Source organism: Citrobacter sp. Marseille-Q5395, from assembly GCF_947057495.1.
Lineage (GTDB): Bacteria > Pseudomonadota > Gammaproteobacteria > Enterobacterales > Enterobacteriaceae > Citrobacter > Citrobacter murliniae.
Genome location: NZ_CAMSEL010000015.1, coordinates 115,343 through 158,740, shown reverse-complemented (window position 1 = coordinate 158,740; position 43,398 = coordinate 115,343). Strand labels below are relative to the sequence as shown.

Annotated in this window: 42 protein-coding genes and 1 riboswitch (1 of these 43 running past the window's edge); of the genes, 19 read left to right on the top strand and 23 right to left on the bottom strand. The window is 52.1% G+C overall.

Features of this window, described 5'->3' with window-relative positions; genetic code table 11:
• The 3 genes from OH663_RS17525 to bioD all read left to right on the top strand — a co-directional run.
• The coding region (locus OH663_RS17525) for an aminotransferase class I/II-fold pyridoxal phosphate-dependent enzyme (protein WP_263525786.1) at window positions 1-688 on the top strand (688 nt) is incomplete at its 5' end.
• Window positions 675-1,430 (top strand): malonyl-ACP O-methyltransferase BioC, encoded by a 756-nt coding sequence (gene bioC, locus OH663_RS17520; RefSeq protein WP_200010638.1) that lies wholly within the window; start codon window positions 675-677, stop codon window positions 1,428-1,430. The genes OH663_RS17525 and bioC, both read left to right, overlap by 14 nt.
• Entirely contained in the window at window positions 1,423-2,121 is a 699-nt protein-coding gene (gene bioD, locus OH663_RS17515; RefSeq protein WP_200010640.1) for a dethiobiotin synthase, read from the top strand. Before bioC ends, bioD begins: the two co-directional genes overlap by 8 nt.
• Here bioD and OH663_RS17510 read toward each other — a convergent pair.
• Window positions 2,087-2,809, bottom strand: coding sequence for an ABC transporter ATP-binding protein (locus OH663_RS17510; protein WP_045441156.1), 723 nt, complete (start codon window positions 2,807-2,809; stop codon window positions 2,087-2,089). The genes bioD and OH663_RS17510 overlap by 35 nt on opposite strands.
• A 771-nt stretch (window positions 2,810-3,580) precedes the next feature.
• On the opposite strand from OH663_RS17510, the gene uvrB reads away from it, so the two are divergent.
• On the top strand, window positions 3,581-5,602 hold the full coding sequence (uvrB, locus tag OH663_RS17505) for an excinuclease ABC subunit UvrB (RefSeq protein ID WP_263525785.1): 2,022 nt from the start codon (window positions 3,581-3,583) through the stop codon (window positions 5,600-5,602).
• Between the two features lie 90 nt (window positions 5,603-5,692).
• Here uvrB and yvcK read toward each other — a convergent pair whose 3' ends face one another.
• Entirely contained in the window at window positions 5,693-6,601 is a 909-nt protein-coding gene (gene yvcK / locus OH663_RS17500; RefSeq protein WP_045441158.1) for a uridine diphosphate-N-acetylglucosamine-binding protein YvcK, read from the bottom strand.
• Window positions 6,602-6,865: 264 nt separating this feature from the next.
• Window positions 6,866-7,011: riboswitch (molybdenum cofactor riboswitch) on the top strand.
• Here yvcK and moaA point away from each other — a divergent pair.
• The 6 genes from moaA (at window position 6,999) to OH663_RS17470 (ending at window position 10,448) form a co-directional block, all read left to right on the top strand.
• Window positions 6,999-7,988, top strand: a complete 990-nt coding sequence (moaA, locus tag OH663_RS17495) for a GTP 3',8-cyclase MoaA (protein WP_045441159.1) — start codon at window positions 6,999-7,001, stop codon at window positions 7,986-7,988. (Overlaps the previous riboswitch by 13 nt.)
• A 21-nt stretch (window positions 7,989-8,009) precedes the next feature.
• Entirely contained in the window at window positions 8,010-8,522 is a 513-nt protein-coding gene (gene moaB / locus OH663_RS17490) for a molybdenum cofactor biosynthesis protein B (protein WP_045441160.1), read from the top strand.
• A gap of 2 nt (window positions 8,523-8,524) precedes the next feature.
• Window positions 8,525-9,010: a cyclic pyranopterin monophosphate synthase MoaC gene (gene moaC / locus OH663_RS17485; RefSeq protein WP_045441161.1), complete on the top strand. Its 486-nt coding sequence runs from the start codon at window positions 8,525-8,527 to the stop codon at window positions 9,008-9,010.
• Window positions 9,003-9,248: a molybdopterin synthase sulfur carrier subunit gene (gene moaD / locus OH663_RS17480; protein WP_045441162.1), complete on the top strand. Its 246-nt coding sequence runs from the start codon at window positions 9,003-9,005 to the stop codon at window positions 9,246-9,248. Before moaC ends, moaD begins: the two co-directional genes overlap by 8 nt.
• Window position 9,249: 1 nt before the next feature.
• A complete protein-coding gene (moaE, locus tag OH663_RS17475) occupies window positions 9,250-9,702 on the top strand; it encodes a molybdopterin synthase catalytic subunit MoaE (RefSeq protein WP_048221808.1) in 453 nt (150 codons plus the stop codon).
• A 41-nt stretch (window positions 9,703-9,743) separates the two neighbouring features.
• Window positions 9,744-10,448 carry a Bax inhibitor-1/YccA family protein gene (locus OH663_RS17470; protein WP_040230421.1) on the top strand — a complete coding sequence of 235 codons (705 nt, stop codon included), beginning with the start codon at window positions 9,744-9,746 and terminating at the stop codon, window positions 10,446-10,448.
• A gap of 55 nt (window positions 10,449-10,503) precedes the next feature.
• Here OH663_RS17470 and OH663_RS17465 read toward each other — a convergent pair whose 3' ends face one another.
• Genes OH663_RS17465 through OH663_RS17455 form a run of 3 tightly spaced genes read right to left on the bottom strand, consistent with a single transcriptional unit; the run spans window position 10,504 to window position 13,465 of the window.
• Window positions 10,504-11,466 carry a lysylphosphatidylglycerol synthase domain-containing protein gene (locus OH663_RS17465; RefSeq protein ID WP_200010641.1) on the bottom strand — a complete coding sequence of 321 codons (963 nt, stop codon included), beginning with the start codon at window positions 11,464-11,466 and terminating at the stop codon, window positions 10,504-10,506.
• Window positions 11,466-12,707, bottom strand: coding sequence for a cardiolipin synthase ClsB (clsB, locus tag OH663_RS17460; protein WP_045441165.1), 1,242 nt, complete (start codon window positions 12,705-12,707; stop codon window positions 11,466-11,468). Before clsB ends, OH663_RS17465 begins: the two co-directional genes overlap by 1 nt.
• The gene (locus tag OH663_RS17455) at window positions 12,704-13,465 is read right to left on the bottom strand and encodes an endonuclease/exonuclease/phosphatase family protein (RefSeq protein ID WP_200010642.1); all 762 of its coding nucleotides are present in this window, start codon (window positions 13,463-13,465) and stop codon (window positions 12,704-12,706) included. Before OH663_RS17455 ends, clsB begins: the two co-directional genes overlap by 4 nt.
• A gap of 130 nt (window positions 13,466-13,595) precedes the next feature.
• Between OH663_RS17455 and OH663_RS17450 the strand changes: the two genes are divergently transcribed.
• Entirely contained in the window at window positions 13,596-14,006 is a 411-nt protein-coding gene (locus tag OH663_RS17450; RefSeq protein WP_200010643.1) for a YbhQ family protein, read from the top strand.
• On the opposite strand, the gene OH663_RS17445 is transcribed toward OH663_RS17450, so the two are convergent.
• Genes OH663_RS17445 through cecR form a run of 5 tightly spaced genes read right to left on the bottom strand, consistent with a single transcriptional unit; the run spans window position 13,968 to window position 19,609 of the window.
• On the bottom strand, window positions 13,968-15,074 hold the full coding sequence (locus tag OH663_RS17445; protein ID WP_200010645.1) for an ABC transporter permease: 1,107 nt from the start codon (window positions 15,072-15,074) through the stop codon (window positions 13,968-13,970). The genes OH663_RS17450 and OH663_RS17445 overlap by 39 nt on opposite strands.
• Window positions 15,075-15,084: 10 nt before the next feature.
• Window positions 15,085-16,218, bottom strand: a complete 1,134-nt coding sequence (locus OH663_RS17440) for an ABC transporter permease (protein ID WP_048221805.1) — start codon at window positions 16,216-16,218, stop codon at window positions 15,085-15,087.
• On the bottom strand, window positions 16,211-17,947 hold the full coding sequence (locus tag OH663_RS17435; RefSeq protein WP_200010647.1) for an ATP-binding cassette domain-containing protein: 1,737 nt from the start codon (window positions 17,945-17,947) through the stop codon (window positions 16,211-16,213). The genes OH663_RS17440 and OH663_RS17435 overlap by 8 nt, the downstream gene beginning before the upstream one ends.
• Window positions 17,940-18,935 (bottom strand): secretion protein HlyD, encoded by a 996-nt coding sequence (gene hlyD, locus OH663_RS17430; RefSeq protein WP_048221803.1) that lies wholly within the window; start codon window positions 18,933-18,935, stop codon window positions 17,940-17,942. Before hlyD ends, OH663_RS17435 begins: the two co-directional genes overlap by 8 nt.
• Complete coding sequence (gene cecR, locus OH663_RS17425) at window positions 18,932-19,609, bottom strand: transcriptional regulator CecR (protein WP_045441172.1); 678 nt, start codon at window positions 19,607-19,609, stop codon at window positions 18,932-18,934. Before cecR ends, hlyD begins: the two co-directional genes overlap by 4 nt.
• A gap of 228 nt (window positions 19,610-19,837) precedes the next feature.
• Here cecR and rhlE point away from each other — a divergent pair, with 228 nt between their 5' ends.
• Window positions 19,838-21,184 carry an ATP-dependent RNA helicase RhlE gene (gene rhlE / locus OH663_RS17420; RefSeq protein WP_045441173.1) on the top strand — a complete coding sequence of 449 codons (1,347 nt, stop codon included), beginning with the start codon at window positions 19,838-19,840 and terminating at the stop codon, window positions 21,182-21,184.
• A 34-nt stretch (window positions 21,185-21,218) separates the two neighbouring features.
• On the opposite strand, the gene OH663_RS17415 is transcribed toward rhlE, so the two are convergent.
• Window positions 21,219-21,953 (bottom strand): GntR family transcriptional regulator, encoded by a 735-nt coding sequence (locus OH663_RS17415; RefSeq protein WP_048221800.1) that lies wholly within the window; start codon window positions 21,951-21,953, stop codon window positions 21,219-21,221.
• 202 nt (window positions 21,954-22,155) lie between these two features.
• Between OH663_RS17415 and pcaB the strand changes: the two genes are divergently transcribed.
• The 5 genes from pcaB (at window position 22,156) to OH663_RS17390 (ending at window position 29,538) form a co-directional block, all read left to right on the top strand.
• The gene (gene pcaB / locus OH663_RS17410) at window positions 22,156-23,508 is read left to right on the top strand and encodes a 3-carboxy-cis,cis-muconate cycloisomerase (protein ID WP_200010650.1); all 1,353 of its coding nucleotides are present in this window, start codon (window positions 22,156-22,158) and stop codon (window positions 23,506-23,508) included.
• Window positions 23,509-23,541: 33 nt separating this feature from the next.
• Window positions 23,542-24,963, top strand: a complete 1,422-nt coding sequence (locus OH663_RS17405; protein ID WP_048221798.1) for a DASS family sodium-coupled anion symporter — start codon at window positions 23,542-23,544, stop codon at window positions 24,961-24,963.
• A gap of 177 nt (window positions 24,964-25,140) precedes the next feature.
• Window positions 25,141-27,291 carry an ATP-dependent DNA helicase DinG gene (gene dinG, locus OH663_RS17400; RefSeq protein WP_200010651.1) on the top strand — a complete coding sequence of 717 codons (2,151 nt, stop codon included), beginning with the start codon at window positions 25,141-25,143 and terminating at the stop codon, window positions 27,289-27,291.
• Between the two features lie 29 nt (window positions 27,292-27,320).
• The gene (ybiB, locus tag OH663_RS17395) at window positions 27,321-28,289 is read left to right on the top strand and encodes a DNA-binding protein YbiB (RefSeq protein WP_045441178.1); all 969 of its coding nucleotides are present in this window, start codon (window positions 27,321-27,323) and stop codon (window positions 28,287-28,289) included.
• A 163-nt stretch (window positions 28,290-28,452) separates the two neighbouring features.
• Window positions 28,453-29,538, top strand: coding sequence for a malate/lactate/ureidoglycolate dehydrogenase (locus OH663_RS17390; protein WP_200010653.1), 1,086 nt, complete (start codon window positions 28,453-28,455; stop codon window positions 29,536-29,538).
• Between the two features lie 98 nt (window positions 29,539-29,636).
• On the opposite strand, the gene ybiJ is transcribed toward OH663_RS17390, so the two are convergent.
• From ybiJ to mcbA, 5 genes are all read right to left on the bottom strand, one after another.
• Window positions 29,637-29,897 (bottom strand): DUF1471 family protein YbiJ, encoded by a 261-nt coding sequence (ybiJ, locus tag OH663_RS17385; RefSeq protein ID WP_045441180.1) that lies wholly within the window; start codon window positions 29,895-29,897, stop codon window positions 29,637-29,639.
• A gap of 301 nt (window positions 29,898-30,198) precedes the next feature.
• Window positions 30,199-30,465, bottom strand: coding sequence for a DksA/TraR family C4-type zinc finger protein (locus OH663_RS17380; RefSeq protein ID WP_200010655.1), 267 nt, complete (start codon window positions 30,463-30,465; stop codon window positions 30,199-30,201).
• Window positions 30,466-30,541: 76 nt separating this feature from the next.
• On the bottom strand, window positions 30,542-31,219 hold the full coding sequence (gene ybiX / locus OH663_RS17375; protein WP_045441182.1) for a PKHD-type hydroxylase YbiX: 678 nt from the start codon (window positions 31,217-31,219) through the stop codon (window positions 30,542-30,544).
• A gap of 43 nt (window positions 31,220-31,262) precedes the next feature.
• A complete protein-coding gene (locus tag OH663_RS17370) occupies window positions 31,263-33,548 on the bottom strand; it encodes a catecholate siderophore receptor Fiu (protein WP_200010661.1) in 2,286 nt (761 codons plus the stop codon).
• 292 nt (window positions 33,549-33,840) lie between these two features.
• Window positions 33,841-34,101, bottom strand: a complete 261-nt coding sequence (gene mcbA, locus OH663_RS17365) for a DUF1471 family periplasmic protein McbA (protein ID WP_045441183.1) — start codon at window positions 34,099-34,101, stop codon at window positions 33,841-33,843.
• 219 nt (window positions 34,102-34,320) lie between these two features.
• Here mcbA and rlmF point away from each other — a divergent pair, with 219 nt between their 5' ends.
• A complete protein-coding gene (gene rlmF / locus OH663_RS17360; RefSeq protein WP_048221794.1) occupies window positions 34,321-35,247 on the top strand; it encodes a 23S rRNA (adenine(1618)-N(6))-methyltransferase RlmF in 927 nt (308 codons plus the stop codon).
• Here rlmF and ybiO read toward each other — a convergent pair.
• The 6 genes from ybiO to rhtA form a co-directional block, all read right to left on the bottom strand.
• Window positions 35,244-37,478 carry a mechanosensitive channel protein gene (gene ybiO, locus OH663_RS17355; protein ID WP_200010663.1) on the bottom strand — a complete coding sequence of 745 codons (2,235 nt, stop codon included), beginning with the start codon at window positions 37,476-37,478 and terminating at the stop codon, window positions 35,244-35,246. The two genes, rlmF and ybiO, sit on opposite strands and share 4 nt — an antisense overlap.
• Window positions 37,479-37,595: 117 nt before the next feature.
• On the bottom strand, window positions 37,596-38,318 hold the full coding sequence (gene glnQ, locus OH663_RS17350) for a glutamine ABC transporter ATP-binding protein GlnQ (protein WP_045441186.1): 723 nt from the start codon (window positions 38,316-38,318) through the stop codon (window positions 37,596-37,598).
• Window positions 38,315-38,974, bottom strand: a complete 660-nt coding sequence (gene glnP / locus OH663_RS17345) for a glutamine ABC transporter permease GlnP (RefSeq protein ID WP_003035248.1) — start codon at window positions 38,972-38,974, stop codon at window positions 38,315-38,317. Before glnP ends, glnQ begins: the two co-directional genes overlap by 4 nt.
• A gap of 130 nt (window positions 38,975-39,104) precedes the next feature.
• The gene (gene glnH / locus OH663_RS17340; RefSeq protein ID WP_045441187.1) at window positions 39,105-39,851 is read right to left on the bottom strand and encodes a glutamine ABC transporter substrate-binding protein GlnH; all 747 of its coding nucleotides are present in this window, start codon (window positions 39,849-39,851) and stop codon (window positions 39,105-39,107) included.
• 365 nt (window positions 39,852-40,216) lie between these two features.
• Window positions 40,217-40,720: a DNA starvation/stationary phase protection protein Dps gene (gene dps / locus OH663_RS17335; RefSeq protein WP_045441188.1), complete on the bottom strand. Its 504-nt coding sequence runs from the start codon at window positions 40,718-40,720 to the stop codon at window positions 40,217-40,219.
• A 304-nt stretch (window positions 40,721-41,024) separates the two neighbouring features.
• A complete protein-coding gene (gene rhtA / locus OH663_RS17330) occupies window positions 41,025-41,912 on the bottom strand; it encodes a threonine/homoserine exporter RhtA (protein WP_045441189.1) in 888 nt (295 codons plus the stop codon).
• 411 nt (window positions 41,913-42,323) lie between these two features.
• Here rhtA and ompX point away from each other — a divergent pair, with 411 nt between their 5' ends.
• On the top strand, window positions 42,324-42,839 hold the full coding sequence (gene ompX, locus OH663_RS17325) for an outer membrane protein OmpX (RefSeq protein ID WP_048221793.1): 516 nt from the start codon (window positions 42,324-42,326) through the stop codon (window positions 42,837-42,839).
• Between the two features lie 64 nt (window positions 42,840-42,903).
• On the opposite strand, the gene OH663_RS17320 is transcribed toward ompX, so the two are convergent.
• Window positions 42,904-43,398, bottom strand: partial view of a phosphoethanolamine transferase gene (locus tag OH663_RS17320; protein ID WP_200010665.1) — the final stretch only. 1,092 nt of this gene lie beyond the right edge of the window; 495 of the gene's 1,587 nt are visible here — the last part of the coding sequence; its start codon lies off the right edge, out of view; the stop codon is at window positions 42,904-42,906.

Sequence of the window (43,398 nt, the reverse complement as noted above, 5' to 3'; positions counted from 1 at the left end):
GCATCTGGCCCGCCTGCTGGCTACCCCCTGTCCGGGGCAGCAACTGGTGGTAACTGAAGGTGTGTTCAGCATGGATGGTGACAGTGCACCACTGGCGGAAATCCACGCGGCGGCGCAACAGCATAATGGCTGGCTGTTGGTGGATGATGCGCACGGCATTGGCGTGACCGGTGAAGAAGGGCGCGGTTCGTGCTGGCGGCATCAGGTTAAGCCTGAGCTGTTGGTGGTGACGTTCGGGAAAGGGTTTGGCGTCAGCGGTGCGGCAATTCTCTGCTCTGACAGTGTAGCCGATTATCTGCTGCAGTTTGCCCGTCACTTGATCTACAGCACCAGTATGCCTCCGGCTCAAGCTCAGGCGTTGCGTGCTGCGCTGGCAGTGATCCGCAGTCGTGAAGGTGATGAGCGGAGAGCAAAGCTGGCGATGCTAATTCAACGTTTTCGGGCAGGAGTGGATACCCCAGATTTAAAACTGGTGAATTCAGACAGCGCCATTCAGCCGCTAATCGTTGGTGATAACCATAAAGCCTTACGGCTGGCCGATGCCCTGCGCCAGCAGGGATGTTGGGTGACAGCAATCCGTCCTCCCACCGTACCCGCCGGTACAGCCAGACTGCGACTGACGCTGACGCAGGCACATGAAATCCAGGATATCGATCGTTTGCTGGAGGTATTGCATGACGCTGGTTAATAAGCAAGCCATTGCGGCTGCGTTCGGACGTGCTGCTACCTATTATGAACAACACGCCGGGTTACAGCGCCAGAGCGCTGATGCGTTACTGGCGCTACTGGCGGGTCGTGAATATGCACATGTACTGGACGCCGGTTGTGGACCCGGACGCATGAGTCTTTACTGGCGGGTGCGGGGGTGTGATGTCACCGCCCTGGATCTTTCGCCTCAGATGCTGGCGGAGGCGCAACGACAAAATGTTGCCCATCACTATCTGATGGCGGATATCGAAGCCATTCCGCAGGATACAGCGACCTTCGACCTGGCCTGGAGCAACCTGGCCGTGCAGTGGTGTGGTGATTTACGCAGCGCGTTAAGCGAGCTTTACCGGGTTGTACGCCCTGGCGGGACGGTGGCTTTTAGTACGCTGGTACACGGCTCCATGCCGGAGTTGCGTCAGGCATGGCAGGCTGTAGATAACCGGGCGCATGCCAATAATTTTTTGTCTGTGGAGCAACTTAAAAATGCCCTGCATGGTTGGGATGCTGGCTACCACACCCATGCCGTGACGTTATGGTTTGACGACGCACTGAGCGCGATGCGTTCGCTCAAAGGTATCGGAGCAACGCATTTGCATGAAGGTCGTGAACAGCGTGTGCTGACCCGCTCACAGCTACACCAGTTACAGTTAGCCTGGCCCTGTCAGCAGGGGAGATACCCGCTGACGTATCATCTTTTTTTGGGAGTGATTCAACGTGACTAAAACGTATTTTGTCACCGGGACGGACACCGAGGTAGGTAAAACCGTCGCCAGCTGCGCACTGTTACAGGCAGCCGCAGAGAGGAGGTACCGGGTGGTCGGGTATAAGCCAGTGGCTTCGGGGAGTGAAATGACCGCTGATGGCCTGCGTAACAGTGATGCTCTGGCGCTGCAGCGCAACAGTACGCTGGAGATAGAGTATGTGGATATTAATCCGTATACCTTCGCTGAACCCACTTCGCCACATATTATCAGCGCTGACGAAGGAAGACCGATTTTGGCCCCGGTGATGTCTGCCGGTTTACGTGCGCTTGAAGAGCAGGCTGACTGGGTGCTGGTGGAAGGGGCTGGTGGATGGTTTACACCGCTTTCGCCGACGCTGAGTTTTGCTGACTGGGTACAAACGGAGCAATTGCCGGTCATTCTGGTCGTTGGCGTGAAGCTTGGTTGTATCAACCACGCCATCCTGACCGCGCAGGCGGTGCTGCAGGCTGGCCTGACGCTTGCCGGATGGGTCGCTAATGACGTGATGCCGCCGGGTAAACGTCACGCTGAATATATGGCGACGCTGACGCGTTCTCTCCCGGCACCGTTGCTAGGAGAGATCCCATGGCTGGCGGAAGATCCGCTGCGGGTATCGACAGGGCAATATATCGATCTTAGCGTTTTATCTCTGGCGTTCCCCAGTCGTTGAGAAGCGGATCGTTGAGTTGTGTCATCGCTCCCTGTGCGACATTGCGCCCGCGATGCAACAGGCAATAGCAGTCGGCGACCCGGCGAATGAATGGCAAGCTTTGCTCCGCAAGCATAATCGCGATGCCCAGCTCCTGGCTCAGCCGCACGATCAAATTTCCCAGCTTGTGGATATACGCTTGGCCCGTCCCCCGCGTCGGTTCATCGAGGATCAGCAGACGTGGGCGCGTAACCAGAGCGCTGGCGAGTGCCAGCTGGTACTGATTGTCATCTGACAGTATCGCCCCTTTGCTGCGACGCAGAACGTACAACTGTGGGAAGAGGCGGTAAATATCGCTGCTGCTCATTGCCTCGCTTTCGCCAACCGCCTTACGCGCAATATGCAGATTCTCTTCTACCGTCAGTTGCGAAAAAATACGCCGCTCTTGTGAAACGTAGCCAATACCCAGCGCGATGCGACTGGCCGCGGGGATTGGACGCAGATCGCGCGGTGGCGCACCGGCCTGATGCCAGAACATGGTGCCACTTTCGATAGGTAAATTACCGGTGATGCAATTCACCAGTGTGGTTTTTCCCATACCTGGCAGTCCCAGCACGCCAGTACACTTACCGGGCATCAAGTCGAGATCCACATCCCATAGCGTGTGCTGATTACCGTAATAGTGATTCACTGCGCGAAGACTTAGCATAGATTTTCTCCATCATGATGTTATCCGCCCCACGAGCAGGGAGTGGGAAGAAAAGTGCAAATCTCTTGCCAGAAGAGGAGCCAGGGAGATAAACAGCGTGATAAGCGATTTGCGTACATTAAATGACAAAGCACAGAGATGATTTCCGGCACCAGGGTGCACATTGCCAGTGCTTGTGAGCGTCATGGTGGTGCAGATAGCAAAATGATGAAAATGCGAGCAAGATCTCGGCTGCTGCAGGTCGCTTCGTTAGCTGATAAATATCAAAAATTAGCGATAATTTTTTTTTATTACCCCAGAAAAGACCATAGATGTGTTTTCGCCAGGCGGCAGTCAGTACGGGCTGGAGGCAGTTATCCACTATTCCTGTGGATAACCTTGTGCATTAGAGTTAGAAAACACAATGTAAGCGAGAGAAGACGCGGCTTGCGACTAAATTGGTGCGAAAGACGTCTCGAGAGAATAGTCATTTAAATACAAATTGTTAGATAAAATCAATGGCTGTCGCAGAAGTGTCATGCGTTGCCACAAAACTTTCATCCGGTAGCTTGACAAATGTTAAAAAAGTCATTGGTCTGGGGATAACACATTTTTACTGGTGTTTTATCTCGTCAGCGCCAAAATTTTCGTCCACAGTGACGGGCTTTCTGATGGCGTAACAGATATATTCTGGCGCGTTACTGTTTTTTCATCCAGTATATTTTACTGGCAAAATGTACGACTGCGAGTAAAATTACACACCTGCCCGCCCATTGCTTCAGGTAGCTGCTCATGAGTAAACCGTTCAAACTGAATTCCGCTTTTAAACCCTCTGGCGATCAGCCTGAGGCGATTCGTCGCCTGGAAGAAGGGCTGGAGGATGGGCTTGCGCATCAAACGCTGCTGGGCGTAACGGGGTCGGGAAAAACATTCACCATTGCCAACGTGATAGCTGACTTACAGCGTCCCACAATGGTGCTGGCGCCTAACAAGACGCTGGCAGCCCAGCTATATGGTGAGATGAAAGAGTTCTTTCCGGATAATGCGGTTGAGTATTTTGTCTCCTACTACGACTATTATCAGCCGGAAGCGTATGTGCCGAGTTCTGATACGTTTATCGAGAAAGATGCGTCGGTAAACGAGCATATTGAGCAGATGCGACTGTCGGCGACCAAGGCGCTGCTGGAGCGTCGGGATGTGGTGGTCGTGGCCTCGGTTTCCGCGATCTATGGTTTGGGTGACCCGGACTTGTATCTGAAAATGATGCTGCACATGACGGTGGGGATGATTATCGATCAGCGGGCCATTCTGCGCCGTCTGGCGGAGTTGCAATATACCCGTAACGATCAGGCATTCCAGCGCGGTACTTTCCGTGTGCGCGGTGAAGTGATCGACATCTTCCCGGCTGAGTCTGACGATATTGCGCTGCGCGTGGAGCTGTTTGATGAAGAAGTTGAGCGTCTGTCATTGTTTGACCCGCTGACCGGGCAGGTTGAATCAACCATCCCGCGCTACACCATCTATCCTAAAACACACTACGTGACGCCTCGCGAACGCATTGTGCAGGCCATGGAAGACATTAAAGTCGAGCTGGCCGAAAGACGTAAAAACCTGCTGGCGAACAACAAACTACTGGAAGAACAGCGCTTAAGCCAGCGTACGCAGTTCGATCTGGAAATGATGAACGAACTGGGATACTGCTCTGGCATTGAAAACTATTCCCGTTATTTGTCCGGGCGAGGGCCAGGCGAGCCGCCGCCGACGTTGTTTGATTACCTGCCAGCCGACGGTCTGTTGGTAGTGGATGAATCCCACGTCACCATTCCGCAAATTGGCGGGATGTATCGCGGCGACCGGGCGCGAAAAGAGACGCTGGTCGAGTACGGTTTCCGTCTGCCGTCTGCGCTGGATAACCGCCCGCTGAAGTTTGAAGAGTTTGAAGCACTGGCGCCGCAAACCATCTATGTGTCTGCGACACCAGGTAATTATGAACTGGAGAAATCCGGTGATGAAGTGGTCGATCAGGTCGTACGACCAACCGGTCTGTTGGATCCGGTTATTGAGGTGCGTCCGGTAGCGACGCAGGTCGACGATCTGCTCTCTGAAATTCGTATCCGCGCGGCGATTAATGAGCGCGTACTGGTCACGACGCTGACCAAACGGATGGCGGAAGATCTCACGGAATACCTCGAAGAGCACGGCGAGCGAGTGCGCTATCTGCACTCGGACATCGACACCGTGGAGCGGATGGAAATCATCCGTGACCTGCGCCTGGGCGAGTTTGACGTGTTAGTCGGCATCAACCTGTTACGTGAGGGCCTGGACATGCCTGAGGTCTCTCTGGTGGCTATTCTGGACGCAGATAAAGAAGGGTTCCTGCGTTCTGAGCGATCGCTTATCCAGACCATTGGTCGTGCGGCACGTAACATCAACGGAAAAGCGATCCTCTACGGCGATAAAATTACCGCCTCGATGGCGAAGGCGATTAGTGAAACCGAACGTCGTCGCGAGAAGCAGCAGCAGTACAACGAAGAGCACGGTATTACTCCTCAGGGGCTGAACAAGAAAGTGGTCGATATTCTGGCGTTGGGTCAGAATATTGCCAAAACAAAAGCCAAAGGCAGAGGGAAGTCTCGCGCCGGGGCGAAGTCCGAGGTAGTTGAGCTGGATATGACGCCGAAGGCGCTGCAGCAGAAAATCCATGAGCTGGAAGGGCTGATGATGCAGCATGCGCAGAACCTGGAGTTCGAAGAGGCAGCACAGATCCGTGACCAGTTGCATCAGCTTCGCGAGCTGTTTATTGCGGCGTCTTAACGCGTTGCCGGATGGCGGGGTAAACCCTTTATCCGGCCTACAAACGTCAAGGTCGGTGTAGGCCTGATAAGCGTCATCAGGCAAATTCGCTCAGCCTAAAGCCTGTACTACTTTTTCCAGCGCGGTGTGCAATAGCTGGCGGTCGTGGCGATAAGGAATATCGCTGGCTTCCAGCACGTCCTGAATCACAATGCGGTCAGTAACGGCTGAAACGTCCACCTTCGGCCCCACAATTACCGCATCAATGACCTTCTTCCCGACGTACTGTTCGATGATTGCCAGCTTATCTCTGAGCGTCAGGCTGGCGGCTGGCAGGCTTAATTCACGCCCCAGATTGCCAATATAAACCATCGGTGCCGGAGTGCGACGCAATGCCTGCGCCAGTTCATCGAGCAGCAGGATCGGCATCAGGCTGGTGTAAAAGCTGCCCGGTCCTATCAGAATCAAATCCGCTTCCGCGATAGCTTCAATCGCTTCCCGCGTGGCCGGGACCTTTGGCGAAAGCATCAACTCCTGAGGGGGAATAGTGAGCTGATCAATATTCACTTCGCCATAGACCTCATGTCCCTGATCGTCGATAGCCATAAGATCCACCGGCAGCTCTGACATCGGAATTAAATGCGCATCCACTTTCAGTAGACTGCGAATTAAATTGATGGCTTCCAGAGGCCGCACGCTCAGGTGATCCAGCGCCTTTAACATCAGATTTCCGAGGTTATGCCCGGAAAGCTCGCCATTACCGCCAAAACGGTACTCAAACATGGCGGATGCGACGCTTGGCTGGGTAATTAACTGGTTCAGGCAGTTACGCATGTCTCCCCAGGCAATACCCCCTTCGGAGCGCCGAATACGGCCTGTGGAACCGCCATTATCGGTGGTGGTAACAATGCCCGTCAGGCGTGAGCCTAAAGGGGAAAGTGAAGAGAGAACGCGTCCTAATCCATGCCCTCCGCCGAGAGCGACAACGCGATCCAGATCCGCCAGCGTGCGAGTACGCATATATTTTCCTGATATCAATTGATCAGCGTACAGTAGCGTAAATTGCGTGTTTTCAGCAATTAGCCAGCGGGTTTCAGAGAAAAAATTTTCTGTGATCTACCTCTTTCTGACGAGGCTCACCTTACGACAAGATGATGTATATCAATGCAAAAGTGTGGTTTTTACTTATTCTGTAGCGAAAATGCACGATCATGTCGTTATATACATGTTTATACAGCGAGAGTGTACATGGCAAAACTACCATTTACACGCTAGTATCGGCATAACCACAATAAACACTCTAGCCACTGCACCTGGGTCAAATGATACGGTGCTTTGGCCGTGACAATGCTTATATGAGATTGTCACCAGGGCGCAGGAAGAAATGACTTCGCCTCCCGTATTTGGAAAGGTGTACATGGGCTCTCAACTTACTGATGCTTTCGCTCGTAAGTTTTACTACTTACGTTTGTCGATTACCGATGTGTGTAACTTTCGTTGCACCTACTGTCTGCCGGATGGCTATAAACCCGGCGGCGTTACCAATAACGGCTTTCTGACCGTTGATGAAATTCGTCGTGTCACACGTGCGTTCGCCAGCCTGGGAACGGAAAAAGTGCGTCTGACGGGAGGCGAACCGTCCTTGCGTCGCGACTTTACCGACATCATCGCCGCCGTGCGTGAAAATGACGCTATCCGTCAGATTGCGGTAACCACCAACGGGTACCGTCTGGCGCGGGATGCCGCTACCTGGCGCGAAGCGGGACTCACGGCGCTGAACGTCAGCGTCGACAGCCTTGATGCTCGCCAGTTTCACGCCATTACCGGACAGGACAAATTTCAGCAGGTAATGGCTGGTATTGATGCCGCATTTGATGCCGGTTTTGAAAAAGTGAAAGTGAACACCGTGCTGATGCGCGACGTGAACCATCATCAACTGGATACCTTCCTTGCCTGGATCCAGCCGCGTCCAATCCAGTTGCGCTTTATTGAACTGATGGAAACCGGCGAAGGCAGTTCTCTCTTTCGTAAACACCATATCTCCGGGCAGGTTCTGCGCGATGAACTGCTGCGTCGCGGCTGGATCCACCAGCTACGCCAGCGCAGCGACGGTCCGGCGCAGGTTTTCTGTCATCCTGATTATGCCGGCGAGATCGGCCTGATCATGCCTTATGAAAAAGACTTCTGCGCCACCTGTAACCGTCTGCGCGTTTCTTCTGTCGGCAAACTTCATTTGTGTTTATTTGGTGAAGGCGGCGTTAGCCTGCGTGATTTGCTGGAGGATGATGCGCAGCAGCAAGCGCTGGAAGAGCGCATCTCTGCCGCGCTGCTAGAGAAAAAGCAAACCCACTTCCTGCATCAGAACAATACCGGCATAACCCAGAACCTCTCATATATCGGTGGATAATCTACAAAAAGGAGATTAAAGATGAGTCAGGTAAGCGCTGAATTTATCCCGACACGCATTGCTATTCTTACTGTTTCCAGCCGTCGTGGTGAAGAAGACGACACTTCAGGTCATTATTTGCGTGACTCTGCACTGGAAGCAGGTCATCAGATTGTTGATAAGGCAATTGTCAAAGAGAACCGTTACGCTATTCGCGCCCAGGTGTCTGCCTGGATTGCCAGCGACGACGTGCAGGTAGTGCTCATTACTGGTGGCACGGGGTTGACTGAAGGAGACCAGGCGCCGGAAGCGCTGCAGCCGTTGTTTGACAGAGAAGTCGAAGGTTTTGGCGAAGTGTTCCGTATGCTCTCTTTTGAAGAGATTGGTACTGCGACGCTGCAATCCCGTGCGATTGCCGGGGTCGCCAATAAAACGCTGATTTTCGCTATGCCGGGTTCGACTAAAGCGTGTCGTACCGCCTGGGAAAACATTATTGCGCCGCAGCTTGATGCCCGTACACGTCCGTGTAATTTCCACCCACATTTGAAGAAATAAGTATGTCGCAACTGACTCATATTAACGCCGCTGGCGAAGCGCACATGGTGGATGTCTCCGCCAAAGCGGAAACCGTACGTGAAGCGCGTGCTGAAGCATTCGTCACCATGCGCAGCGAAACTCTGGCAATGATTATCGACGGTAGCCACCATAAAGGCGACGTTTTCGCTACGGCCCGAATTGCCGGTATCCAGGCGGCCAAACGCACCTGGGATCTTATCCCGTTGTGCCACCCACTGATGCTCAGCAAGGTTGAAGTTAATCTGCGCGCCGAGCCGGAGCACAACCGTGTGCGCATTGAGTCGCTGTGTCGTCTGACCGGTAAAACCGGTGTCGAAATGGAAGCTTTAACGGCGGCATCGGTGGCTGCGTTGACCATATACGACATGTGCAAAGCGGTACAAAAGGATATGGTGATTGGTCCGGTGCGGCTGTTGGCGAAAAGCGGCGGCAAGTCGGGAGATTTTAAGGTGGATGCGCATGATTAAAGTTCTTTTCTTTGCCCAGGTACGTGAACTGGTGGACACGGATGCGTTAGACGTCACAGCAGAATTTCCTACGGTAGAGGCGCTGCGCCAGCATCTGGCCGCCAAAAGCGATCGTTGGGCGCTGGCTCTCGAAGACGGCAAACTGCTGGCTGCGGTTAACCAGACGCTGGTCAGCTTTGATTATCCCGTTAAAGCGGGAGATGAAGTCGCCTTCTTCCCGCCGGTAACCGGAGGCTGAGATGGCTGAAACGCGAATTGTTGTTGGACATGCTCCGTTTAGCGTCGGGGAAGAATATCCCTGGCTGGCAGAGCGCGACGAAGATGGCGCGGTGGTCACTTTCACCGGTAAAGTCCGGAACCACAACCTCGGCGACAGCGTAAAGGCGTTAACGCTGGAACACTATCCAGGCATGACCGAGAAAGCGCTGGCAGAAATCGTCGAAGAGGCGCGTGAACGCTGGCCGTTAGGTCGCGTAACGGTTATACATCGCATCGGCGAACTGTGGCCTGGGGATGAAATCGTCTTCGTCGGCGTAACCAGCGCACATCGCAGCAGCGCGTTTGATGCCGGCCAGTTCATTATGGATTATCTGAAGACTCGCGCGCCGTTCTGGAAGCGTGAAGCAACGCCGGAAGGCGAACGTTGGGTGGACGCCCGTGACAGCGATAAACAAGCAGCAAAACGCTGGTAGAGTACAATTGTTGTAGGCTCATACTGATTCAGGAGATTGTCATGGACCGATTCCCACGATCCGATTCTATTGTACAGGCCCGTTCCGGTCTGCAAACGTATATGGCGCAGGTGTACGGCTGGATGACCTGTGGGTTGTTACTGACGGCCTTTATTGCGTGGTATGCGGCGAATACGCCAGCGGTAATGATGTTTGTCTTCTCAAGCAAAATTACCTTCTTTGGGCTGATTATTGCCCAGCTTGCGCTGGTGTTTGTTCTTTCGGGCATGGTGCAAAAGCTCAGTGCCGGAATGGCGACCACGCTGTTCATGCTCTACTCGGCATTAACCGGCCTAACGCTGTCGAGTATCTTTATCGTTTATACCTACTCGTCTATCGCCAGCACCTTTGTGGTTACCGGCGGAATGTTCGGCATCATGAGTCTGTATGGTTACACCACCAAACGCGATCTCAGTGGTTTCGGCAATATGTTGTTTATGGCGTTGATCGGCATAGTGCTGGCTTCGTTGGTTAACTTCTGGCTGAAGAGTGAAGCGCTGATGTGGGCGGTGACCTACATTGGAGTGATCGTGTTTGTCGGCCTGACTGCCTATGACACGCAAAAGCTGAAAAATATCGGCGAGCAGATCGACTTGCGTGACAGCTCTAACCTGCGTAAATACGCGATTCTCGGGGCGTTAACGCTGTATCTGGACTTCATCAACCTGTTCCTGATGCTGCTGCGTATTTTCGGCAATCGTCGTTAAATATCTGTTGCCGGATGGCGGTGTTAACAATGCTATCCGGCAATAAATCTCACGGCTATTTTGCCATCGCCTTCTCGTTCTTTACCCGCAGCTTTTTCGCCCGACCCTCCAGTACCAGATAACACACCAGCGCCAGCAGCAACGGAATAAAATAGTAGAGCACCCGGTACGCGAGCAGGGCGGCGATGATCAAGCCTTGCGAGGTCTCTTCTCCTGCCAGCAAGGCGATAAATACGGCTTCAAGTACACCGATCCCCGCAGGAATGTGCACGATCACCCCGGCAATACTGCTCACCAGTAGCACCCCGAGTACAAAGAAATAATCCACGCCCTGGCCTAACAGCAGCCAGATAATTGCCCCCATGACCATCCAGTTGGTACTGGATATTGCCATCTGAATAAGGGCGAATTTCCATGATGGAAGTACCAGTTTTTGACCTTTAATCGTGATGTGGCGATGTTTGGCAAATGCGCAAAACCACAGATACACGACAATAATCAGCAGCAGCGACACGCCCAGAATGCGTAGCGTAAGCTCATCGATATACCAATGCGCGGGTAACTGAACGACGCCGAAGGTAAAAATAAAACCGCCCAGCAGGATGTAGCCCAGCCAGTTGGTGGTAATACTGAGCGAGAAAATGCGCGTGATAGTACTTCCCGGCAATCCAAGGCGCGAGTAGAGCCGATAGCGCATCCCAATACCACCGACCCAGGTACTTAATGTCAGGTTGAAGGCGTAACAGATAAACGATACCAGCATTACCTGGCGTTTTGACAGTTTATGCCCGCAATAATACCGTCCAAGCAGGTCATAAAAGCCATAGAACAAATAGCTGACGATCACGAGTCCAATCGCGCTGAGCAGGGCGAGCCGATTGTAATCACGGATAACCGTCCACACCTCTTCCCAGTTCACCTTGCTGGCATAAATAACCAGTAACACGATGACTGCTATAAAAAATAGCCAGGTGAGGATTTTTTTCGCTAACCGCCAACGCGGATGAGATTTTGCCATCAGGGTTTCCCTCCGGCATCTTCTGCCTGAATGCGATCCTGTGTTTCCATAGTGGGCTGGGCAGGCGGCTCAACCTGGGCAAGGCGTGGAGTGTGTGCGGGTAACCAGCCGACCAGCGCCGGAAAATGGCGCAAAAAGTGGAATGCCATCACGCTCTTGGTCAGATTCCACCAGGTGCGTTTTGGAAGCATGGATTCATCAACGCGTTTGCAGTCTTGCGCAATAATAGGGTCCAGATTGTCACGCAGGGTCTGGTTAAAGGCGCGGTCATGAATAATGATATTTGCTTCCAGGTTGAGCGACAGGCTGAGTGGGTCGAGATTGCTGGAGCCAACCGTTGCCCAGTGATCGTCCATCAGTGCCACTTTGCCATGAAGGGGTTTGCGTCGGTATTCATAAACGTGGACGCCGCCCTTCACCAGATAGTTGTACAGCAGGCGAGCACCAACCTTTACAATCGGCATATCCGGCTCCCCCTGGACGATAAGCTTCACCCGTACCCCGCGTCGTGCAGCTTTGCGCAGCGCATGCAGCAGTCGATAACCTGGGAAGAAATAGGCATTGGCAATGATCACTTCCCGTCTGGCCTGAGTCAGCATTTTCAGATAATGACGTTCAATATCATCGCGATGTTCTTCGTTATCGCGCCAGACAAATAGCGCCTGCGCTTCGCCAGGTTGACGATTCTCAATCGCCCGATGATGGCGCCGCCACCAGCGGCGTACGGCGCTTTGTCCTGGCAGGTTTTCCAGTACAAATGTCAGGATATCGACCACGATAGGACCCTCAACCCGCACGGCATAATCCTGCTTGGCTTCAGGGCCATAATCAGACATATGTTCGGCGGAATAATTAATTCCGCCGACGAAGGCGACGCGATCGTCAATCACGACTATTTTGCGATGCATCCGCCGAAACAGGTTAGTGCGCATGCCCAGCAGGCGAGGGCGCGGATCGTAATAACGAAAAACAATTCCGGCGGCGGTCAATTCGTCGACAAAACGATCGCTGAGATCTGGTGAACCGTAGCCGTCCAGCAGCACTTCTGCTTTAATCCCGCGTTGAGCGGCTCTCAACAGCGCAGCATGCAGCCGTATTCCGACTTCATCTTCAAACCAGATAAAGGTCTCAAGGATTATCTTTTGTTGTGCCTGCTCAATAGCTTCAAAGACGGCGGGATAGTATTGGTCGCCATTTTCCAGTAGCTGAATTTGATTGCCTTCACGCCAGCCATTTTTCATAAATGAATCTCCGCGCTGAGGGGGGCATGGTCAGACAAATGTCGCCAGTTGTGGAGCGCCAGCGCAGTTGGCGTACTGGCGTTGGCATTTTTTACGTAGATCCTGTCGAGGCGCAGTAGCGGCAAATGCACCGGAAAGGTTCGCGCCGGGCGTCCGTGGGCCCGGGTAAAAATCTCTTCAAGACCGGCCTGGGCTTTCAACGGGTGATTAGCCTTTTGCCGCCAGTCGTTGAAATCCCCAGCGACGACGACAGGTTCGTCATCGGGCAGGGCATTCACCCAATCGGCCAGCATTGACAACTGTGCCTGGCGATGAGCTTCACGTAACCCAAGATGTACGCACATCACATGGATAGGGCGAGGTAACATTGGCGGCACGATGCGACAGTAAAGCACGCCGCGTTTTTCACTTCCCCCGACTGAAACATCGCGATTTTCATCATGTTCGATGGGATAACGTGACAATACCGCATTGCCGTGATGCCCTTGTGGATAAACGGCATTACGCCCGTAGGCAAAGTCGCTCCACATCGTATCAGCCAGAAATTCGTAGTGTGTGGTATCCGGCCAGTTCTCCACATGCAGCGGGTGAATGTCGTGCGCTCCCATCACTTCCTGCAGACACACAATATCCGCACCGACCGTCCTGACGGCATCACGTAGCTCAGGCAAAATAAAGCGTCTGTTAAAGGCGGTAAAACCTTTATGCGTATTAATAGTGAGCACATTGAATGAAAATCGATTGGTTGGTTCGGTCATGGGTCTCCTGTCGGCGTCATTTTTCTTTTAAATAGTGTAGTCGGCGTCACAAAAGGATGCGGTGTTACGGAATTTTCCGTAAAGTCCGGTACTCTGAATAATTAGTTAAAAATCCTTCAGGAGAAAAGCCATGAGGTGGCAACAACGTGTTCGTGTCGCAACGGGTCTTAGTTGCTGGCAGATTGTGTTGCATTTACTGGTAGTGGCGTTGCTGGTAATTGGCTGGATGAGTGGCACGCTGGTGCGCGTCGGTCTGGGATTATGCGTCATTTATGGCGTAACAGTTTTACTGATGCTGGCGTTACAGCGTCATCATGAGCAGCGCTGGCGCGATGTGGCCGATGTGCTGGAAGAACTCACGACCACGTGGTATTTCGGTGCGGCGATGATCGTACTGTGGCTGCTGTCCCGCGTGCTGCAAAATAACGTGTTACTGGCACTGGCGGGACTGGTTATCCTTGCCGGCCCCGCAGTGGTCTCACTGCTGGCGAAAGACAAGAAACTACATCACTTTGCGTCTAAACATCGCATACGCCGCTGAACCGGTTGTGGCCGCAATAACCAAAAGCGGCCACAAACTTCCCCAGACAATCTTCAGACTCGCATCCTTCAGGTAAATCTGTTTCGTGATGTCCGTGAAATGGCGGATAGGATTTATCCACGTCAGGTTCTGCAACCATACCGGCATATTTTCGACCGGAGAGACGTACCCTGAGAGTAAAATTGCGGGCATCATAAAGACAAAAACGCCGATAAATGCCTGTTGCTGTGTTGAGCACAGCGATGAAATCAGTAAACCAAAGCCCACCAACGACAACCCATAAATCACCATCGTAAAGTAGAACAACCCCAGCGAGCCGGCAAAGGGGATGTGATACGCCCAGATGCCAATTGCCAGCACGATGGTGGCCTGAAAAGTGGCAACGATCAGCGCAGGCACCGCTTTACCGATGAAAATCTGCCAGGTGGTGAGCGGGGAAACCAGCAGTTGGTCCAGCGTACCTTGTTCGCGCTCGCGGGCAACCGACAGCGAGGTGACGATCATTACGCCAATGGTAGTGATCATGGCGATCAGTGACGGCACCACGAACCATTTATAATCCAGATTCGGGTTATACCAGTTACGCACCACCAGTTCACTGTTGTTCGGTTTAGCTTTACCCTCCATCAGCTCCTGCTGGTATTCTTTGACGATCTGCTGCAGATAATTTGCGGCGATCTGCGCGCTGTTAGAGTTACGCCCGTCGAGGATTAGCTGCATGGGCGCCTGCTGGAAGGTATCCAGATTGCGCGAAAAATCGGCCGGAAAACGCACCAGCAGTAGTGCTTTTTGCGTGTCGATGGTGGGCTGGATCTCCTGCGGATTTTTCAGCAGCAGGATATGAGTAAAGGCGCTGGCGCGGGCAAAACGCTGGGTTAACTCCACCGAATGTTTGCCGTTGTCTTCGTTATAGATGGCGATAGTGGCGTTGGTCACTTCCAGTGTTGCAGCGAACGGAAACAGGATGACCTGAATCAGCACCGGTAAAATCAGGATTGCGCGTGTCTGCGGCTCGCGCAGTAGCGATTGCAGCTCTTTGCGAATTAATGTCCATAAGCGATGAAACATGCCTGTCCCCTTAATCCAGCCGACGTTTGGTTTTAAGCCACGTCAGACCAATAAACATCACCGCCGAAGCGATTAAAAACAGCACGTTGATAATCAACACTACCGGAATATTTCCCGCCAGAAACAGGCTTTGCAAGGTACTGACAAAATAACGGGCGGGGATAATGTAGGTCACCGCGCGGATAATTGCCGGCATGCTGTCTATCTGGAAGATAAATCCCGACAGCATAATCGACGGCAGGAAAGCGGCGTTCAGTGCCACCTGTGCGGCGTTAAACTGATTGCGGGTGATGGTGGAGATCAGCAATCCCATCCCTAACGTGCTGAGCAAGAACAGGCTGGTGATAAAAAACAGGATCAGCAGCGAACCGCGGTAGGGAACACCAAGAATAAACACCGACACCAGCATGCAGAGCAGCATCGCCAGCATGCCAAGAAAGTAATAGGGGATCAGTTTGCACAGCAGTAATTCGACGCGGGTCACTTCAGTAGAGAGCAGTGCTTCCATCGTCCCGCGTTCCCATTCTCGCGCAACCACTAATGAGGTGAGGATCGCGCCAATCACCGTCATAATGATGGTGACTGCGCCAGGAATAATAAAGTGCTGGCTGATGGCCGCCGGGTTAAACCAGTAGCGCGTTTGCACGTCAATCAGCGGCTCGAATGATTCTCCCCGATCTTCCGCCCGTTGTTTTTGCCAAATCTGCCAGATGCCTTCCACATAGCCCTGCACAAAGTTAGCTGTGTTGGGTTCGCTGCCATCGGTGATCACCTGGATCGGGGCGATGTCGTTTGGCCGCGCCATCTGCTGAGCAAAATCTACCGGGATAACCACCAGTCCGCGAATTCGCCCGGCCTGCATCTTCTCAATCAATTCCTTGCGGCTATCGCTAATGGTGGCATCAATATATGGCGAGCCGGTCATGGCGTGGGTAAAGTCCAGTGCCTCTTCGCTCTGTTGTTCGAGCAGAATCCCCACCCGAAGCTTGCTGGAGTCGAGGTTAATGCCGTAGCCGAAGATAAACAACAGCAGTAGCGGGATCACCACGGCAATCAGCCAGCTACTGGGGTCGCGAACGATCTGGCGCGTTTCTTTCACACACAGCGCACGCACGCGTCGCCAGGAAAGAGTATGGTTACTCATGCGCATGCTCCTTATCCCAGTCATTGATAAGCGTAATAAACGCCTGTTCCATGGTTGGGTCCGGCGTATCATTATCGGCGGCTTGTGCTTTCAGATCGTCCGGCGTGCCGCTGGCAATCAGCTTACCGCGATACACCAGTCCGATACGGTCACAATATTCCGCCTCGTCCATAAAATGGGTGGTAACCATCACCGTAACGCCTTTTTCCACCATGCTGTTGATATGCAGCCAGAACTCCCGGCGGGTGAGGGGATCGACCCCGGAGGTCGGTTCATCAAGGAACAGGATATCGGGTTCATGCATCAGTGAGCAGGCCAGCGCCAGACGCTGCTTAAACCCCAGAGGCAACTCGTCAGTGGCATGGGAGGCGATGCTTTTCAGGCCGAACGCCTCGCTCATACGATCAATTTTTTCTTTCTGCGCACGACCGCGCAGGCCGTAAACGCCAGAGAAAAAGCGCAGATTCTGTTCAACCGTCAGGTTGCCATACAGGGAGAATTTCTGCGCCATATAGCCCAAATGTTGGCGCGCTTTCCCTGAACTGACTTTCAGGTCCATATCCAGCACCAGTGCTTTACCGGAAGTGGGGACCAGCAGGCCACACATCATTTTAAAGGTGGTGGATTTGCCTGCCCCGTTTGGCCCTAGCAGGCCAAAAATTTCACCGCGCTGTACGGCGAAATCCACATGGTCGGTGGCGGCAAAGTCGCCAAATTTTTTGGTCAGCGCTTTGGCCTCAATGACCGTTTCACCCGCTTTTCCTTCCACGTTGTGCAGGATGGCGCCCAGCGGAGATTCAGAGGTTCCCGCTCCGCCGAGCAAATCGATAAAGGCGTCTTCGAAGCGTGGGGCAGTCCCGGTGATATTAATCTCCGGCATGCCATCGGCATGACGAATATCATCCGCTGTCGCCTCTTTTTTCAGGATCAGTCGAACAGATTTGCCCTGAATCATCCCGTCGCTGACCTGCGGCAGTTTTAACGCCCGTTGCAGCAGCTTCCGGTTGTTTTCCTGCGGACTGCTCATTAAAAAGCTACGTCCCGCCATGGTTTGCGTAAGTCGGGTCGGTTCGCCCTGATACAGCAGTTCACCTTCGTTCATCAGCAGCACATCACGACACTGCTCGGCTTCATCAAGATAGGAAGTGCTCCAGAGGATCAGCATGCCGTCCCCGGCCAGTTCGTGCACCATTTGCCACAGTTCGCGACGAGAAATGGGGTCCACACCAACGCCTGGTTCATCCAACAACAGAACTTTTGGCTCACCAACCAGGGTACAGGCAAGACCCAGCTTCTGTTTCATCCCGCCGGAGAGCTTTCCTGCCAGACGCCCGGTAAATGGCTCCAGTGAGGTAAACTCCAGCAGACGGGCAAAGGTCTCTTTGCGTTTTTCACCGGTCACGCTACGTAAATCGGCATAGAGATTGAGATTCTCCATGACGGTCAAGTCTTCATACAGGCCAAATTTTTGCGGCATGTAGCCCAGCACGGCATGCAACGCGCTATCGTCTTTTATCGGGTCAAAACCGATCACTGTCGCGCTACCGTCATCTGGCTTCAACAGGCCCGCCAGCATACGCATTAAGGTCGTTTTCCCTGCGCCGTCTGGCCCTACAAGACCGGTGACATAGCCAGCGTGAATGGTACAGTCGAGCGGTGCAACCGCCGGCTTTTCCAGGCCTTTGAAGCGTTTGACCAGTCCACTAAGCGTAATGACGGCGTCATTCATGCCGCGCCTCGTCACTGAGTTTCACCGTGACAGGCATCCCCTGGCGTAATGCATCATCCGCATCTGTCACAACAATACGCAGGCGATAAACCAGGTCGGTACGCAGGTCCGGGGTTTCAACCGTTTTGGGCGTAAACTCTGCGGTAGGAGATACAAAGCCTATTTTACCGTGATACGGTTTATCCGGACGGCCATCGGTATAGAGCAGAATTTCTCGTCCTGGCTGTGCCTGGCTCAGATTACGTTCGTCAACATAGGCGCGAACCCAGACCGGACGGGTAAGCGATAGTGTAAGCACGGTGCCGCCCGCGTTCAGCATGCTGCCGGGTTCGACCGCTCGGGTTAGCAACGTGCCGTCAGACGGTGAGGTGAGAGTTGTATCATGCAAATCAAGTTCAGCCTGTGCCAGCTGGGCCTGAGCTTGTTCGAGTGTTGCTTTCGCCTGGGCGATATCCTGTGGGCGGTTACCGCTGCGATATTGCGAAAGTTTATCCTGGGCAGATTTCAGTGTGGCCAGCGCCTGGTCGCGTGCAGAACGGGCGTTTTCCAGGTCATTGGCGGAAATCGTGCGACTTTTCCACAATCCTGACTGGCGGTTGTAAAAGTTTTGTGCGTAATCGTATGCCGCCTGAGCCTGTTTCACGGCTGCTGCGGTTTGTGCGATCTCTTCCTCACGATACCCTGCCAGCATCAGGTCGTATTGCGCCTGTGCAGCGGCGACATTGGCTTTTGCCTGCATCAGTGCGTTTTCGTATGGGGCATGGTCCAGCTCGCCCAGCACCTGACCGGCGGTAATGGCATCACCTTCGTCAACGGCCAGCGAGGCCAGTCTGCCACCAACACGAAAACTTAAGTTGACGCTACGGATGTCGACATTGCCGTACAGGGTCAGGCCGTTATCTTGTCGGCTTTGATACCACCACGTTCCACCGGCAATCACGGCCACGAGTGTCGCGATAACCAGCCCAAGAACGACAGGTTTTTTCATGAGTCCAGACTCCTTTGCGTTAAACCTTGCAGAATAAGATCGATGTGAAAGATGACCGTCTGGGAAATCAGCGCGGCTTTATCCTCATCAAATTGTGACCAGCCAGTGCGTAACAGTATGGTTTCTTTACCCAGCCGGAAGGCCAGTACCTCGCCGAGTATGGCGTGGGTGTGCAGGATCATTTGGGTATCGTTGGCATCGCAGCCAGTATAGGCAGCAATCAGGCGTGTCAGGTGTGTATGTAGAGGATTGAGTACCTGATCGTGCACCAGTTGATAAGCGGCGGTGGGCGAAAGCTGCTCACGCGAAATAAATTTACTCAGATTAACGGTGTCGTCCTGGGTTAACAGCATGATCATATTTTTGCAGGCGCGCAGAATAAGTTCGCGCATTGCCGCCCGATCCGGCTCTGGCTGGGCAAACAGGCGCTCAGCTTCCTCTGCGTGGGGACGAAACTGTGAACCGATAAAATCAGCAATCCACTGGGCGCAGGCAAGATATAAATCTTCTTTTGAACCAAAATAGTAGGTAATTGCGGCAATGTTCTGCCCGGCCAGGGCGGCAATATCGCGCGTCGTCGCGTGCAGGCCATACTCACCGAATTGTGCCAGCGCGGCGGCAATGAGCTGGTTCTTTGCCTGTTCACCTTTTGTTGTCATGGTTGGTGTATTCATTGCACGGTCATAATCTTAATCAATCGATTGATTAAGATTATGACTGATGTTCGATATTGTCCAGTGTGGTGGTTTATTTTGTTTTTTCGGCTGGCGGGATAATTTATGCGGTACATCACAAAAACTGCTACACTCCGCCCCTTCATGACATTGTGGTTTTTGTCATCTCTTTTGCGAGTATCTCCCTGAAAACGACACCGGTAACGGTCGGGGCGGTTCGGAGTAGTTATGTCTTTTGATTCCCTTGGTTTAAATCCTGATATTTTGCGCGCCGTTGCCGAGCAGGGTTACCGTGAACCAACCCCTATTCAGCAGCAGGCAATTCCCGCAGTGCTGGAAGGCCGTGACCTGATGGCCAGCGCCCAGACTGGTACAGGTAAAACAGCAGGCTTTACCCTGCCGCTGCTACAACATCTTATTACCCATCAGCCGCATGGCAAAAGCCGTCGCCCGGTGCGTGCGCTGATTCTGACACCAACACGTGAACTGGCTGCGCAGATTGGTGAAAACGTCCGCGATTACAGTAAGTATCTGAATATTCGCTCACTGGTGGTTTTTGGCGGTGTGAGTATTAACCCGCAAATGATGAAACTGCGTGGCGGCGTTGATGTGCTGGTGGCGACTCCCGGTCGTTTGCTCGATCTGGAACATCAGAACGCGGTCAAACTGGATCAGATTGAGATCCTGGTGCTGGATGAAGCGGACCGTATGCTGGATATGGGCTTTATCCATGACATTCGTCGCGTACTGGCAAAATTGCCGGCAAAACGTCAGAACCTGCTGTTCTCTGCAACGTTCTCTGACGACATCAAAGCGCTTGCTGAAAAGCTGCTGCATAACCCGCTGGAAATTGAAGTGGCTCGTCGTAATACCGCTTCTGAGCAGGTTACTCAACACGTTCATTTCGTTGATAAAAAACGCAAGCGCGAATTGTTGTCGCAGATGATTGGCCAGGGTAACTGGCAGCAGGTACTGGTCTTTACCCGTACCAAACATGGCGCTAACCACCTGGCAGAACAGCTGAATAAAGACGGCATTCGCAGTGCAGCCATTCACGGTAACAAATCTCAGGGTGCGCGTACGCGTGCGTTGGCCGATTTTAAATCCGGTGATATTCGGGTTCTGGTGGCGACCGATATCGCCGCGCGCGGACTGGATATTGAAGAACTGCCGCACGTAGTGAACTACGAGCTGCCGAACGTGCCGGAAGATTATGTACACCGTATTGGTCGTACCGGCCGTGCGGCGGCAACGGGTGAAGCGTTATCTCTGGTGTGCGTCGATGAGCACAAACTGTTGCGTGATATCGAGAAGCTACTGAAAAAAGAGATCCCACGTATTGCTATCCCGGGCTACGAGCCGGACCCGTCCATCAAAGCTGAGCCGATCCAGAACGGACGCCAACAGCGTGGCGGTGGTGGTGGCCGCGGACAGGGTGGTGCAGGGCGTGGGCAGCAACCGCGTCGTCAGGATGGCGGAGCGCCAAAAGCGAAGCCGCGCAGCAGTGAAGGCAAACCGGCAGGCGATAAGCCTCGTCCGCCACGTCGTCCTCGCAGACCGTCTTCAGCACAGTAATTGAATGAAAAACCTGCCATGTCGGCAGGTTTTTTTACTCACCTGAACTCTGCGGTTTCAGCACGATTGAGCAGGTATACCGTCCTGCCGGGTGAATCGAAATCGTCGTTTCAAATACCTTTCCTTCCCTGTCCATATAGCGACGCACAATTCTCATCGCCGGTGAATCAGGTTCTACGTTGAGGATTTTCGCCACCTTTTTAGGCACGCCCACGGCTGTAATCGTCTGATGTACCTCATGGCTTTTAATACCGTAATGGGTTTCGATCAAATCGCTAATTAACGAGTGTGGATCGTTGCGGATGTAAGCGCGCAGCTTGGCGTAATCCGTACTGGCATAACTGTCGGTCCAGCAGATTGGCGCGTCCGGGTTTTGCGCATCTTCGCGGGTGCTGGCAATGTGCAGCCAGCGGGAGCCCGGCGGACAACCAATCATCTGGGAAAGCTCAATATCCGCGACAATTTCATCGATTTTTTTAATCACGCGCAGATTGTTTTTCGCCAACAGTAACAGATCTTCAAGATGCGATAATGGGTGGTTGACGCCGTTTGCCTGTGGTTCGCAAACGCGGGTTCCTGCGCCTTTACGGCGTGAAATCAACCCCTGTTCCGTTAATTCCCTCAATGCCTCTCGTATGGTGTGGCGGCTGACCTGCCATGTTTCACACAGCTCCATTTCTGTGGGAAACAGCGAGCCTGGGGCAAAAGTACCCACCGATATTTGCTGCGCCAGTTCACGTGCTATTCGCTTGTACAGAGATTCTTTCATCGCAGTTTCATCAAAAAATTAATGATCTTCATCACAAAAATATGTACGGACTATTCCATACATTCCTCGTAAATACTATAAATGTCCGTACATTTAAATGTACGGACATTGTTGTATGTCTGGACATTGTGGTGGTCTTTGTTCTTCCAACAAACGGCCTGAAACACGCATCTTATCATTATCAGATTTTCCAGGGGGATTTATGGCTTCGAATGTGCTTGATTCTGTTCTGTTCAGGGATTCTTTCGGTACACCTGCAATGCGCGCGGTGTTTGACGATCGCGAACTGGTGCGCAAATACGTGGAAGTGGAAGTGGCATTAGCTAAAGCCCAGGCACGCTGTGGCGTGATACCCGAAGCTGCGGCGCAGGAAATTGCTGAGAAATGCAATGCCGATACGCTTGATTTTGATTTGCTGCGTCATGAAACCGAAATTGTGGGTTATCCGATCCTGCCGCTGGTGCATCAGATTTCAAAACAGGCCGGAGAGTCCGGCGGTTACGTGCACTGGGGGGCGACCACCCAGGACATTATGGACACTGCGGTAGTGCTGCAAATTCGTGATGCTTTTGCATTAATCGAATCCGATATGGACAAACTTCGTGCGGCGCTGGCCGATCTTGCTCGTCGGTACCGCGATACGCCAATGGCGGGGAGAACTCATCTGCAGCAGGCGCTGCCAGTGACCTTCGGTTATAAAGCTGCCATTTGGCTGGATATGTTCGAACGCCATGCCGAGCGTCTTGCTCAGGCGCGTCCACGTGTGCTGGTCGGTGAATTTGCTGGCGCAGCCGGTACGCTGGCATCGTTGGGCGATAAAGGGCTGGCGGTACAAAAAGCCATGATGGAAGAGCTGGGACTCAATGTACCTACGTCTACCTGGCACGTCGCGCGCGATGGTTTTGCTGAAGCCGTAAACCTGCTGGCGGTTATGACTGGTTCTCTGGGCAAGATCGCTTATGACGTGATGCTGATGGCATCAAACGAGTTTGGCGAACTGTACGAGCCGTTTGTTAAAGGACGCGGCGCCAGCAGCACCATGCCGCAGAAACGAAACCCTATCTCCAGTGAGCTGATGCTGGCCTGTGCCAAAGGCGTACGTCAGCAAGCAGGGCTCATGCTGGATGCGATGGTACAGGACCTGGAACGGGCAACCGGGCCGTGGCATGCCGAGTGGATTGCTATCCCGGAAAGTTTCGTCCTCAGCGCGGGGGCGTTGCATCAGGCCAACTTTATGCTGGCGGGGCTGGTGGTTGATGAAGCGGCGATGAAACGTAACCTCGGTATGACCAATGGTTTGATTGTGGCCGAAGCGGTCATGATGGGTTTGGCGCCATATATTGGCCGTCAGGATGCGCATGACGTAGTGTACGACGCCTGCCGTATCGTTAATGAACAGGGGGGACGACTGGCCGATGTACTGAATGCGATGCCGTCAGTCTCAGAACGTCTGGATCCGCAGTTGATTGAGGAGCTGACCGACCCGGCAAATTACCTGGGGATGGCACCCGCGATGGTCGATCAGGTGCTGGCCAAATATATGTCGCGGAAATGAATTATCTCGGGCTAACGGAATAAGGATATTTTTATGTCAACGAATTCTGTCACGGGAAAATCCATTCTGTCATTCCTGATACCGCTGGCTATTGGCGGAATCATTTGGTTTTATCCCGTACCTGAGGGGCTGACGCCTCAGGCCTGGCATATGTTTGCTATTTTTGCCGCCACTATTGCCGCCATTTTGACCCAACCGCTCCCTTCGGGGGCGGTCATGTTGATTGCGCTTTGCGTGGTGATTTTTACCAAAACGTTGCCAGAGGCGAAAGCGCTTTCCGGGTTCGCTTCCGGCACGGTATGGCTCATCTTCTGCGCCTATGTCCTTTCTCTGGGGTTTGTCACCTCGGGTCTGGGGAAACGTATTGCGTATAAGATGCTGTCGCTTTTTGGCGGTAGCAGTCTGGGTATCGCCTACTCGCTGGGGGTTTCCGATCTGATTATGGCCCCGGCAATGCCGTCGGTGACCGCGCGTTCCGGGGGGATTATTTTCCCTATCACGCGTTCAATTAATGATGTGCTGGGCTCGGCTCCTGGGGTAACGGGCAAACGTATTGGCGATTTCTTAACCATGGTGTGCTTTCAGTTTACGCCGATTACCGGGGCGATATTTCTCACCGGGATGGCGGCGAATCCGCTGGTGGCGAGCCTGGCGAAATCCTCATTAGGCGTTGAGATAACCTGGGGCGGGTGGTTTGTTTCCGCAGTGGTCCCGGCGATGGTTTGTTTTTGCCTGATGCCGCTATTGGTTTATAAGTTGCTGGATCCTGAGCTTAAGCGCACGCCAGAGGCAAAAGCGATGGGTAAGCAGGCGCTGGGGGAACTCGGCGCGATGAGCAGCAACGAGAAAAAAGTCGCTTTCGGCTTTGTGCTGGCGTTGGTTGGCTGGGGCACCAGTTTGATCACAGGATTGTCTGCGACGTCAGTCGGACTGGGATTGGCTGCTTATCTGTTCGCCTCGGGCGCCGTGAGCTGGAAAAGCCTGCTCAATGACCATGCGGCCTGGGATACGGTGATCTGGTTTAGCGTCATTATCAGCCTCGCGACCGGGCTTGCCGATCTGGGCTTTATTAAATGGATGACGATCAAACTGGGTAGCGGTATTCAGGGATTTGGCGCGATAGAGTCCTTTATTATGTTGGGGATCCTCTATATTTACGTCCATTATCTCTTTGCAACCGCGACCGGACATGTAGCGGCGCTGTACGCACCTTTTGCGGCCACCGCGATCGCTGCAGGCGCACCGCCGATGATGGTGGCTATTTGCTTCGGTATTTTCAGCAATCTGATGTGGGGTAATACGGAGTATGGCGGCGGACCTGGCCCAATCTATTTTGCGCAAGGTTATTTTGAACGACCGCGCTTTTACAAAATCAACCTCTGCGTGGTGACGGTGAATGTGATTATCATTTTTGCCGTGGGTATGCTGTGGTGGAAGCTACTGGGATACTATTAACCGATACGCTTATTCGGCCTGCAATATGTATAAATGCAGGCCGGATAAGGCGTAAGCCGACATCCGGCAAAGTGAACCCGAGTTGCGAAGCGCTTTCCAGTTTGGGGGAAAAAGGTACATCCAGCGCCTGAAATGTGCCACAATAGTGGCTGTTTATACAGTATTTCAGGTTTTCTCATGGCATTAACTGCTGCGCTAAAAGCGCAAATTGCCGCCTGGTATAAGGCGCTTCAGGAACAGATCCCCGACTTTATTCCCCGAGCACCACAGCGGCAGATGATTGCTGATGTCGCTAAAACGCTGACTGGAGAAGAAGGGCGGCATCTGGCGATTGAAGCACCGACTGGCGTAGGGAAAACGTTATCGTACCTGATCCCCGGTATTGCCATTGCGCGTGAAGAACAAAAAACGCTGGTGGTCAGCACCGCCAACGTTGCGTTGCAGGATCAAATCTACAGTAAAGATCTGCCGCTGCTGCGAAAAATTATCCCTGATCTGCGTTTTACCGCTGCCTTTGGTCGCGGACGCTATGTCTGTCCACGAAATTTAGCTGCATTAGCCAGTACCGAACCTAATCAGCAGGATCTGCTGGCGTTCCTCGACGATGAACTGACGCCAAATAACCAGGAAGAACAAAAGCGCTGTGCCAGGCTGAAAGGCGATCTCGACAGCTACAAGTGGGACGGGCTTCGCGACCATACGGATATCGCCATTGACGACGGACTCTGGCAGCGTCTGAGCACCGATAAAGCCAGTTGTCTGAACCGTAACTGTCACTACTATCGTGAATGTCCATTTTTTGTTGCCCGCCGGGAAATTCAGGAAGCTGAAGTGGTGGTGGCGAACCACGCACTGGTGATGGCGGCTATGGAAAGCGAGGCCGTTTTACCGGAACCGAAAAACCTGTTGTTGGTTCTTGATGAAGGTCACCACTTGCCAGATGTTGCACGCGATGCGCTGGAAATGAGTGCGGAAATTACGGCACCCTGGTATCGACTCCAGTTGGATCTGTTCAGCAAATTAGTCGGTACCTGCCTGGAGCAGTTCCGTCCGAAAACCACGCCACCGCTGGCTAATCCTGAGCGGCTGAACGCCCACTGCGAAGAACTGTACGAACTGATCGCTTCATTAAACAACATTCTCAATCTGTATCTGCCCGCCACGCAGGAGGCCGAACACCGCTTTGCAATGGGCGAGTTGCCTGCGGAAGTGATGGAAATTTGTCAGCGTCTGGCGAAGTTGACGGAAATGTTGCGCGGTCTGGCGGAACTGTTCCTCAACGATCTCAGCGAAAAAACCGGCAGCCACGATATCGTGCGTCTGCACCGGGTCATTTTGCAGATGAATCGGGCGCTGGGCATGTTTGAAGCGCAAAGCAAACTGTGGCGGCTGGCGTCGCTTGCGCAATCATCAGGTGCGCCGGTGACTAAATGGGTGACGCGCGATGTGCGTGACGGACAGATCCATGTCTGGTTCCACTGCGTGGGGATCCGCGTCAGCGATCAGCTTGAACGGCTGCTGTGGCGCAGCGTACCGCATATTATTGTCACTTCAGCTACCTTACGCTCGCTCAACAGTTTCTCGCGCCTGCAGGAAATGAGCGGCCTGAAAGAAAAAGCAGGAGACAGGTTTGTCGCGCTCGATTCACCGTTTAATCATGTCGAGCAAGGCAAGATCGTTATTCCTCAGATGCGCTATGAGCCATTGATTGATAATGAAGAGCAGCATATAGCGGAAATGGCGGCCTATTTTCGCGAGCAACTGGAAAGCAAAAAACATCAGGGCATGCTGGTGCTGTTTGCCAGCGGGCGCGCGATGCAGCGTTTTCTTGAGCATGTGACCGATCTGCGCCTGTTGTTGCTGGTACAGGGCGATCAACCGCGTTATCGTCTGGTGGAGCTGCACCGTAAGCGAGTGGAAAGCGGTGAACGTAGCGTGCTGGTTGGCTTACAGTCTTTCGCCGAAGGCTTAGATTTGAAAGGCGAGTTGCTGACTCAGGTGCATATCCACAAAATTGCGTTTCCACCTATCGACAGCCCGGTGGTGATTACCGAAGGCGAGTGGCTGAAAAGCCTGAATCGTTATCCCTTTGAGGTGCAGAGTTTACCTGCGGCGTCGTTCAATTTGATCCAGCAGGTCGGGCGACTCATTCGTAGCCACGGCTGCTGGGGTGAAGTGGTTATTTATGACAAGCGTTTATTGACCAAAAACTATGGTAAGCGTTTACTGAATGCGTTACCCATTTTTCCTATAGAGCAACCTGCTGTGCCAGACGTTATAGTAAAACCAAAAGAAAAAGCGAAACCCACGCGCCGTCGGCGGCGTTAACGATGTGAGCAACAGGCAAGGAGTTTTCGATGGATTACCGCAAAATCATTAAAGAGATTGGGCGAGGAAAAAATCACGCGCGTGACCTGGACCAGGATACCGCTCGCGGACTGTATACCCACATGTTGAATGGCGACGTGCCCGATCTTGAGATGGGCGGCGTATTAATTGCGCTGCGTATCAAAGGGGAAGGGGAAGCGGAGATGCTCGGTTTTTATGAGGCGATGCAAAACCATACTATTCGTCTGACACCGCCTGTCGCCAAACCCATGCCAATTGTTATTCCCACCTACAACGGGGCGCGTAAGCAGGCGAACCTGACCCCGCTGCTGGCCATTTTGCTGCATAAGCTGGGCTTCCCGGTGGTGGTACACGGTGTCAGTGAGGATCCGACTCGCGTACTGACGGAAACCATTTTTGAACTGCTGGGCATTGCGCCAACGCTGCATGCCGGGCAGGCACAGGCAAAACTGGATGGGCATGAGCCGGTGTTTATCCCGGTGAGTGCCTTATGTCCTCCACTGGAGAAACAGCTGGCGATGCGCTGGCGGATGGGCGTACGCAACAGTGCGCATACGCTGGCGAAATTAGCCACGCCGTTTGCTGAGGACGTTGCGCTGCGCCTTTCCAGTGTTTCGCACCCGGAATATGTGTCGCGGGTGGCGAAATTCTTTGGCGATATCGGGGGGCGTGGCCTGCTGATGCATGGTACGGAAGGTGAAGTGTATGCCAACCCTCAGCGTTGCCCACAGATAAGCTTGATAGACTATTCCGGCGTTCGGGTATTGCAGGACAGGCAGAGTGATATGCCGGACGAGCCGGTGCCATTGCCAGTGGCAAAAGATCCTGAAACAACGGCTCGCTGGATTGAGCGTTGTCTTGCCGGAAGCGAGCCGATACCGGCCTCGTTGAAAATTCAAATGGCGTGCTGCCTGGTGGCAACCGGCGAAGTCGGGACGCTGGCTGAAGGGGTTACCCGCGTCGAACAATGCTTCTGATTATCTGACTCTTCCGACGGGTCGTTGCCTGACCTGTCGGCTCTTCCCCCTTCCTGTAACGTGAAATTTCTGCACGTTTATTGATCTCCTGGTCATCGTGGCGCAGCATAGTTTGTTGAAAAATAAGAAACACAACAAACACGCAACATAACAGGAGATAACAATGAACAGTGGACATCGCTTCCATGTGCCAACGTTGCACGCTTTTATTCAGGCCGTTTTCCGCCAAATGGGAAGCGTTGAGCAAGAAGCGCGACTGGTTGCCGATCATCTGATTGCCGCGAACCTGGCCGGACATGACTCTCACGGTATTGGGATGATCCCAAGCTATATCCGCTCGTTCTCTCAGGGGCATTTGCAGATCAACCGTCATGCGAAAGTGGTGAAAGATGCGGGGGCGGTGATCACGCTTGATGGCGATTGTGCATTTGGTCAGGTGGCAGCGCATGAAGCCATCACGCTGGGTATTGAAAAAGCACGCCAGTACGGTATTGCAGCTGTGGCGCTACATAACTCTCATCATATCGGGCGAATTGGCTACTGGGCGGAGCAATGTGCGGAAGCGGGTTTTGTCTCTGTTCACTTTGTGAATGTGGTGGGGATTCCGATGGTCGCACCATTCAATGGTCGTGATAATCGTTTTGGCACCAACCCCTTCTGCGTTGTTTTTCCGCGTAAAAATGCCTTCCCGCTGCTGCTGGACTACGCTACCAGCGCCATTGCCTTCGGAAAAACGCGCGTGGCATGGCATAAAGGGGAGCCGGTTGCAGCGGGATGCCTGATCGATGCTGATGGTGTACCGACCACCGATCCGGCTGTCATGCAGGTTTCGCCGCTTGGGTCGCTACTGACTTTCGCCCAGCACAAGGGCTATGCGCTGGCAGCAATGTGCGAAATCATGGGTGGTGCACTTTCTGGTGGTAAAACAACGCACAAAGAAAGTTTACAGGATAGCGCTGACGCCATTATTAACTGCATGACGACTATCATTATTAACCCGGAATTATTTGGCGCACCGGACTGCGATAATCAGGTTTCGGCCTTTGCTGAATGGGTAAAAGCGTCGCCGCATGCTGAGGATGCGCCCATTCTGTTACCGGGTGAGTGGGAGGTGAAAACCCGTCAGGAGCGACTGGCTCAGGGGATCCCGCTTGACGCCGGAAGCTGGCAGGCTATTTGCGAAGCGGCACAGCAAATAGGCATGTCGGATGCCGTGTTGCAGGAATTCCGTCAACAACTGGAACAGTAGGCAAAAAAAAAGCCCGTCCAGTGACGGACGGGCAAACAAAGGGTAACAAACAGGGTCAATGAGGGTTGGAGCATTGGGTACTACAAAAATTCTGTTGGTTATTTGTAGATAACCGCGGTGCCGCTCATTTTGTCTTTGCCGACAGCGGACGTGATGCTGTAACCACTAGCGCCTGCGGCAGCAGCTTTTTCAGCCAGTTTTGCTTCCAGTCCGTCCAGCGTACTGGCACCATCAGCGGATACCACACCAATTTTATTCATGCTTTGTGCCTGGGTTGAAGTAACCGGCTCGGCAGCAAAAGCGCCAAATGACAGGGTAGAGAGGGCGATGGCGGCAACAGCATATTTGATATTTTTCATGATTAATCTCTCGCAGGTTGTTCTGTTAGTCAGTTGTTTTGTTAAGTAGACGTTGTTCTGTCGATGTGAGAAGTATCACGCTTTTTTATGTGAGAGAAAATCGAATAGAATTGACGGCATCCATCAAATAAATTGAATGACAAATAACTTATTGAATATTAATAAATTAGAAGGGGAGATTTACAGTTCTTGCCATTGCACTTTACAGAGAAAGTCTGGACGGCACATTTTGCTACACAGTGTGTGAAAAACCGTGCTCGTAAAGTAAATCGTATGCGCTGAAACTTTCGGTAAAGATAGGTCAACGTAGCTGGCTGTCTTTCGAACCTCTGCGATTATATCCTGAGAAAGCCGAATTATGTGAATCTTTGTCCTGCTGGCAGGTGATGCATAAGCGCACGCCAGGAACGGCCTCACGTCTGGCCTGAGGGATAGGATCACCACATTCCTCACACTCATAAAGACTTTCTCCCGTGGGTAATTCACACCGGGCGCGGGCAACAGCATCTTCAATAGTATTGTTGATCTGTTCGTTTACCGCGTCGTCATTTGCCCATCCGGATGCCATATATGCCTCCCCATAGTCGGTATACAAATAAGTATAGCGAATGCTATGGGTGAAAAACGACCATCAGGGAGACGCATCAGATTTCGGACCATTCACGCAGCAGGTTATGGTAGAGATTGAGCAAGGAAAGGATCTCTGTGTTTTCTCCATGGCGTGACTTCAGGGACTGGATGTTTTTATCCAGTTCAAAGAGCATTGCGCGTTTTTTATCATCACGGATCATAGACTGGATCCACATAAATGAAGCGACGCGAATGCCGCGAGTGACCGGCGTTACACAATGCAGGCTGCTGGAGGGGTAGAGAACCAGATCGCCTGCCGGGAGCTTCACCGCGTGTTGACCGTAGGTGTCATTCACCAGCAGTTCTCCACCTTCGTAACTGTCGGGATCGCTTAAGAATAAGGTGGCAGACAGATCTGTACGCATCCAGCCGTTTTCCGGGTGACTGCGTACCGCACCATCGACGTGAAAACCGTAAGTTTCGTTGTTCTGATAGCGATTGAACAGCGGAGTTGAAAGTGTTTTTGGCAGTGCAGCGGCAAAGAAAAGCGCGTTGTTGTTAACGGCGTTCTGCACTGCTTGTTGCAATGCTGCATAGCGTTCGTCGCGTGTATCAACCTGTTGGTTATTCTTAACCTGCGCCCCCTGAGCGCCCGTGGTTACGCGGCCATCAACCCACCCTGTGGTGCTCAGTTGTTCGCGAAACCAGGTTACATCCTGCGCCGACAGGATGCCGGGAATGTGGTACATCATTAGTGTCTCTCCTGAGAGTGGGGCTTGCGCCCCACGTAATGGATCAGAAATGCATGTTGGCGGTGAGCAGGAAGGTTCTTGGTTCACCTGGATGGTAACGGTATCCGCTCTTGTTGATTGAGGATACGTAATCGGTATCGAACAGGTTGTAGACGTTCAACTGGAAGTCGAGATTGCGGTTCACTCGGTAACCCAGCTTGGCGTCGGCTACCCAGTACCCTTCGGTATAGGATGGTGTACCCACCGCACCGTCAGAGCCGCGATGCATGCTGCCAACGTAGCGTGCGCCTGCGCCTACGGAAACATCATCAGTGGCCTGATACTGGCTCCACAGCGTGAACGCATGTTCCGGAGTATACGGCAGCGAGGATGAGCCATCCTGGGCAACATCTTTACCGTTGTGCACCGTAGCACGCTGCTGGGTATAACCCCCAATCACCTGCCATGCAGGAGTGATATTACCTGCGACAGAGAGTTCGTACCCTTCAACACGTTTCTCTCCGTACTGGGACCAGGTCCCGTCGTCATTCTGTTCAACTTCGTTCTCAATATCCGTGCGGAAAATCGCTGCGGTTAACAGCAGACGTTTATCCAGTACTTCCCACTTGGTGCCGATCTCGCTGGTTTTCGCTTTTTGCGGTTTGAAGTCGGTACGGTTTGCGCTGTTACCTGTTCCGCTCTGGGCAAGGGCGAAGTTGCTGCCGCCCGGCGGTTGCTGAGAAACGGCGTAGTTAATGTAAACGTTGCCGTTATCGGTCAGATGATAAAGCGCACCGGCTTTCCAGTTCACCAGATTATCTGACTTTGCGGTATCAATGGTGGTGACTGGTGACCCTTTAGCTACCCCTGCCGGGCACGCAACTGCGCCACGACCAGAAGCGCCGCATGCAGTCGCGCTGTCATACTCGGTACGATAATTATCCAGTCGGATACCGCCGTTCAGTTCGATATCACGGGTAATTTGCAGGGTGTCGAAGGCGTAAATGCCGAAGGTGTCAGTCTGACCGTTGGCGTTTGCGCCATTGCGGGACAATCCGCCCAGGTTCACGTTGCTGTTGGGATGGTAAATATTAACCGGGGGAGGCGTGAGTGGAACCAGGCCGTAGTTGGTCTGTGTTTCGCGCGTCAACTCTACGCCAGTGCTGATGTCATGCCCGACAGAGCCGGTATAAAATTTTGAGGTCAGGTTAGTCTGGTTAGTCAGGATCTTATTGCTGACATCTTTGGTATTCGACAGGCGTGACCAGGTCCATGTATCGACGCTGCTGGTCGGTTGCGTAATGTTTGACGCACCACCCATTACCGCAGTCATCAGGTAATCCTGTTTAATACGTGACCAGCGCGTGGTGTTACGAATGGTTGTGCTGTCGTTCAGATCATGCTCAAACCGCATAGTCGCGGTGTCGGTCGTCGAGTCGTCGTAATCTGAGTCGGTACCGTAGAAATTATTTGTATCCACTTTCCCGGAATGGTTCAGGGCGGAAGTCCCTGCAGAAGGCGCAGAGTAGCCCGGCAGACCAATTGTGGGAATGCCTCCGTCTGGTGTGTTGTGCTGGGTAACATGCAGATAGTTCAGGTAAAGTCGATTTTCGGTGCCTAGCCCAAAGGCGATAGATGGGGCAACGCCATAGCGCTCGTTTTTAATGTTATCGCGTCCGGCATCGTGCGTTTTTTCGCCCATCAGATTTAAACGTGCCGCAGTGGTGTCACCGATGACCTGGTTGATGTCAAGCGTACCCCGACGGAACCAGGCGCTGCCTACACTGGCAGACGCATCAATTCCAGAGTCGGTGCGCGGCTGTTTGCTGATCATATTGATAGAGCCGGTTGGCGCGCTGCGACCATAATCGGTACCGGAAGGGCCCTTAATCACTTCAACTTGTTCGGTGTTAAAAGTATCGCGTGTGACGCTACCGATATCGCGAATACCGTCAATATAAATGCTGTTTGACGTATCAGCTCCGCGCATATAAACAGCGTCACCGGTGGTGGAGTTTCCGTTTTCACCGGCGAAAAATGCGCCCACACCCGGTACGTTTTTCAGCGCATCGGTCAGATTTGTTGCCCCTTGATCCTTGATAACCTGCTCAGAAATTACCGTCATGGTGCGTGTGGTATCCGCAATCGGACGAGAAAATTTCGGATCGGCAGACTGCGTAGGGGCATACAGCGATGGCTTAGCCGCTTCTACAACCAGCGTATCTTCCTGTTTCTTATCTTGATCACCCGCGGCGACAGCCTGAGCTACCGGAGTCAGGCTAATGCACAACCCGGCAAAAAAGGTGAGGGAGTGAAAACTACTGGACGGCAAATTGCGATTTTTATCCATATTAATGAGTAACTTATTATTTTTTGAGTAGAAGGTTTCACTCATGCGAAGGGACATCTCTGTGGATGTTGTGCCCTGCAGGTCTCGCCGGAATGAAAGATGTAATTGATAATGATTTTGATTAGCATTGCTAATCAGTGCAGCTTTTTAGCATTCATTAATTCAAAAATAAATACATTTATTTACATTGGATTCAAAATTCCAACATGATGGTCACATTTTGTGCGGGTAGTGGTGAGAACATCAAAAAGAAAACTGCATTCAGGGCGAATGCAGTTGAGCTGAGGGTGAGTTACTTATAGATAGTTGCTGTACCATACATCTGGTTTTTGCCGCCAGCAGAATTAACCACAAAGCCTTTTGCGCCTTGCTCCTTCGCTTTTTCCGCTAACTTATCTTCAAGATCGCTCAGGTTGGACGCCCCTGTAGCGGATACTGTGCCGGAAGCCTGTAGTGGACCGGTGGCAGGACTGGTGATGGGCTGTGCAGCAAAAGAAGCAAATGTCATGCCGGTGAGTACGGTAGCGGCAAGTAATGTGAGGCATTTTTTCATGATGATATCATCTGAGAAACAACAGGTAGTACCTGATAAGTTTAGGACGTCATCACATGACAATTAACGCAAAAAATTGATGTTGAACTGCGCATTTTTTGAACAACTCATTTTGTGTTAATCAGCGCTATACCCTAATTAATTCGAGATTCCCTGTTGTGTGTGTTTACCACTTAGCGTTATGCGGGTATCTTACGCCGCTGTTAAAAGGAGAAAGCTATGCCCCCCCAGAAACCGGGATTACACCCACGAAACCGCCACAATGGCCGTTATGATCTTGCGACTTTATGCCAGGTTACGCCCGAACTGACGCAATTTCTCACCCTTACACCGGGTGGTGAGCAGAGCGTTGATTTCGCGAATCCCCAGGCTGTGAAGGCGCTGAACAAAGCATTGCTGGCACATTATTATGCGGTGGCAAACTGGGATATTCCGCAAGGTTTCCTGTGTCCGCCAGTGCCGGGGCGTGCGGATTACATTCATCATCTGGCCGATCTACTGGGGGAAACGACGGGAACTATTCCTGCCAATGCGAGCGTGCTGGATGTCGGGGTGGGGGCAAACTGTATTTATCCGCTTATCGGCGTGCATGAATATGGCTGGCGATTTACCGGTAGTGAGACCAGTGACGAAGCGTTTAGTAGCGCACAGGCGATCATCAACGCTAACCCTGGGTTAACCCGAGCTATCCGTTTGCGTCGTCAGAAAGATGCGTCGGCTATCTTCACCGGTATTATTCATAAAAATGAACAGTACGAAGCCACGCTTTGCAATCCGCCATTCCACGATTCTGCAGCCTCTGCCCGTGCAGGAAGCGAGCGCAAACGCCGCAACCTGGGGCAGGACAAAGATGATGCGCTGAACTTTGGCGGACAGCAGCAGGAGCTGTGGTGTGAAGGCGGTGAAGTGGCATTCATCAAGAAAATGATCGCTGAAAGCCAGACCTTTGGTCGGCAGGTCATGTGGTTCACAACGCTGGTATCGCGCGGTGAAAATTTGCCACCGCTGTATCATGCGTTAACGGACGCAGGTGCGGTGAAAGTGGTTAAAAAAGAGATGGCCCAGGGGCAAAAGCAGAGTCGCTTTATTGCCTGGACCTTTATGGATAACGATCAGCGCCGACGTTTTATGACGCGTAAACGCTAAATCGTAGGCTCAGTTGGCGGCAGTTGCCTACCGGACTGCGTTGAGCTATTTCCCGGTGCAGGCAGTACCTGATAGGTCTGCACCGGCGCGCGAACATTGGCCAGATCAAAATATTTTTTCACCTGACTGTCGAGCGCGAAACGCACGGTCCATTGCTTCAGCGGTAGTGTGGTAAAGGAGACCCGTAGCGTAAACGCCGTATTCGTTAAGCCGACAATTCCGGCGAACGACGGCTCACCGATGATGAGTCCCCGGATATCCTCCATGCCCATCACAGCGGCGACTGCATCTTTTAGCGCCTGATTGGCTTTATCAGCATCCTCATGCCGGTCAACGTCGTAATTGGCGACTACTGACCCAATCCCCCGCACGAAGTTGGCGAAGGTCGTTATCGAAGACCAGGGGATGATATGGTACGCCCCGGTGTCCTGCCGCACGCCTACCGAGCGAATAGACATGCGCTCAACCGTACCGGTTAACGGACCGATGGTAACTAAATCACCGGTGTTCATACCGTTTTCGAACTGGATAAAAATCCCGGTAATAATGTCTTTCACCAGCGTCTGTGAGCCGAAAGAAATCGCCAGACCCAGTGCACCTGCGCCCGCCAGTAACGGAGCGATATTGACGCCAATTTCTGACAGTACGATCATAATGGTGATAGTGCTGATAATCACCGCCAGCGCGTTGCGAAACAGTGTGAGCAGAGTTCGGGTTCGTGCGCTGGGTAACGGGCGGCCATGAATATCCGATGCCAGTCGGTTTTCAATCAGGCTGGCGAGGATCGTCCAGCCGATGGCGGAGAAAAATAATATCAGCGCGATGCGGATCAGGATATCAACCGTTTTTTCGCCCGCGCCGTAATGCAGCCAGTTCCAGAAATCGAACAGACCCCAGGCATTAAGTAGCAGCATTACCGCAACGCAGACGGTCAGGATCCGCGCAACGCTTAATGCCGTCGACAACCAGCCATTGAGTCGTTTTTGTAGTTCCGGATAGCTGCGCTGGGTGTGTGGCGATAGCGTAATCGTTTTGGCTATCCAGCGGGAGAACATACCGGATACAAACGCCGCAATACCGATAATCACCAGGCTGCGTAGCGTCGCGCCCATCATAAATTTCAGGCTGTTGCCTGGATCAAACAGTGAAAAGAAAAACAGCACAATAAAATAAGCACTGGCCAGCCAGTGCCAGACAAGCGCAAAGGCGCGGATAAACAGGCTAAAAAAAGCCAGCGAGCGCTCCGCCAGATTCTGCAAATGCTGTGTTATCTCTTTCTTGTTCCTGAAAATCAGATACAGCGCCCACAGCGTGATACATAACATGATGATAACGTTAGCCATGGCGCCGACCTGCACATTGACCTGATTAGAAATGATGGGAACCGCCACGATAAGTCCATAGCCAATCAGACTGCTTAATGAACTCAGACGCCGATTCCAGTAGCGTGCGCCCGCATCCTGAATGTTGAAGGGGCGTAGTTCTGCCACTGTCGGGCAAAATATCAGGCGCAGAATAGCCTTGAAAAACTCAATCAGCGCGAAAGCATTGAGAAACAAGCTTTGCTGGAAAGCGATGGTACGGCTACCGGCGTTCATTCTGTCACTCAGTATCTGTCCGATAAACAGCGTGAGCGCCAGCAGTAGTAAATCAATGATAAACGCGCCGATGATCATTGCGGGAAGTTGTAGCCAATTGCTGCGTTCGCGGTTTTTCCGCCGCGCCCATTGCCCCATTTTTCGATATAACGGCAACGCACACAGGCGTATCAGCCAGTAAAATCCGAATACCGAAACAGCCAGCATTAAAAAATGGGTCAGGGCATTGGTGAACGTTTGCGAATTAAAGGTTTTATGCGGCGCATCAGTGATGTTGCGATAAAGCTGAGCAAAGCGGCCGGAGAGAGCTTCACCGTAATGACGGCTGATATCAGTAACGTTTTCCAGAACTGTTTTTTCTTCAGTCAGTGTGGGTGGGACGATAGTTGGTACGGGATCGGGAGGAGGCGTTGCCGCGACTTTTCGCAACTGGCCAATCAACTCCTGACGGGAAGCTTCATTCTCCAGAACATCTGCCAGCGCACCGTAGGCGGCTTTCTTTTGTTCAACGTCAGGTTCAGGCGCTGGTTCTGTTTGTGGGCTGGTGGACGCTGTTGACGTCACACCGGGTATTGTCACCGCCTGAGCCGGGACGCTCAGCAGACAAAAGAAGATGAACAGGATCCACCGCATGACTCCTCCCATGAGAAAAGAAATTCAAAAGGATAAGTATAGATGTCAGTGCGGGAGAAAATTGAAATGAGAGGATTCTGGTGTAGAACCTCCCTTCGGGGAAGGGAGGTATTTGTATCAGGAAACGTGCTGTAAAAATTCCTGCAAACGCTGGCTTGGCGGATTTTCAATCAGAGCTTGCGGATTACCATCTTCAGCAATACGGCCCTTATCAATGAAAATCAGACGAGAGGCCACTTTTTCGGCAAAGCCGATTTCGTGGGTCACAATCACCATCGTCATACCTTCTTCCGCCAGATCCTGCATGACCTTCAATACTTCGTGACGCAGTTCCGGGTCAAGTGCTGAAGTCGGCTCATCGAACAGCATCATTTTCGGCTTCACCGCCAGCGCGCGGGCGATAGCTACGCGCTGCTGCTGACCGCCGGAAAGCTCAGAAGGATAGTGATGAGCACGCTCGGCCAGACCAACTTTCGCTAATAATTCTTTGGCCTGTTTCTCTGCCTGCTCTTTCGTCGCTCCACGTACGCGCAGTGGACCAAACATGACGTTTTCCAGTGCCGTCAGGTGTGGGAAAAGGTAGAACTGCTGGAACACCATTCCCGCTTCCTGGCGGATCAATCGTTCGTCTACCTTCGGGTCATTTACCTTCAGGCCATCGACGATCAGTTCACCCGAGGTGATTTCTTCCAGCTTGTTAATGCAGCGTAGTAGCGTGGATTTACCAGAACCGGAAGGTCCGATAATCACCACCACTTCACCCTGACCAATATTCAGGTCAATGTTATGCAGCACCTGGGTTGGGCCAAAATGCTTAGAGACGTTTTTAAATTCAATCACAGGATTTTCATCCTTCTTTCCAGACGACGCAGAATGAAGCTCAGCACCAGCGTAATGATCAGATAGAACACCGCGACGGCGCTCCAGATTTCCAGTGCGCGGAAGTTACCGGCAATGATTTCCTGACCCTGACGGGTAAGTTCAGCGACACCAATGACAATAAACAACGAAGTATCTTTGATACTGATGATCCACTGGTTGCCCAACGGTGGCAGCATACGACGCAGTGCGAGAGGTAAAATAACGTGGCGAATGGTCTCAGTACGTGAGAGGCCAAGCGCCAGTCCGGCTTCGCTGAAGCCTTTATGGATTGAGAGTACCGCGCCGCGCGTGATTTCCGCGATGTAGGCCCCTGAGTTAATCATGATGGTGACAACGGCGGCGCTGAAGGGATCAATACGCAAGTCGTTAAACGCCATTGGCAGGGCGAAGTAGATAAACATCACCTGTACGACGATCGGCGTACCGCGGATGACTTCGATAAAGACCAGCGCAACGTGGTTGGCAATCCAACCTCCGAAGGTACGCGCAAATCCCGCTGCTAGTCCGATGATCAGACCGCCTGCCAGACCGAGGACCGAAATCCACAGGGTCATTTTGGCGCCTTCTATCAAAAGCGGAATGGCGGGCCAGATGGCACTCCAGTCAAACTGCATATGTCGTTCCTGTTACCGTGGTGAAAATATTCAAACAGCCAGCAGTGTCGGATTATCCGACCTGGGGCCAAAACGTAGGCCCGGTATGCGTAAGTGCTACCGGGCTCGACGAGCCGATGTTCAGGCTGTTTTATTTAGGTTCAGTACCGAACCATTTTTTGTAGATTTCGTTATAGGTGCCGTTTTCACGCAGTGTTTTCAGCGCACCGTTTACCTTCTCACGCAGTTCGTCGCTGCCTTTCGGGAAGGCGATACCGTACTGTTGGGCTTCCAGAGAGTCGCCTACAGCTTTGAACTGGCCATTACCCGCGGTTTTGATAAAGTAAAGAATGTTTGGTGTATCGTGCAGTACTGCATCTGCGCGATTTGTACCCAGTTCCATATATGCGTTATCGATGTTCGGGAACTGACGCAGATCTTTGGTTTTAATGTTCGCTTTCGCGTAATCCACTGAACCGGTGCCGCTCTTCACTGCAACGACTTTACCATCCAGATCTTTCACGCTTTTCACGTCGTTATTGTTTGCTTTAACCATCACTAACAGACCGCTTTTGTAGTAGCCGTCAGAGAAGTCGATCGCTTTTTTACGTTCTTCGGTGATGGTGATACCAGCCAGAGCCAAATCGATATTTTTGGTTTGCAGCGCCGGGATGATGCCGCTGAAATCCATAGGTTTCAGTTCATAATCCAGCTTCAGTTCTTTAGCTACGGCAGCCCACAGATCCACATCAAAACCAACGTATTTATCACCTTGTTTAAACTCAAATGGAACAAAGGCGGTGTCGGTTGCGACAACGAGTTTCTTATCCGCGGCATGAGATGACACCGCAAAAGCCAGGGTAAGTGCAGCCAGTGAAACTTTAAATACAGACTTCATAGCATTTCCTTTTATATCCACGGGGCGATCCCCTGCGAGAGCTTAAAACGTAATGAAAAAATCGTGCCAGTTTTGCAACTTATTGTTTTAAAAAGGAGACCTTTCGTTTTACTGCACAATAAGTAAGGCAATGCTGGTGATTTGCACCGTTTCGGGGCACTGATTTGGTGCATGAATAGTGCAGTACAAACGGTATGACTATTTAGCGTAAAAATTGTAGATAAAACAATCTTTCGTTAACGATTGTGTGAGGTGATTATTACAAATATTTTACTTTGAAGTGACGAACGATCAATGTTGTGCACCATAAAAGTGCAAAACCCCCGCGGGAGCGAGGGTGTTATAGGGAATACTTATGACAGTTATTATTCGATGTTAGCTTCGATAAACCACAGGAATTTGTCGAGATCGCGTGATGCTGCTGTAAAGATATCGGCAGTATCTTCGTCTTTTGCTTCGTTAATGGCTTTACGCACGCTGTTAGCGACCACGGCATAACGTTCGGCCAGCTCTTTTAAGTGATCCTGAACGCTGTGGATGTCCAGCGGATAGCTTTTCAGTGACGTTTTGCTGTTAATTACCTGCGTTGTACCCAGTGCAACACCGCCCAGCTGTACGGCGCGCTCAGCCATGGTATCAAGGTGATCGGTTAGCGCAGTACGGAAGCCATCGAGCATTTCATGTACGGCAATAAAATTGGCACCGCGCATATTCCAGTGAGCCTGTTTAGTGATGAGTGACAGGTCGATGAACTGGATCACCTGCTGATTCAACAGCTCCACAGTAGCTTTTTTATCACTGTCGGATACATCGTTGCGGGTATAAAGGAGAGTGGATGCTTTTGTTTTTACCAGTTTTGCGGTAGTCATAATTTCATATCCTCTTGATATTTACGTCCCAGGTCATTCAACGGGAGTAAGTATAGACCTTATTTTGGATTTATTTTTCTGGCCTTACCTATCACTTTAATAGTGGAGAGCGAGGTGAATATAAAATGTTCAATAAAATCATTTGGATATATTGTTATCGTGTCAGTATCGGATATTTATTTTGCGTGCATCTGATGCAGATGAATATGATTATGAGAATGGATTAAGTGTAAGAATAATAATTACTGCGATAAACAGCAGGATATTCTGCATGGTTATGCAAACCATGCAGAATAATGGAAGGTTATTTAACGTCTAGTTCCTTAATTTGTGGCTCTCTGCGGATGGTAAGTGTCGACCCCATTGAGGCGGCAATGATTGCCCCTAAGGCCAGCGTCTGTACCATCGTCAGCGTTTCTCCAAGGAAAATCATCCCGGAAACGGCGGCCAGTGCGGGTTCCATGCTCATTAACGTACCAAAGGTACGCGTCGGTAATCGGGTCAACGCGATCATCTCCAGTGAGTAGGGAAGGGCCGTGGAGAGAACAGCCACCGCCAAACCTAGCGGGAGTATTGACCAGTGCCACAGCGCATCTCCAGCCTGCATCACGCCAATCGGAACAAAAATGAGTGCTGCTATCAATGAACCTACCGCCACGGTTGCAGGTCCATGTTCTTCGCCGGCCCGCTGCCCAGTCAGAATATAGACAGCCCAGCAGGCGCCAGCACCCAGAGCAAGCGCAGCACCGGTTAAGTCAACGTGTGATACGTCCTGGCCCAGCGGCAACAGGAACCAGAGTCCGAGTACGGCCAGCGCAACCCAAATAAAATCAACGGGACGTCGGGAAGAGAACAGCGCCACCGCGAGCGGTCCGGTAAATTCCAGTGCCACGGCAATACCCAACGGCACGGTCTGAATTGACAGGTAGAAAAGATAGTTCATCCCGCCTAGTGACAGGCCATAAAACAGCAGAGGAAGACGCTGTTCTTTTGCAAATCGTAAACGCCATGGTTTAAAGAATGCGATGAGGATTATCGTTCCCAGTGCAAGACGCAGCGCGGTAACACCAGGCGCGCCGACAAGGGGGAACAGTGATTTCGCCAGCGATGCTCCGCTTTGAATGGAGGACATAGCAATAAGCAAAACCAAAATAGGCAACCATACTGGCGCTTTACGTGACGACCCCGGCATCCTTTCTCCTGTCAAATGATGTTAATACACCTGCTCCTGCGGGCCGCCTCTGTTGGACTGCGGCCTGGATGAGTTTGTGTATAGAAAAGTAAAAGAGCGAGTGTAATGGAAATACGCTCAGCTGGTTGAGTATTCGTTGAAAAAAAAATTACTGAGATCCGTACAATGGCATGAAAATGATGGATTAATAATCTGCGTGATTAGGAATCATCTGGATGAATGTGCCATGTTGTGCGCGCAATAATGGCATAATTCGTTGGAAAAGTGATGTTAATTGAAAGAGATAGCGGTGTTTTGAAACGTTCTGTTACATGAAAAGCCTCGTTAGACATCGCTAATCGCAAAGAGTTTCCCATCAATTTTTGGTATATTTAAAACTTAGGATTTACTTGAAGCACATTTGAGGTGGTTATGAAAAAAATTGCATGTCTTTCAGCACTGGCCGCTGTTCTGGCTTTCTCCGCAGGTACCGCTGTAGCTGCTACTTCTACCGTTACCGGTGGTTACGCTCAGAGCGATGCTCAGGGCGCAGCGAACAAAATGAACGGTTTTAACCTGAAGTATCGCTACGAGCAGGACAACAGCCCGCTGGGCGTAATCGGTTCCTTCACTTACACTGAAAAAGATCGTACCGACGCTTCTGGCGACTACAACAAAACTCAGTACTACGGCATCACTGCTGGTCCTGCGTACCGTCTGAATGACTGGGCGAGCATCTACGGTGTTGTAGGTGTTGGTTACGGTAAATTCCAGGATGCAGCAACTCCTGCTGACAACCACACCACCAGCGACTACGGTTTCTCTTACGGTGCCGGTGTGCAGTTCAACCCGATCGAAAACGTTGCTCTGGACTTCTCTTACGAGCAGAGCCGTATTCGTAGCGTTGACGTAGGTACCTGGATCGCGGGTGTTGGTTACCGCTTCTAATCACTTCGGTGATATAAAAAATCCGCCTCTTGGGGCGGATTTTTTTTGCGTGCGGTTCTGGATGCTAGCGTGATTTTGTCTCGAAAATGTCGGTACCCAGATGGTTGTAATCCACCTTCTGCAATTTGAAGTTGGTGATGTAAACCGGCCCGGCTTTTTTCTCTGAGATAAAACGGTAGCTGTTGGTAATTTCCTTCGCACTGATCCCTGTCCACTGAGAGAAGAAACTCAAGAAATCATTCGCGGAGCGACGGGCTTTAATCACCCGATGTGCTTTATCATCGCTGGACAGTACCATAAAAGGAACCTGGAAGTTCTGCTGGAACTGATCGTCATGTGCCAGATACTGCACCTCTTTTCCACGTTCTTTAAAGGCCAGTCCATGATCGGAGAAATAGACCATCGAGAAGCTATCCCCGCTGTTACGTAGCTGATCGTAAAGCTGGCGCAGCAGGTCATCCGTTTGCGTCATGGTGTACAGATAACAGGAGGTCTCTTTCGACTGGACGAATGTTTCGTACTTCCCTTGTGTACGATCGCAGGCCTGCGGATGTGAACC

What these genes read in the sequence shown, in the direction of transcription:
- moaB (WP_045441160.1), top strand. Translation starts at nt 8,010, where the DNA reads ATGAGTCAGGTAAGCGCTGAATTTATCCCGACACGCATTGCTATTCTT.
- ybiJ (WP_045441180.1), bottom strand. Translation starts at nt 29,897, where the DNA reads ATGAAAAATATCAAATATGCTGTTGCCGCCATCGCCCTCTCTACCCTG.
- moaD (WP_045441162.1), top strand. Translation starts at nt 9,003, where the DNA reads ATGATTAAAGTTCTTTTCTTTGCCCAGGTACGTGAACTGGTGGACACG.
- OH663_RS17445 (WP_200010645.1), bottom strand. Translation starts at nt 15,074, where the DNA reads ATGTTTCATCGCTTATGGACATTAATTCGCAAAGAGCTGCAATCGCTA.
- OH663_RS17440 (WP_048221805.1), bottom strand. Translation starts at nt 16,218, where the DNA reads ATGAGTAACCATACTCTTTCCTGGCGACGCGTGCGTGCGCTGTGTGTG.
- OH663_RS17415 (WP_048221800.1), bottom strand. Translation starts at nt 21,953, where the DNA reads ATGAAAGAATCTCTGTACAAGCGAATAGCACGTGAACTGGCGCAGCAA.
- OH663_RS17390 (WP_200010653.1), top strand. Translation starts at nt 28,453, where the DNA reads ATGAACAGTGGACATCGCTTCCATGTGCCAACGTTGCACGCTTTTATT.
- ybiB (WP_045441178.1), top strand. Translation starts at nt 27,321, where the DNA reads ATGGATTACCGCAAAATCATTAAAGAGATTGGGCGAGGAAAAAATCAC.
- ybiX (WP_045441182.1), bottom strand. Translation starts at nt 31,219, where the DNA reads ATGATGTACCACATTCCCGGCATCCTGTCGGCGCAGGATGTAACCTGG.
- dps (WP_045441188.1), bottom strand. Translation starts at nt 40,720, where the DNA reads ATGACTACCGCAAAACTGGTAAAAACAAAAGCATCCACTCTCCTTTAT.
- OH663_RS17370 (WP_200010661.1), bottom strand. Translation starts at nt 33,548, where the DNA reads ATGGATAAAAATCGCAATTTGCCGTCCAGTAGTTTTCACTCCCTCACC.
- rlmF (WP_048221794.1), top strand. Translation starts at nt 34,321, where the DNA reads ATGCCCCCCCAGAAACCGGGATTACACCCACGAAACCGCCACAATGGC.
- ompX (WP_048221793.1), top strand. Translation starts at nt 42,324, where the DNA reads ATGAAAAAAATTGCATGTCTTTCAGCACTGGCCGCTGTTCTGGCTTTC.
- hlyD (WP_048221803.1), bottom strand. Translation starts at nt 18,935, where the DNA reads ATGAAAAAACCTGTCGTTCTTGGGCTGGTTATCGCGACACTCGTGGCC.
- OH663_RS17510 (WP_045441156.1), bottom strand. Translation starts at nt 2,809, where the DNA reads ATGCTAAGTCTTCGCGCAGTGAATCACTATTACGGTAATCAGCACACG.
- OH663_RS17465 (WP_200010641.1), bottom strand. Translation starts at nt 11,466, where the DNA reads ATGGCAAAATCTCATCCGCGTTGGCGGTTAGCGAAAAAAATCCTCACC.
- dinG (WP_200010651.1), top strand. Translation starts at nt 25,141, where the DNA reads ATGGCATTAACTGCTGCGCTAAAAGCGCAAATTGCCGCCTGGTATAAG.
- glnP (WP_003035248.1), bottom strand. Translation starts at nt 38,974, where the DNA reads ATGCAGTTTGACTGGAGTGCCATCTGGCCCGCCATTCCGCTTTTGATA.
- glnH (WP_045441187.1), bottom strand. Translation starts at nt 39,851, where the DNA reads ATGAAGTCTGTATTTAAAGTTTCACTGGCTGCACTTACCCTGGCTTTT.
- rhtA (WP_045441189.1), bottom strand. Translation starts at nt 41,912, where the DNA reads ATGCCGGGGTCGTCACGTAAAGCGCCAGTATGGTTGCCTATTTTGGTT.
- moaC (WP_045441161.1), top strand. Translation starts at nt 8,525, where the DNA reads ATGTCGCAACTGACTCATATTAACGCCGCTGGCGAAGCGCACATGGTG.
- uvrB (WP_263525785.1), top strand. Translation starts at nt 3,581, where the DNA reads ATGAGTAAACCGTTCAAACTGAATTCCGCTTTTAAACCCTCTGGCGAT.
- OH663_RS17455 (WP_200010642.1), bottom strand. Translation starts at nt 13,465, where the DNA reads ATGACCGAACCAACCAATCGATTTTCATTCAATGTGCTCACTATTAAT.
- yvcK (WP_045441158.1), bottom strand. Translation starts at nt 6,601, where the DNA reads ATGCGTACTCGCACGCTGGCGGATCTGGATCGCGTTGTCGCTCTCGGC.
- clsB (WP_045441165.1), bottom strand. Translation starts at nt 12,707, where the DNA reads ATGAAAAATGGCTGGCGTGAAGGCAATCAAATTCAGCTACTGGAAAAT.
- mcbA (WP_045441183.1), bottom strand. Translation starts at nt 34,101, where the DNA reads ATGAAAAAATGCCTCACATTACTTGCCGCTACCGTACTCACCGGCATG.
- bioC (WP_200010638.1), top strand. Translation starts at nt 675, where the DNA reads ATGACGCTGGTTAATAAGCAAGCCATTGCGGCTGCGTTCGGACGTGCT.
- cecR (WP_045441172.1), bottom strand. Translation starts at nt 19,609, where the DNA reads ATGAATACACCAACCATGACAACAAAAGGTGAACAGGCAAAGAACCAG.
- OH663_RS17405 (WP_048221798.1), top strand. Translation starts at nt 23,542, where the DNA reads ATGTCAACGAATTCTGTCACGGGAAAATCCATTCTGTCATTCCTGATA.
- moaA (WP_045441159.1), top strand. Translation starts at nt 6,999, where the DNA reads ATGGGCTCTCAACTTACTGATGCTTTCGCTCGTAAGTTTTACTACTTA.
- pcaB (WP_200010650.1), top strand. Translation starts at nt 22,156, where the DNA reads ATGGCTTCGAATGTGCTTGATTCTGTTCTGTTCAGGGATTCTTTCGGT.
- ybiO (WP_200010663.1), bottom strand. Translation starts at nt 37,478, where the DNA reads ATGCGGTGGATCCTGTTCATCTTCTTTTGTCTGCTGAGCGTCCCGGCT.
- OH663_RS17380 (WP_200010655.1), bottom strand. Translation starts at nt 30,465, where the DNA reads ATGGCATCCGGATGGGCAAATGACGACGCGGTAAACGAACAGATCAAC.
- moaE (WP_048221808.1), top strand. Translation starts at nt 9,250, where the DNA reads ATGGCTGAAACGCGAATTGTTGTTGGACATGCTCCGTTTAGCGTCGGG.
- OH663_RS17470 (WP_040230421.1), top strand. Translation starts at nt 9,744, where the DNA reads ATGGACCGATTCCCACGATCCGATTCTATTGTACAGGCCCGTTCCGGT.
- OH663_RS17450 (WP_200010643.1), top strand. Translation starts at nt 13,596, where the DNA reads ATGAGGTGGCAACAACGTGTTCGTGTCGCAACGGGTCTTAGTTGCTGG.
- rhlE (WP_045441173.1), top strand. Translation starts at nt 19,838, where the DNA reads ATGTCTTTTGATTCCCTTGGTTTAAATCCTGATATTTTGCGCGCCGTT.
- OH663_RS17435 (WP_200010647.1), bottom strand. Translation starts at nt 17,947, where the DNA reads ATGAATGACGCCGTCATTACGCTTAGTGGACTGGTCAAACGCTTCAAA.